The 57,671-nt window shown below is 41.6% G+C and carries 49 protein-coding genes and 1 other annotated feature (2 of these 50 only partly in view); of the genes, 30 read left to right on the top strand and 19 right to left on the bottom strand.

Annotation, left to right across the window (positions count from 1 at the left end):
• From tsaA to ACVCDT_RS09945, 6 genes are all read left to right on the top strand, one after another.
• A protein-coding gene (gene tsaA, locus ACVCDT_RS09970; RefSeq protein WP_447132622.1) for a tRNA (N6-threonylcarbamoyladenosine(37)-N6)-methyltransferase TrmO crosses the window boundary here: on the top strand, nt 1–276 show its end. Its footprint begins 426 nt before the window's first position; only the last 276 of its 702 coding nucleotides appear in the window; the start codon falls outside the window, past its left edge; its stop codon occupies nt 274–276.
• A 143-nt stretch (nt 277–419) separates the two neighbouring features.
• Nucleotides 420–2,135, top strand: coding sequence for a proline--tRNA ligase (locus ACVCDT_RS09965; RefSeq protein WP_447132621.1), 1,716 nt, complete (start codon nt 420–422; stop codon nt 2,133–2,135).
• Between the two features lie 177 nt (nt 2,136–2,312).
• Nucleotides 2,313–3,152 (top strand): MBL fold metallo-hydrolase, encoded by an 840-nt coding sequence (locus ACVCDT_RS09960; RefSeq protein ID WP_447132620.1) that lies wholly within the window; start codon nt 2,313–2,315, stop codon nt 3,150–3,152.
• A gap of 11 nt (nt 3,153–3,163) precedes the next feature.
• A complete protein-coding gene (locus ACVCDT_RS09955; protein WP_447132619.1) occupies nt 3,164–4,294 on the top strand; it encodes a patatin-like phospholipase family protein in 1,131 nt (376 codons plus the stop codon).
• A 41-nt stretch (nt 4,295–4,335) separates the two neighbouring features.
• Complete coding sequence (locus ACVCDT_RS09950) at nt 4,336–4,497, top strand: hypothetical protein (protein WP_447132618.1); 162 nt, start codon at nt 4,336–4,338, stop codon at nt 4,495–4,497.
• Between the two features lie 50 nt (nt 4,498–4,547).
• Nucleotides 4,548–5,009, top strand: a complete 462-nt coding sequence (locus ACVCDT_RS09945; RefSeq protein WP_447132617.1) for an SRPBCC family protein — start codon at nt 4,548–4,550, stop codon at nt 5,007–5,009.
• Nucleotides 5,010–5,043: 34 nt separating this feature from the next.
• On the opposite strand, the gene ACVCDT_RS09940 is transcribed toward ACVCDT_RS09945, so the two are convergent.
• Both ACVCDT_RS09940 and ACVCDT_RS09935 read right to left on the bottom strand, forming a co-directional pair.
• The gene (locus ACVCDT_RS09940; protein ID WP_447132616.1) at nt 5,044–5,832 is read right to left on the bottom strand and encodes an FKBP-type peptidyl-prolyl cis-trans isomerase; all 789 of its coding nucleotides are present in this window, start codon (nt 5,830–5,832) and stop codon (nt 5,044–5,046) included.
• A 324-nt stretch (nt 5,833–6,156) separates the two neighbouring features.
• Nucleotides 6,157–6,450: a hypothetical protein gene (locus ACVCDT_RS09935; RefSeq protein ID WP_447132615.1), complete on the bottom strand. Its 294-nt coding sequence runs from the start codon at nt 6,448–6,450 to the stop codon at nt 6,157–6,159.
• Between the two features lie 234 nt (nt 6,451–6,684).
• Nucleotides 6,685–6,799: a sequence feature (His leader region), on the top strand.
• Nucleotides 6,800–6,870: 71 nt separating this feature from the next.
• Between ACVCDT_RS09935 and hisG the strand changes: the two genes are divergently transcribed.
• The 10 genes from hisG to ACVCDT_RS09885 all read left to right on the top strand — a co-directional run bounded on the left by hisG (nt 6,871) and on the right by ACVCDT_RS09885 (nt 16,003).
• A complete protein-coding gene (gene hisG, locus ACVCDT_RS09930) occupies nt 6,871–7,770 on the top strand; it encodes an ATP phosphoribosyltransferase (protein ID WP_447132614.1) in 900 nt (299 codons plus the stop codon).
• A gap of 32 nt (nt 7,771–7,802) precedes the next feature.
• The gene (gene hisD, locus ACVCDT_RS09925; RefSeq protein WP_447132613.1) at nt 7,803–9,110 is read left to right on the top strand and encodes a histidinol dehydrogenase; all 1,308 of its coding nucleotides are present in this window, start codon (nt 7,803–7,805) and stop codon (nt 9,108–9,110) included.
• On the top strand, nt 9,107–10,204 hold the full coding sequence (hisC, locus tag ACVCDT_RS09920; RefSeq protein ID WP_447132612.1) for a histidinol-phosphate transaminase: 1,098 nt from the start codon (nt 9,107–9,109) through the stop codon (nt 10,202–10,204). The genes hisD and hisC overlap by 4 nt, the downstream gene beginning before the upstream one ends.
• Nucleotides 10,201–11,271 (top strand): bifunctional histidinol-phosphatase/imidazoleglycerol-phosphate dehydratase HisB, encoded by a 1,071-nt coding sequence (gene hisB / locus ACVCDT_RS09915; protein WP_447132611.1) that lies wholly within the window; start codon nt 10,201–10,203, stop codon nt 11,269–11,271. Before hisC ends, hisB begins: the two co-directional genes overlap by 4 nt.
• A 2-nt stretch (nt 11,272–11,273) precedes the next feature.
• On the top strand, nt 11,274–11,879 hold the full coding sequence (hisH, locus tag ACVCDT_RS09910) for an imidazole glycerol phosphate synthase subunit HisH (RefSeq protein WP_447132610.1): 606 nt from the start codon (nt 11,274–11,276) through the stop codon (nt 11,877–11,879).
• Between the two features lie 33 nt (nt 11,880–11,912).
• Nucleotides 11,913–12,653 (top strand): 1-(5-phosphoribosyl)-5-[(5-phosphoribosylamino)methylideneamino]imidazole-4-carboxamide isomerase, encoded by a 741-nt coding sequence (gene hisA / locus ACVCDT_RS09905; RefSeq protein ID WP_447132609.1) that lies wholly within the window; start codon nt 11,913–11,915, stop codon nt 12,651–12,653.
• A gap of 55 nt (nt 12,654–12,708) precedes the next feature.
• Nucleotides 12,709–13,707 (top strand): branched-chain amino acid aminotransferase, encoded by a 999-nt coding sequence (locus tag ACVCDT_RS09900; protein WP_447132608.1) that lies wholly within the window; start codon nt 12,709–12,711, stop codon nt 13,705–13,707.
• A gap of 153 nt (nt 13,708–13,860) precedes the next feature.
• Nucleotides 13,861–14,634, top strand: coding sequence for an imidazole glycerol phosphate synthase subunit HisF (gene hisF / locus ACVCDT_RS09895; RefSeq protein WP_447132607.1), 774 nt, complete (start codon nt 13,861–13,863; stop codon nt 14,632–14,634).
• A gap of 34 nt (nt 14,635–14,668) precedes the next feature.
• On the top strand, nt 14,669–15,286 hold the full coding sequence (gene hisIE / locus ACVCDT_RS09890) for a bifunctional phosphoribosyl-AMP cyclohydrolase/phosphoribosyl-ATP diphosphatase HisIE (protein WP_447132606.1): 618 nt from the start codon (nt 14,669–14,671) through the stop codon (nt 15,284–15,286).
• 321 nt (nt 15,287–15,607) lie between these two features.
• Entirely contained in the window at nt 15,608–16,003 is a 396-nt protein-coding gene (locus ACVCDT_RS09885; RefSeq protein WP_447132605.1) for a DUF3718 domain-containing protein, read from the top strand.
• A 150-nt stretch (nt 16,004–16,153) separates the two neighbouring features.
• On the opposite strand, the gene ACVCDT_RS09880 is transcribed toward ACVCDT_RS09885, so the two are convergent.
• Genes ACVCDT_RS09880 through ACVCDT_RS09865 form a run of 4 tightly spaced genes read right to left on the bottom strand, consistent with a single transcriptional unit; the run spans nt 16,154 to nt 20,110 of the window.
• Complete coding sequence (locus tag ACVCDT_RS09880) at nt 16,154–17,128, bottom strand: NADPH:quinone oxidoreductase family protein (protein ID WP_447132604.1); 975 nt, start codon at nt 17,126–17,128, stop codon at nt 16,154–16,156.
• On the bottom strand, nt 17,125–18,180 hold the full coding sequence (locus ACVCDT_RS09875; RefSeq protein WP_447132603.1) for a phosphotransferase family protein: 1,056 nt from the start codon (nt 18,178–18,180) through the stop codon (nt 17,125–17,127). Before ACVCDT_RS09875 ends, ACVCDT_RS09880 begins: the two co-directional genes overlap by 4 nt.
• Before the next feature lie 23 nt (nt 18,181–18,203).
• Nucleotides 18,204–19,421: an acyl-CoA dehydrogenase family protein gene (locus tag ACVCDT_RS09870; protein WP_447132602.1), complete on the bottom strand. Its 1,218-nt coding sequence runs from the start codon at nt 19,419–19,421 to the stop codon at nt 18,204–18,206.
• Nucleotides 19,422–19,432: 11 nt separating this feature from the next.
• Complete coding sequence (locus ACVCDT_RS09865) at nt 19,433–20,110, bottom strand: histidine phosphatase family protein (RefSeq protein ID WP_447132601.1); 678 nt, start codon at nt 20,108–20,110, stop codon at nt 19,433–19,435.
• 344 nt (nt 20,111–20,454) lie between these two features.
• Here ACVCDT_RS09865 and ACVCDT_RS09860 point away from each other — a divergent pair, with 344 nt between their 5' ends.
• The 3 genes from ACVCDT_RS09860 (at nt 20,455) to ACVCDT_RS09850 (ending at nt 25,074) form a co-directional block, all read left to right on the top strand.
• Nucleotides 20,455–23,040 carry a TonB-dependent receptor gene (locus ACVCDT_RS09860; RefSeq protein WP_447132600.1) on the top strand — a complete coding sequence of 862 codons (2,586 nt, stop codon included), beginning with the start codon at nt 20,455–20,457 and terminating at the stop codon, nt 23,038–23,040.
• Between the two features lie 141 nt (nt 23,041–23,181).
• A complete protein-coding gene (gene rimO, locus ACVCDT_RS09855) occupies nt 23,182–24,609 on the top strand; it encodes a 30S ribosomal protein S12 methylthiotransferase RimO (protein WP_447132599.1) in 1,428 nt (475 codons plus the stop codon).
• A gap of 12 nt (nt 24,610–24,621) precedes the next feature.
• Nucleotides 24,622–25,074 (top strand): DUF2721 domain-containing protein, encoded by a 453-nt coding sequence (locus tag ACVCDT_RS09850; RefSeq protein WP_447132598.1) that lies wholly within the window; start codon nt 24,622–24,624, stop codon nt 25,072–25,074.
• Nucleotides 25,075–25,116: 42 nt separating this feature from the next.
• Here ACVCDT_RS09850 and ACVCDT_RS09845 read toward each other — a convergent pair whose 3' ends face one another.
• From ACVCDT_RS09845 to ACVCDT_RS09835, 3 genes are read right to left on the bottom strand one after another with little or no spacing between them, the layout of a single operon-like run.
• Nucleotides 25,117–26,052, bottom strand: coding sequence for an AEC family transporter (locus ACVCDT_RS09845; RefSeq protein WP_447132597.1), 936 nt, complete (start codon nt 26,050–26,052; stop codon nt 25,117–25,119).
• Nucleotides 26,053–26,087: 35 nt separating this feature from the next.
• Nucleotides 26,088–29,951, bottom strand: a complete 3,864-nt coding sequence (tamB, locus tag ACVCDT_RS09840) for an autotransporter assembly complex protein TamB (protein WP_447132596.1) — start codon at nt 29,949–29,951, stop codon at nt 26,088–26,090.
• Nucleotides 29,948–31,642 (bottom strand): autotransporter assembly complex protein TamA, encoded by a 1,695-nt coding sequence (locus ACVCDT_RS09835; RefSeq protein ID WP_447132595.1) that lies wholly within the window; start codon nt 31,640–31,642, stop codon nt 29,948–29,950. The genes tamB and ACVCDT_RS09835 overlap by 4 nt, the downstream gene beginning before the upstream one ends.
• Nucleotides 31,643–31,881: 239 nt before the next feature.
• Between ACVCDT_RS09835 and ACVCDT_RS09830 the strand changes: the two genes are divergently transcribed.
• Both ACVCDT_RS09830 and ACVCDT_RS09825 read left to right on the top strand, forming a co-directional pair.
• Complete coding sequence (locus tag ACVCDT_RS09830) at nt 31,882–32,634, top strand: SDR family NAD(P)-dependent oxidoreductase (RefSeq protein WP_447132594.1); 753 nt, start codon at nt 31,882–31,884, stop codon at nt 32,632–32,634.
• Between the two features lie 11 nt (nt 32,635–32,645).
• On the top strand, nt 32,646–33,518 hold the full coding sequence (locus ACVCDT_RS09825; protein WP_447132593.1) for an amidohydrolase family protein: 873 nt from the start codon (nt 32,646–32,648) through the stop codon (nt 33,516–33,518).
• Between the two features lie 36 nt (nt 33,519–33,554).
• Here the strand turns inward: ACVCDT_RS09825 and ACVCDT_RS09820 are convergent, their stop codons facing one another.
• A complete protein-coding gene (locus ACVCDT_RS09820) occupies nt 33,555–34,586 on the bottom strand; it encodes a proline iminopeptidase-family hydrolase (RefSeq protein ID WP_447132592.1) in 1,032 nt (343 codons plus the stop codon).
• 236 nt (nt 34,587–34,822) lie between these two features.
• Here ACVCDT_RS09820 and ACVCDT_RS09815 point away from each other — a divergent pair, with 236 nt between their 5' ends.
• Entirely contained in the window at nt 34,823–35,626 is an 804-nt protein-coding gene (locus ACVCDT_RS09815; protein WP_447132591.1) for a hypothetical protein, read from the top strand.
• A 31-nt stretch (nt 35,627–35,657) separates the two neighbouring features.
• Here the strand turns inward: ACVCDT_RS09815 and ACVCDT_RS09810 are convergent, their stop codons facing one another.
• Nucleotides 35,658–36,275, bottom strand: coding sequence for an outer membrane beta-barrel protein (locus ACVCDT_RS09810; RefSeq protein WP_447132590.1), 618 nt, complete (start codon nt 36,273–36,275; stop codon nt 35,658–35,660).
• A 206-nt stretch (nt 36,276–36,481) separates the two neighbouring features.
• Here ACVCDT_RS09810 and ACVCDT_RS09805 point away from each other — a divergent pair, with 206 nt between their 5' ends.
• From ACVCDT_RS09805 to ACVCDT_RS09790, 4 genes are all read left to right on the top strand, one after another.
• Entirely contained in the window at nt 36,482–36,895 is a 414-nt protein-coding gene (locus ACVCDT_RS09805) for a hypothetical protein (protein WP_447132589.1), read from the top strand.
• A 46-nt stretch (nt 36,896–36,941) separates the two neighbouring features.
• Nucleotides 36,942–38,060: an S-(hydroxymethyl)glutathione dehydrogenase/class III alcohol dehydrogenase gene (locus ACVCDT_RS09800; RefSeq protein ID WP_447132588.1), complete on the top strand. Its 1,119-nt coding sequence runs from the start codon at nt 36,942–36,944 to the stop codon at nt 38,058–38,060.
• Nucleotides 38,060–38,929, top strand: coding sequence for an S-formylglutathione hydrolase (gene fghA, locus ACVCDT_RS09795; RefSeq protein ID WP_447132587.1), 870 nt, complete (start codon nt 38,060–38,062; stop codon nt 38,927–38,929). The genes ACVCDT_RS09800 and fghA overlap by 1 nt, the downstream gene beginning before the upstream one ends.
• 271 nt (nt 38,930–39,200) lie before the next feature.
• Entirely contained in the window at nt 39,201–41,720 is a 2,520-nt protein-coding gene (locus tag ACVCDT_RS09790; RefSeq protein ID WP_447132586.1) for a choice-of-anchor D domain-containing protein, read from the top strand.
• A gap of 82 nt (nt 41,721–41,802) precedes the next feature.
• On the opposite strand, the gene ACVCDT_RS09785 is transcribed toward ACVCDT_RS09790, so the two are convergent.
• From ACVCDT_RS09785 to ACVCDT_RS09775, 3 genes are read right to left on the bottom strand one after another with little or no spacing between them, the layout of a single operon-like run.
• Nucleotides 41,803–42,990 (bottom strand): hypothetical protein, encoded by a 1,188-nt coding sequence (locus tag ACVCDT_RS09785; protein ID WP_447132585.1) that lies wholly within the window; start codon nt 42,988–42,990, stop codon nt 41,803–41,805.
• Between the two features lie 30 nt (nt 42,991–43,020).
• A complete protein-coding gene (locus ACVCDT_RS09780; protein ID WP_447132669.1) occupies nt 43,021–43,797 on the bottom strand; it encodes an outer membrane lipoprotein-sorting protein in 777 nt (258 codons plus the stop codon).
• Nucleotides 43,798–43,837: 40 nt separating this feature from the next.
• Entirely contained in the window at nt 43,838–46,147 is a 2,310-nt protein-coding gene (locus tag ACVCDT_RS09775) for an efflux RND transporter permease subunit (RefSeq protein WP_447132584.1), read from the bottom strand.
• A 368-nt stretch (nt 46,148–46,515) separates the two neighbouring features.
• Here ACVCDT_RS09775 and ACVCDT_RS09770 point away from each other — a divergent pair, with 368 nt between their 5' ends.
• Both ACVCDT_RS09770 and ACVCDT_RS09765 read left to right on the top strand, forming a co-directional pair.
• Entirely contained in the window at nt 46,516–48,771 is a 2,256-nt protein-coding gene (locus ACVCDT_RS09770) for an acyl-CoA dehydrogenase (RefSeq protein ID WP_447132583.1), read from the top strand.
• Between the two features lie 392 nt (nt 48,772–49,163).
• A complete protein-coding gene (locus ACVCDT_RS09765) occupies nt 49,164–49,349 on the top strand; it encodes a hypothetical protein (protein ID WP_447132582.1) in 186 nt (61 codons plus the stop codon).
• A 172-nt stretch (nt 49,350–49,521) separates the two neighbouring features.
• On the opposite strand, the gene ACVCDT_RS09760 is transcribed toward ACVCDT_RS09765, so the two are convergent.
• The 4 genes from ACVCDT_RS09760 to ACVCDT_RS09745 all read right to left on the bottom strand — a co-directional run bounded on the left by ACVCDT_RS09760 (nt 49,522) and on the right by ACVCDT_RS09745 (nt 52,948).
• Nucleotides 49,522–50,430, bottom strand: coding sequence for an aspartyl protease family protein (locus tag ACVCDT_RS09760; RefSeq protein WP_447132581.1), 909 nt, complete (start codon nt 50,428–50,430; stop codon nt 49,522–49,524).
• Nucleotides 50,431–50,481: 51 nt separating this feature from the next.
• Nucleotides 50,482–50,838 carry a hypothetical protein gene (locus ACVCDT_RS09755; protein ID WP_447132580.1) on the bottom strand — a complete coding sequence of 119 codons (357 nt, stop codon included), beginning with the start codon at nt 50,836–50,838 and terminating at the stop codon, nt 50,482–50,484.
• A 116-nt stretch (nt 50,839–50,954) separates the two neighbouring features.
• Nucleotides 50,955–52,130 carry a mandelate racemase/muconate lactonizing enzyme family protein gene (locus tag ACVCDT_RS09750; RefSeq protein ID WP_447132579.1) on the bottom strand — a complete coding sequence of 392 codons (1,176 nt, stop codon included), beginning with the start codon at nt 52,128–52,130 and terminating at the stop codon, nt 50,955–50,957.
• Between the two features lie 50 nt (nt 52,131–52,180).
• Nucleotides 52,181–52,948 (bottom strand): class II aldolase/adducin family protein, encoded by a 768-nt coding sequence (locus ACVCDT_RS09745; RefSeq protein ID WP_447132578.1) that lies wholly within the window; start codon nt 52,946–52,948, stop codon nt 52,181–52,183.
• A 612-nt stretch (nt 52,949–53,560) separates the two neighbouring features.
• On the opposite strand from ACVCDT_RS09745, the gene ACVCDT_RS09740 reads away from it, so the two are divergent.
• Nucleotides 53,561–55,864 (top strand): endonuclease, encoded by a 2,304-nt coding sequence (locus ACVCDT_RS09740; RefSeq protein WP_447132577.1) that lies wholly within the window; start codon nt 53,561–53,563, stop codon nt 55,862–55,864.
• 52 nt (nt 55,865–55,916) lie between these two features.
• Here ACVCDT_RS09740 and ACVCDT_RS09735 read toward each other — a convergent pair whose 3' ends face one another.
• Nucleotides 55,917–56,744 carry a phytanoyl-CoA dioxygenase family protein gene (locus ACVCDT_RS09735; protein WP_447132576.1) on the bottom strand — a complete coding sequence of 276 codons (828 nt, stop codon included), beginning with the start codon at nt 56,742–56,744 and terminating at the stop codon, nt 55,917–55,919.
• A 310-nt stretch (nt 56,745–57,054) separates the two neighbouring features.
• On the opposite strand from ACVCDT_RS09735, the gene ACVCDT_RS09730 reads away from it, so the two are divergent.
• A protein-coding gene (locus ACVCDT_RS09730) for a DUF4097 family beta strand repeat-containing protein (RefSeq protein WP_447132575.1) crosses the window boundary here: on the top strand, nt 57,055–57,671 show its 5' portion. It continues 55 nt past the right edge of the window; 617 of the gene's 672 nt are visible here — the first part of the coding sequence; it begins with the start codon at nt 57,055–57,057; its stop codon lies off the right edge, out of view.

The following is a 57,671-nucleotide window of genomic DNA, read 5'->3' as shown; positions in this document are numbered from 1 at the left end:
AGCCTAAGCCATGCGCAGGGAGGGTTTGCCCAAGATAAGCCGCCAAACATGGAGGTAGTGTTTAGTGCCCAAGCTCAACAAGACTTAAGCGCTTTAACCACTGCCCCTGCTGATTTTTATCAGTTAATTGCCGAGGTATTAAGTCAAGACCCTAGGCCGGCTTATCATAGCCAGTCTCAACCAGATAAAATTTATGGCATGACTTTGTATAACTTTAACATTCAATGGCAAGTAAAAGAGCAACAAAACCTAGTACTAAAAATCACCCAAACTTAATAGCTTTGCTTTATTGCTTGTAAGTTAATTAGCTTTAACCTGCAAGAAAAACCAGCCAAGGCTAATTTTGCTAGATTGGTCATAAAGCTACTGTTAGAATGGCCGCCGATTTTTAACCTCAACCCGTAGAGACACTACTAGCCATGCGCACTAGCCAATACCTATTATCCACTCAAAAAGAAACACCAGCCGACGCAGAAGTCATTAGCCATCAATTGATGCTCAGAGCTGGCATGGTAAGAAAGCTAGCGTCTGGTCTATATACTTGGTTGCCCACTGGTTTACGAGTGTTAAATAAAGTCGCCAATATTGTGCGCGAAGAAATGAATAAAGCCGGCTCTATTGAAGTTTTAATGCCTGTGGTTCAGCCTGCAGATCTATGGCAAGAGTCTGGACGCTGGGAAGAATACGGCCCAGAATTATTACGCATTAAAGATCGCCATAATCGTGACTTTGTACTTGGCCCTACTCATGAAGAAGTGATTACAGCGCTAGTCAAAAACGAAGTCAGCAGCTACAAACAGTTACCCCTGAACCTGTATCAAGTACAAACTAAATTTAGAGATGAAGTGCGTCCTAGGTTTGGCATCATGCGTGGTCGCGAATTTACCATGAAAGACGCCTATTCATTTCATATTGATCAAAGCTGTTTAGAAAACACTTACCAAAACATGTTTCAAGCTTATTGTAATATTTTTGAACGTATTGGCTTAGATTATCGCCCTGTTATTGCCGATACAGGCTCAATTGGCGGCAGTGCTTCCCATGAATTTCACGTTTTAGCTGATTCAGGTGAAGACGACATTGCCTTTAGTAATGGCTCAGACTACGCCGCTAACATTGAAATGGCCACAACCCAGATTGATACAAGCTTTAGCCCTGAAGGCCAGCAAAGTATAGAAAAAATTGCCACGCCTGAGCAAAAAACCATTGAGCAAGTCAGTCAATTTTTGCAGCTTGATGTGAAACAAACAGTGAAAACCTTAATTGTATTAGCCGAAGCCGATGAAGCTGGTAATCAAGGCTTAGTGGCCTTAGTTTTGCGTGGCGATCACCAACTAAACCCAGTAAAAGCCGAAAAATTAGCTGGGGTGGCCGCACCTTTAACTATGGCTAGTGAAGAGCAAATTGAACAACAACTTGGCTGCACTATAGGCTCTATTGGTCCAGTTAACAGTAAAGTACCGGTAATTGTTGACCACAGCGCAGCTCAACTAGCTGACTTTGTATGTGGTGCCAACGAAACTGGTCAACACTTTATTGGGGTTAATTGGGCAAAAGATGTGGGTGAATATCAAGCAGCAGACATACGCAATGTGGTAACTGGCGATGCTTCTCCTGATGGCCAAGGAACCTTAGAAATTAAACGTGGAATAGAAGTAGGGCATATTTTCCAATTAGGCGATAAGTACTCTCAAGCCCTTGGTTGTGGGGTATTAGACGAAAATGGCAAACATAAAATTCTAAGTATGGGCTGTTACGGCATTGGGGTTTCTCGCATAGTCGCTGCTGCTATTGAGCAAAACCATGATAAATACGGCATTATTTGGCCAGAAGCCATTGCGCCTTTCAAAGTAGCACTTATTCCAATGAATATGCATAAGTCACATCGTATTCAGGAAGTGGCTGAGTCTTTGTATACCCAGCTCACGCAAGCCGGCATTGAAGTGTTGTTTGACGACCGTAAGGAACGCCCTGGTGTGATGTTTAACGACATGGAGTTGATTGGTGTACCGCATACTATTGTTATTGGTGAGCGTAATCTAGACGAACAAAAAGTGGAATACAAAAACCGCGCCAGTGGTGAAAAGCAACTTGTTGATATTAGTACTTTACTAGACTTTGTTACCCAGCTTTAAACTAGGCTTATAGCCAAGTTACCTTTTAAAGCGCCTTAAGGCGCTTTTTATTTATTTAAAACTTTATGTAAATAGAATCAAAGCTAATACTTTGATGACTAAGTTAATACTTAAGCCTAGCGATATTTAGTGTTATCTTTAGCTTATAAAACTGAATTAATATAATTAGAGATCTACATGCAAGTGACCTTTTACGGTGTACGCGGCTCCTGCCCATCACCTGGCCCAGAGTTTGTAAAGTACGGCGGAAACACAGCATGTGTTCACCTATGTTTAGATGACGGTACTGATATTATTTTAGATGCAGGCACTGGCATAAAACACTTAGGTCAAAAGCTGATCAAGCAAACCAACGACATACACTTGTTACTCTCGCATAATCACTGGGATCATATTCAAGGTTTTCCATTTTTTGCCCCTATTTATCAGCCTAAACGAAATATTTTTATCACTCCAGGTCAGATCACATTTGATGCCGACAACGCCATTTTAGAGCAAATGAGCGGAAGTTATTTTCCAGTAGATTACAAAGACTTACCTTCAAATATTGAAATTAAGCCCTTAGCGCCAAATGTGGTTGAATGGAAAATTGGCAGCGCCAAAATTACTCGCTTAGCTATGAACCACCCAGGTAGTGGCAGTTCTTATTGCATTCAGGCTGACGGTAAAAAAGTAGCCTATATAACAGACAACGAACTCTACCCTCCGTACAAAAAGAATACTGACTTTTTAGATTGGGTTGAGTTTAGTCGCAATGCTGATCTTATTATTCATGATGCACAATATATGCTGTCTGATATGCCAGCTAAATCGGGCTGGGGGCACTCGGTTGCCGAAGAAGCAGTGAAGTTAGCTATGGGTAGCAATGCTAAGCGCATGGCATTATATAGTCATGATCACATTCGCACTGATGATGAAATTGCAGCCATAGAAAGCCATTGCCAAGAAGTCATTGAAATTGGTGGCGCAGACCTTGAGTTATTTGCCGCAGCCGAAGGACTGAGCTTTACCTTATAGGAGCAGACGAATTGACCGAGCGTAATCAATATTCGTTATTATTGTCGGGAGGCGGTGCAAGAGCCGCATATCAACTCGGTGTGCTCAAAGCCATTGGCTCATTTTTACCTCGTAATAAAGGCCTACCTTTTCCTATAGTTTGTGGTAACTCGGCTGGCGCTATCAATGCAGCAGGGCTAGCCTGTTATGCTTCTTGCTTTCATTTAGGCTTACGTAAACTTGAATGGGTCTGGAAAAACTTTGATACTCGCCAAGTCTACGACAGCGGAGTTAGAGATGTATTTAGGCATTTGTCTGGTAACTTTTTCTCTAGCTTTTTATCTGAACAAAACCAAAAAAAGCCCGCCAGTTTGTTAAATAACCAACCCCTAAGAAAACTGATCCGCAGCAGATTAGACTTTAATCGCATCGACAGAAACATTGCCACAGGACACTTACGCGCTATTAGTGTTAATGCCTCAAGCTATAGTAGTCACGACTCCATCAGTTTTTTTCAAGGTCAAGCCGATATAAAGCCTTGGCAAAGAGAGCAAAGACGCGGCATAGCTTGTTCATTAGATTCTGAACATTTAATGGCCTCATCGGCCATTCCCATGTTGTTTCCTCCTGTGCGTATGTTAGGTGAGTATTTAGGTGATGGCTCAGTGCATCAGCTTTCTCCTTTGAGCCCAGCGATACATTTAGGTGCTGAAAAAATATTGATCATTGGTGTAGAACAGCCAGAGAAAGTATCACGCTTTACCGACATGAATCGCTACCCAAGTAGCATCGCCATTGCAGGCCATTTGCTCGATACCATTTTTGCCGATACCTTAAAAGCTGATCTTGAACGTCTAACTAGGATCAATCAAACCATAGCGCATATGACCCATCAGCAAAGGCAACAAACCAACTTAAAAACCATAGATTGCCTAGCCATTAACCCTTCTATAGACTTTAACGACATGGCCGCAAGGCATTTTCATCGTATGCCTTCGGGGATAAAAATGTTATTACGTATGATGGGGATACACGACAAAGCCGATGCCAGCTTGCTCAGCTATTTATTATTCGAAAAAGAATTCTGCCGCGAACTAATTGAGCTAGGCATGCAAGATGGACTCGCAAGGCAAGACGAACTTCGCAGCTTTTTAGCGATTTAGTTTTTTAATCTATGCTCACCCAATAACATCAGGACTAAAACATGGTTGATATTAAAAAGGAAAAAATCAAACCCATTTGCCCACACTGTGAAAAGCAACTAGATAAACTAATAGAAGTTAACCGAGGCTGGTTTGCCGTTAACCGAGTATTTTGTTGCCCTGAGTGCCACAAAATAGTTGGGATCTCAGCTGGCGCTCAGTAACTCTGGTTAGTTATCAACCCTCCTAGACTAGCGCTAAAAGGAATGTATCCATGCACATATCGACACACATAATCATCAACCAATCAGCGCCAGTAATTTGGGCCGCAATAACAGATATCGCCAATGCCAAACAGATGATTTCAAATATCCTTAAGCTAGAGGTTTTACATCAGCCACCAACCGGCTTAGTGGGATTAAAGTGGCAAGAAACCCGAAAAATGTTTGGTAATGAAGAATCCGAAACCATGTGGATAACTGAAGCGAAAGACCACCACTATTATTGCACTAGAGCAGAAAGCCATGGCTGTGTTTACCAGTCGCGCTTAGAAGTCACCCAGCTAGCCGAAACTTGTCAATTAACTATGAGCTTTAACAGTGAAGCGCAAACCCTTACTAGCAAAATTCTATTTTTTATCATGAGCCCTTTTATTAAACGTGCCATGCTAAAAGAGTTAAATAAAGACTTGCTAGACATCAAAGCTTTTGTCGAACAAACACCAGTCAACAAATAGCGTAAAACCGTTTTGCTCCTAACCTAGCCTGCTTTTAATTAGTGGGTTTAATCTCAAAGAGTTCTAATTCAAATATTAGGGTTTTATTTAATATTTGGTTTTCCCTATTTCCATATGCTTGAGAAGGAGGAAACCAACCACTCACTCGATCGCCTTCAACTAATAATGGCATTAAAGCCTGTATGCCTTTGACCATATTTTTTAGTGCAAAGGTCTTTTTTTCACCGCCCAACTCTGAACTATCAATATATTCGCCATCGATATTCCACACAGAATAATGCATCACAATACTGTCATTTAAACTGGGGTGGCGAGTGCCCGACCCTTTTTTTATATAAGAATACCCGCCGCCATTGGGCACTAAATGCTGAGAATCTTTTAGGTTAAATAATGCCGGTTTTGCTGCAGGAAACTTAACATGCTTAGAATGGGTAATAGTGATTAACTTGGTTTTGCCAGAGTGAAGGTTGTCTTTAGCTAACAAAGAACCATTGACTTTGTATACTCGCGTTTCTTGCAAGGCAAGCGCATGCAGCATAGACAAATAATAACTTGCTAGGGCCTCTTCATCGAAGAGCTCAAAATTAATAAAAACTGGACTTGCCTCAAAAAAAACACTGCGACTTGCGGTTTTGCCATCCTCAAGTGTCACCTTAAAATCATATTGACTAATATGCTTATCTGGAATTAAAGAAACACTTTGTGGCTTTTGCAAAACTTTAAAGGAAATCCCCTCTGAGAAATCCTTCCAGTTTTCTTCTGGCATGCCATAGATATTAAATGAAAAAAATAGGCTAATGAAAACAAGAGGCAGTATTCGCATTGTGTAACCCGCTAATAGCTAAAGTCAGTCAAGTATATACCAGCTTAATCTTTCCGCTATTTAACCTGCCATTAAGTAACTATTTAATAAAGGTTCGTCTATCAAAAACAAAATTCACTCAAGGTAAACACCAAGTAAAACTCACTACTTTTTTTGTTGCTTTTTGGCCCAAATAACTGCGGCAATAAAGCCAATAAAAATAATCAGTCCGGCAGAAATTAAAATATCAAATAGTGCAGCCATAGTGTTTCCTGTGGTTTAGTGACGCATTAGCCTAAGTAAAAGTAATATAACTTGCACCAAAGGCTAATGGTAAAGATTAGATTAAACGTAAATATCTAGATGTTTTGGGCCTTTGCCTTTTTTATTCTCATCTTGCTCGGTATTATTTGCCTGTTGAGTGTCGGCTTTAGTTTCAGCTGGGGCCTGCTGTTGTTTTTTTTGTTGCTCTTGTTGTTTTTTGCGCGCTTCGCGCTCTTCGCCTTTTAACTCTTTTTCTTCGTCAGACAAAGCCCGCAAGGTTTCTTGCTTGTCTACTTGTTCAACCTTTTGGCTATCGTGGGCAATAGGTACTTTACCCTCACGGGGTAACACCGAAAATAATAAATCGTTGATCATTATTTCTCCTTAAGATTATGCAAAAACCTTTATATATACATAGACATCACTGTGCAAAAAACATTCAAATTTGTTATTCAATACTAACTTAGTCGATTTAATTGTAAGAAAGCTAGGACTTTCATGAGGTTTTCCCTTGCATTAATCAGGCCGATTGAATAATGTAGGCCTCACTAACGCCAAGCGGTTTAACAAAAGCGAAGAAACCATGAAATTTAACCTGAAAGCTGTGAGCCATCATCATCACCATATAGCATAACCTTTCAGGTATTTGCTGGGAGGTCTATTGGAACCTTCTAGCGGCGCAGACACACTCTAAACCCCCGGAAGGATCTTTCGGGGGTTTTTCTTTGGGGCTTTTAAAAACCCAGATAATTAGCCACAACAGAAGTCAAATAAACACTAAATTGGATTAAAAACATGAGTGATAACAACAGATTACGTATTGCAGTACAAAAGTCAGGACGATTAAGTGACGACAGCATTGCACTTTTAAAAGCCATAGGCATTAAGTTGCAAATTCGCGATAGGTTATTGATTGCTCATTCAACTAATCAACCCGTTGATCTATTACTTGTTCGCGATGACGACATTCCCGGCCTAGTCATGGACGGTGTGGTAGACCTAGGGTTTATCGGCCAAAACGAACTTGAAGAAAAAATGCTAGAGCGTCAGGCTGCAGGAAAAGTTGCTGATTACATTGAGTTAAGAAGGCTAGATTATGGCGGTTGCCGGTTATCTATTGCCGTTCCCAACGAAATGGACTACCAAGGTGTAGAATCATTGCAAGGTAAAAAAGTCGCCACTACCTACCCTTTTTTATTAGAGCGCTTTTTCAAACAAAAAAATATTCAGGCCAGCGCAGTGATGTTAACCGGCTCGGTTGAAGTGGCACCTAGAGCAGGGGTAGCCGATGCAATATGTGATTTGGTGTCAACCGGCGCCACCTTAGAGGCCAACGGTTTACAAGAAGCCGATGAAATATTTGTTTCTAAAGCTGTGCTTATTCAGCGTGCTGGCGAATTACCTGATACTAAACAAGCTTTTATTAATAAAATGCTGCCGCGTATTGACGGAGTGAATCAGGCCAAAGAAAGCAAATACATAATGTTGCACGCCCCTACTGCTTGTTTAGAGCAAGTTAAACGTTTATTGCCAGGCTCTGAAAATCCCACTGTTTTACCTTTAGCCGGTAATAATGATGTGGTGGCAGTGCATGTTGTAAGTCCAGAAACTCTGTTTTGGGAAACCATGGAAAAGCTTAAAGCCTTAGGTTGTCGTTCTATATTAGTAATGCCCATTGAAAAAATGATGTCTTAATTGGGTTAACGCAGCGAATAGGTTAATAAATCATGCAAAATTGGGCACAACTCACGCCAACACAACAAACGACATTGCTTAGTCGACCAGCATTAGCAGATAACCAAGCTTTAACTGCAACAGTGGCTGAAATTATCGCAAAAGTGCAAGCTCAGGGTGATCAGGCGTTATTCGCTTACACCGAAAAATTTGATGGAGCGAAATTGTCTAGCTTAGCTTTTGTCGAAGCGGATCAAGACACTTTTGCAAGCCAACTGAAACCCGAAGTTAAATGGGCAATAGATCAAGCTTACGCTAACATCAAAGCCTTTCATCAAGCGCAATATCCACAAGATACCCTAGTTGAAACATCTCCAGGGGTGGTATGCGAACTTAAACATGCCCCTTTAGCTAGTGTGGGGTTATATATTCCTGGTGGCACTGCGCCCTTACCTTCAACCGTTTTAATGTTAGGCGCCACTGCCCAAGTGGCAGGCTGTGCACGAAAAGTTTTATGCACGCCACCAGATAAAAACGGTCAAATTGCCGTAGAAATTCGTTACGCCGCCAGTTTATGTGGCATCGACGAAATTTATTTAGTTGGCGGTGCCCAAGCCATAGCAGCTATGGCATTAGGCACCCAAAGCATTAACAAAGTAGATAAAATATTTGGTCCGGGTAATAGTTATGTTACCGAGGCTAAACAACAGGTTAGTCGTATTGCGGCTGGTCCGGCTATCGATATGCCTGCAGGCCCATCAGAAGTGTTAGTGATTGCCGATGCATTAGCCAATCCGGTATTTGTAGCCGCTGATTTATTATCTCAAGCTGAGCATGGCAGTGATTCGCAAGCTGTTTTGGTTTCTAATAGTCGCCAATTAATTGCTGATGTGCAGCAACAAGTAGAAAAACAGCTAAAGCAATTAACCCGTGGAGTAATTGCCCAACAGGCTATGCAGCACAGCCGATATATTTTAACCGATAGTTTAGAGCAGGCTTTTGAAGTGAGTAATGCCTATGCTCCTGAACACCTAATATTACAATGTGACAATGCTCGCGACTGCTTAGCCAAGTTAACTAATGCCGGCTCCATCTTTGTCGGTCAATGGTCGCCTGAATCAGCAGGTGATTATGCCAGTGGTACCAACCACGTATTACCCACTTACGGTTATGCTCGCAACTATTCAAGCTTAGGCTTAGCCGATTTTATGCGCAGATACACAGTGCAGGAATTAACTTACCAAGGTTTACAAAATATTGGCAATGCCATTATGGATTTAGCTGATGCAGAAGGCCTAGATGCCCATAAACAAGCGGTTAAATTACGCCTAGATAGTGTTGAGCAAGGGGGCAAAGCATGAGCCAGTTAATCAATAAACTCTTAGCCCCAAACCTCAAAGCCCTTAAACCTTACGAATCAGCCAGACGTATCTTTGCTGGCGGCAATAGCACCACCGAAGTTTGGCTAAATGCTAACGAATCGCCTTTTGCTAATGACTATCAAATTTCCAGTCAACAACTCAACCGCTACCCAGAATGTCAGCCGCCAAGTGTGTTATTGCCATATGCCAAGTATGCTGGCGTGCAAAATGATCAAGTATTAGTTAGCCGCGGGGCTGATGAAGGCATTGAGCTACTCATTCGTACCTTTTGTACCCCTGCCCAAGATAAAATATTAATTTGTCCCCCTACCTATGGTATGTACGCCATTAGCGCGCAAACCTGTAATGTAGGGGTAGAACAAGCACCACTAAACGCCGATTTTAGTTTAGATTTGCCAGCAATTAAGGCCTTTAAAGGCCAAGTGAATCTGGTGTTTATTTGTTCACCCAATAACCCAACAGGCACCTCTGTTGACAAAGCTCAGCTACAACAACTACTCACACACTTTGCCGACTCGGCATTAGTAGTGGTAGACGAGGCTTATATTGAATTTGATCAAAATAATAGCTGGGCCAATGAATTAACTAACTACCCTAATTTGGTTATTTTACGCACTTTATCAAAAGCCTTTGCATTGGCGGGCTTACGTTGTGGTTTTACTTTAGCCAACTCAGAGATTATCCAATCTGTGCTAAAAGTCATTGCCCCTTACCCTGTACCAGAGCCAGTAGCGCAAATTGCCGCCCAAGCGCTAAGTGCTAATGGATTAAATAACATGGTCCAACAAGTTAACTATTTAGCCGAACAAAAGTCTTGGGTTAAACAACAGTTACAACAATTTAAAGATCTTGAATTAATCGGCGATGACAAAGCCAATTTTATTTTGTTTCGTCATCCGCAAAAGAACGCATTAATGCAATATTTAGTGGAAAATTCCGTGCTAATTCGCGATCAATCTAAACAGCACAGTCTTGAAAATTGCCTGCGGATTTCCCTTGGCAATCAATCTCAAAATCAAAAACTACTCGACTTAATGACGAGTTTTTTTAGTCAGCAGGAACCATCAGCATGAGTCAACAACCTATTCTTTTTATCGACAGAGACGGCACCTTAGTAGAAGAGCCGGCTATTGATAAACAATTAGACAGTTTAGAAAAACTGGTATTTGAACCTCAGGTTGTGCCTGTTTTATTAAAATTACAGCAGTTGGGGTTTCGCTTGGTCATGGTGTCTAACCAAGACGGACTAGGCACCTCGAGTTTCCCCCAAGCCGACTTTGATCTTGCTCACAACAAGATGATGGATATTTTTAACAGTCAGGGGGTGGTGTTTGACGATGTGTTAATTTGCCCGCACTTCGACAGTGATAATTGCAGTTGCCGTAAGCCCAAGTTAGGTCTGGTGAAAGACTATTTACAGCAAGGTAAAATCGACTTTACCCGTTCTTATGTAATAGGCGACCGCGATACTGATATTCAACTGGCTGAAAACATGGGGCTAGTTGGCATTAAATATCAACGCGATAGTCTTAATTGGCCAGCCATAGCAAAACAGTTATCTGTGTCTAAACGGGTGGCAAAGGTCGTTCGCAAAACCTCAGAAACCCAGATTGAAGTTGAAGTTGATTTAGACTCACAAGCCAAGTCTCGTATTGAAACTGGCCTAGGCTTTTTTGATCACATGTTAGATCAAATTGCGACTCACGGTGGTTTTGAACTAAACCTTAAGGTAGCCGGCGATTTACACATAGACGATCACCACAGTGTGGAAGACACGGCTTTAGCTTTAGGCGAAGCCATGAAAAAAGCCCTAGGGAATAAAAGAGGCATAGGTAGATTTGGCTTTGCATTACCTATGGACGAATGTCGAGCAGAGTGTATTTTAGACATTTCTAATCGCCCTCACCTACAATTTAACGCCGAATTTAGCCGCGATAAAGTGGGCGAAATGACCACAGAAATGGTGCCACATTTTTTCTACTCTTTGGCTCAAGCGATGGGATTATCTTTGCATTTATCCACCACAGAAGGCAATGCCCACCACCAAGTCGAAAGTTTATTTAAAGTATTTGGTCGCGCTTTACGTCAAGCCATTCATAAACAAGGTGAAGCCTTACCTAGCAGTAAAGGAGCCTTGTAGTTATGGCGCAACAAAAAATTGTGATTGTAAATACCGGCTGCGCCAATATTTCTTCGGTTAAATTTGCCTTAGAGCGCTTGGGCTCTGTGGTGCGGGTCAGTGATGAACATGCTGAAATTCAACAGGCAGATAAAGTGTTTTTGCCCGGAGTAGGCAGCGCTCAAGCGGCCATGGCCAGCATAGAACAAAAACAACTGAGTAGCGTTATTCAAGGACTGACTCAACCGGTTTTGGGGATTTGTTTAGGTATGCAACTTATGGTTAAACAATCCGCCGAAAGTCAGCAAGGAGACGTGGCATGTTTAGGCTTAATGCCTGGCCAAGTAAAACGCATGCAAGTGGGAGAGTTAAGGTTACCGCATATGGGTTGGAATACTGTCACCCCCATTAAAGATGCGCCGCTTTTTAAAGGCATAGATCCAGCTAGCTATTTCTATTTTGTACATAGTTTTGCCGTTGGCATATCCAATATCACTATGGCCAGTTGCCAATACGGTATGGATTTTTCAGCCGCCATTCAGCAAGACAACTTTTTTGGCGTACAATTTCACCCTGAACGCTCAAGTGAAGCTGGCGCGCAGCTGCTGAAAAACTTTATTGATTTATAACACTACCGATTTAACTAAAGTGAATTTAAACAGATGATAATACCAGCCATAGATTTAATTGAGGGTTCAGTGGTACGTCTTTATCAAGGCGATTACCAACAAAAAACCGAATATTCACTCGATCCTATTGAAGTAGTGCATAACTATGCCGATCAAGGAGCGAGTTGGTTACACATAGTGGATTTAACTGGAGCCAAAGATACTAACAAACGCCAGTTAAAGCTGATTAGCCAAATGGTGGCCACTAAGCGTATGCAATTTCAAGCTGGAGGTGGCATTCGCTCAGAGCAAGATGTAGCCCAACTAATAGAGATTGGGGTCAAACGCGTGGTGATAGGCTCTTTGGCGGTCAAGCAGCCAGAATTGGTTAAAAGTTGGATAAGCCAATATGGCGCAGATGCCATAGTATTGGCGCTAGATATCAATATTGATCAGGCTGGCAATAAGTTTATCGCCACTCATGGTTGGCAAGAAAATTCTGGGGTATCCATTGAAGCCTTATTAGAGGATTTTTTAGCCGTGGGCGCTAAGCATGTTTTATGTACAGACATTAGCCGAGACGGTACCCTGCAAGGCGCGAATCACCAACTTTACACTGAGTTAACCGAGAGATTTCCCTCTGTAGGTTGGCAAGCATCAGGTGGCATTGGTAATCTTAACGATATTGCCGTACTCAAACCCAGTAAGGTCGCTGGCGTGATCTTAGGTCGTGCTCTTTTAGAAGGTAAATTTACCGTTAAACAAGCGATTGAGTGTTGGAATTCGGCGCATTAATTACAACCAGATAACATTTATTATTCTTTATAAATTAACCAATTAGGAAATTATCATGGCGGCTTTTGGTACAGTGTTTATGCCTAAAATGGCATTCACTAGCTTTGAAAATAATCAGTGGAAGCAAGCGACGACTGTTGCCTCAGACAGTATACAGTTGCATCCCGGCGCGCATGTATTGCATTATTCCAGCACCTGTTTTGAGGGGCTGAAGGCGTTTAAACATGCAGACGGCAGCGTGCATGTTTTTCGTATGGATCAAAACTTAAAACGTTTTGCTCAAAGCAGCGAATTGTTATCACTACCTAGTATTGATCAACAACAAGTGGCTGAGATGATCTTAGGCATAGTGAGTCAATACCAAGCAGACATTCCTCAGCCACCAGGCTCAATGTACATTCGCCCAACCCACATAGGCACTGAAGCCGCCATAGGTAAAGCCGCAGCACCTAGCATGGAATCTATGCTTTATGTGTTGGTGTCTCCAGTTGGTGATTATTTTACCGGTGGAGCTAAACCTCTTAGATTATTGTTAGACGAAAGCGGCATGCGTTGTGCGCCACATATGGGCATGATCAAAAGTGGTGGTAACTACGCTAGCGCATTAGGTCCAATTTTAGCCGCTAAAAAAGCCGTACAAGCCGATCAAATTTTATTTTGTCCTAATGGCGATGTGCAAGAAACCGGGGCGGCCAACTTTTTGTTAATTGATGGCAACGAAATTATCACTAAAGCTTTAGATACCAGTTTTTTACATGGTGTGACTCGCAGTTCAATTTTAACGCTAGCTGCAGATATGGGTATGAAAGTCACTGAAACCCAATTATCAGTTGTGGAATTATTAACTCGCGCAGCTAAGCCTAATGTTGAAGCCGCACTTTCGGGAACAGCAGCGGTACTAACCCCTGTAGGCACCTTAATTCACAATGGCCAAGAACATAAAGTCGGCACCGGTGAAGGTGGCGCCACTACTCAAAAGTTACGCCAAGCGTTAAACGACATTCAATGGGGCAAAGCGGCCGATAAACACAATTGGTTGACCCAAGTAAAATAACCATAGAGCCGTGCTTATTGCCGGCTTAGTGCGCAAGATCAGCTAAGTTTAGAGGTCTTGCCAACTCGTTTCTTAATTTAATTTTAAATTCAGCTTTAGCTCGATTCGGTTTCTAAAACGTTCGAACTAGATAGCACTAGTATAGGTTTTTATATGTTAGCTAAACGCATTATCCCTTGTTTAGATGTGAAAGATGGCAAAGTGGTCAAAGGGGTAAAATTTCGCAATCACGAAATCATTGGTGACATAGTGCCTTTGGCTGAACAATACGCCCAACAAGGTGCTGATGAATTAGTGTTTTATGACATTACTGCTTCAAGCGATCAAAGAGTGGTAGATAAAAGTTGGGTGACTCGCATTGCACAAGTGATAGACATTCCTTTTTGCGTGGCAGGTGGCATAAAAACCATAGAAGATGCGGGCAAAATTTTAGAAATGGGTGCCGATAAAATTTCGGTTAACTCCCCTGCTTTAGCCGATCCTGAATTGATCACCCGCTTGCACCACACTTTTGGCCAACAATGTGTGGTGGTGGGCATAGACAGTTTTTACAACCAAGCAACAGGCCAATATCAAGTGCATCAATATACAGGGGATGAATCCCGCACTCAGGTGACAAACTGGCAAACCGCAGATTGGATCCAAGAAGTGCAACAACGCGGCGCGGGTGAAATTGTATTAAATTGTATGAATCAAGATGGAGTGCGCCAAGGTTATGATCTAGCGCAACTGTCAGCCATACGTCAAGCATGCAAAGTTCCGTTAATTGCATCAGGCGGCGCGGGTGAAAAAGCCCACTTTAAAGATGTATTTGAACAAGCCGATGTAGACGGAGCCCTGGCCGCTTCTGTATTTCACAAGGGCATAATTGGCATTCCTGAATTAAAAGCTTATTTGCGCAGTCAAAATATAGTGATGAGAAACTAAAGCGAGTTCAAGCTAAATAACAGTAGAGAATAAAATGATCATTAGCACAGACAATATCCATACATTAGCTTGGCAGAAGATGGACAACCTGATCCCCTGCATAGTGCAAAATGCCCAAAACGGCAAAGTATTAATGCAAGGCTTTATGGATAAACAAGCCATAACTAAAACCCTTGAAAGCGGTTTAGTGACCTTTTTTAGTCGCTCTAAACAACGCCTTTGGACCAAGGGTGAAGAGTCAGGCAATCACTTAGCTCTTGTTGAGCTAAGCAGCGACTGTGACCAAGATTGTTTACTAGCACTGGCTAACCCTGTAGGCCCCACTTGCCACAAAGGCACAGAAACCTGTTGGGCCGACAGTCAATCAGCCGAAATTAGTTTTATTGCTGAATTAGAATCTGTCATAGCAGCACGTAAAGGGGCAGATCCTGAAAGCAGTTACACGGCTCACTTATACAGCAAAGGCATTAAACGTATCGCGCAAAAAGTGGGAGAAGAAGGGGTAGAAACCGCTTTAGCTGCCACAGTCAAAGATTTAGACGAGTTAAAAAACGAATCAGCAGATTTGCTTTATCACCTGTTAGTATTATTACAAGCCAGCGATTTAAGCCTGACTGATGTAATAGCAGTATTAAAAGCTCGCCACAGTTAGGCCACTTAATTAAGGCTTGAGTTAACCACTTAGAGGCATTACTCAAGCCTTAATTTTTGTTAGACATCGGCTTTTATCTACTTTTTTTAGCAAAATAATCAGCTTATATTGAATCAAAAAACACCCCAGTAATTTTTTCCACAGCTCAACATTACTCTATGCTCTAGCCAGTTTTCCATTGGCTACAAACAGTCACTAAAGTATCAAACCTCATACCCAAGTATTGTCTTGCAGATTTTTTAATCAAGCAAAATGCTTTTTAATCACCTCATCGAAACACATTATCTACATCAAAATAATTTAGCAAAGAGGAAATTAACCATGTTGAAAATAGTTAAAACTTCAATCGCTATCGCCACTTTAAGTGTATTCAGCGCCGGCCAAGCCCAAGCTGACGTAGGCGAAGCATTACAAAACATTTGTACCATTGTAAAAGCCGATGACAAAGGCGAGTTACGTAAGAAGATGAAACGTGTTCAATCAGATTACAGATTGAAACTTAAAGATTACTACACAGGTGTGTCATGTGGTGGCAATAGCTTAATTCGCACCGCACTATTAAGTGACGCAGTTGAAACAGGCACACTTATGGTAAAGAAAATGCCTAAAGGTGATTTAAAAGCCCCAGAAAAAGACGGTAAGACCATTCTTGATTGGGCTGCCGAAAATGGTTTAGCCGGCTCAGCTATTGTAGCTGAATTAAACGACAGAATTTAATTTGGCTACAAGCCAAACCTGAACAAAGTGGCCTAAAACCACAGTAACGTTCAACATGGAAGGGGGGTAGCTTATCCTGCCCTCCTTATTAAAACGGCCTCTTTTGAGGCCGTTTTTTTATCTAGGGTTAACTAACAGAAAAATTCTTAGTTAAGGTTTTAAGGTCATTTTGCCTTTTACTTCTCGGTTCATCACTGTGTTTAGGGCGTCTTTAGCATTTTCTAAGGGCACCACCTTATCTACCCTAACCTTGACTTTACCTTCAACATACCAGCTTAGTAACTCTTGCATATTCTTAGCAAACTCTTGGGGTTGATGTTGAGTAAAAGAGCCCCAAAATACCCCAACCACTGAATAACCTTTTACTAAGGCTAAGTTAACCGGAAACTCAGGAATACTGCCTCCAGCAAAGCCAACTACTAATAATCGACCATTCCAGGCCATGCTTCTCGAACAAGCATGAAAAGTATCACCACCAACGCATTCGTAAACCACATCCACACCTTTACCTTCTGTGGCGTCTTTAATAGCAGTTTTTAAATCGGTTTGGGTGTAGTTGATCAGAATATCTGCGCCATTTTGTTTGGCTAAGTCCAACTTTTCTTGGGTTGAACACACAGCTATTACTTTAGCCCCCATTTGCTTGCCAATTTGCACAGCAGCTAAGCCAGTTCCTCCCGCAGCTCCTGTTACCAACAAGGTTTCACCTGCTTGAATTTGCGCTCGTTGTTTAAGGGCATGATGTGCAGTAGCGTGAGCAGTGACTAAGGCCGCCGCTTCTTCATCTGGGATGACATCAGGAATAGGAATGATATGGCTAGCTGGGCATAGCACTTTTTGCGCATAGCCGCCTAACATGCACATAGCAATCACTCTTGCCCCTACTTTTACATGCTCTACCCCTTCCCCTACCTCAGTGATGACGCCCGCAACTTCGCTGCCAGGAATAAAGGGAAAGTCGGGTTTCATTTGATATAAGCCCTGCACTAATAATCCATCTGGAAAATTCACCCCACAGGCTTTTACCTCCACCAACACATGACCTTTTTTAATCTCGGGATCGGGCACATCTTTAAAAATAAGAGATTCTACCGGGGCAAACTTTTCACATACTATGGCTTTCATATTGATTCTCCTTGCTCTGAATGAGTAAGTTTTAAGGCGTATTGAGCTAAAGGTTTTACCATTGCGCCTACTTGCTGGGCTTCTTTATTAGAGGCATTGCCTTCTTCAGCACGTTTAGCCACCCCTTGAGCGATAGCCGCTAAACGGAAAAAACAAAAGGCTAGATAGAAATTCCAATTATCAATTTTTTCTATTCCCACTAATTGGCAATAGGCTGCCACATAGTCTGCTTCTTCAGGGATCCCAAGGGCAGCTCGATCGACTCCGCCTAAACCTGTGGACTTACCCACATTCTCGGGCAAGCGCAGTTGCATACATTGGTAAGCAAGGTCGGCATAAGGATGACCTAAAGTCGATAGCTCCCAATCAAGCACAGCCATAATTTCGGGTGTCTGCGGGTCAAACATCAAATTATCCATGCGATAATCGCCATGCACTAAACAAACTTTTCCATCGTCTTCAGGTAAGTTTTGCTCTAACCAAGTTATGAGAGCATCCATCTCTGGAATCTCTTGAATTTTGGATAATTGGTATTGTTTACTCCAGCGACTTAGCTGGCGTTGATAATAATTGCCTGGCTTACCATAATCACTTAACCCCACTGCATCTATGTCAACACTGTGCAAGTCTGCGAGCACCTGTACCATATTTTGATACATCTGGGCACGGGTTTGATTTGAATCAATATCAGGTAAAGAGCTGTTCCAAAATACTCGCCCTTCTTTATATTCCATCACATAAAACATACTGCCTATAACAGAGCTGTCTTCACATAAATGATACACCTTAGCCACAGGCACTTTCGAGCCTTGTAAAGCGGCTAACACTCTAAACTCTCTATCAACAGCATGGGCAGATTTAAGCAACTTACCTGGGGGTTGACGCCTAAGCACATAAGTTTGCTTAGCTGTAGTTAATTTAAAGGTTGGGTTTGACTGACCACCAGCAAACTTAGTGCTACTAACAGGCCCTTCAAATCCTTCTATATGTTGAGATAAATAATCTGCGAGTCTTTGCTCGTCTAACTGTTCAACTGCGCCTCTTTCGGGCATAACTCTGTCCTCTTGCTACTGGCTTATTTAGCATGCTTATCTTTGATTAAGTTACGCCCCAATTGCATCATATGCACTTCATCTGGGCCGTCTGCTAAACGTATGGTTCGGGCGTAAGCATAGGTGGCAGATAATATTAAATCTTGACTGGTGCCAGCCGCGCCATGCATTTGAATGGCTTTGTCAATGACATTACATGCCATTTTAGGGGCCACTATTTTAATAGCAGCAATAATATTGCGGCTGACCTTATTGCCATACCTGTCCATATTATCTGCCGCTTTTAAAGTAAGTAAGCGCGCTTGTTCAATATCACAATGCATTTGCGCAATATTTTCTCGTATTGACTGCTGCTTGCTTAGTGGCTGACCAAACGCAATGCGTTGTTCAACCCTTTCGCAGGCCATGTCTAGCGCTCGCTGAGCGCATCCAATTAAACGCATACAATGGTGAATTCGCCCTGGTCCCAATCGACCTTGTGCTATGGCAAAGCCTTCCCCTTCGCCCACCAACAAGTTCGCCGCTGGCACTCGCACATTATCAAAATTTACTTCTGCATGGCCTATAGGTTCATCATAATGTCCCATGGCGGCCATGGGTCTTATTACTGTTACGCCTTTAGTATCTATTGGCACTAATATTTGCGATTGTTGCTGATGACGAGGAGCCGAAGGATCGGTTTTCCCCATTACCACCATAATTTTACAATTAGTATTCATGGCGCCGCTGGTATACCACTTGCGTCCATTAATCACATAGTCATTGCCGTCACGCACAATAGAGGTTTCAATATTAGTTGCATCAGATGAGGCAACAGCAGGCTCTGTCATGGCAAAGGCCGAACGAATTTTGCCCGCCAACAAAGGCTTTAACCATTTCTCTTTGTGTTCGTCACTACCGTATCTGGCCAAGACTTCCATATTTCCGGTATCAGGCGCGCTGCAATTAAAGACTTCTGAGCTCCATAACACTCGCCCCATAATTTCACACAAAGGGGCATACTCTAAATTGCTTAACCCTGCACCATAAGGTAAATATTCTGCAGGTAAAAACAAATTCCACAAGCCAGCGGCTTGGGCCTTTTGCTTAAGCCCTTCCATCATGGCTGGGGTAGTCCAGCGCTCATGATTATTGTGTACGGCATTAATATACTCTTGCTCTACAGGGTAAATATGTTCCTGCATAAAAGCCTGCAAGCGCTCTATTAACTGTTGAGATTTATCGGAATAATCAAAATTCATACTTTTGTCCTTTAGCTAAAGGTAATACTGTCCAATCTTTCTGGGCAGTCTAAATGCGGCACATTGTTAAAACTGGCCAATCTGACACTGTGCTGGTTAAAATAAAACTGACTAACACTGGTATTTTTAATTTGCATATTGAGCTCTATCACCTGCTGGGCATCTAACCCCAGCACTAAACTCATTAACATAGACATGGCCCCACCAGAACTGACGATTAATACCGCTTGTTTACTGGGCTGTTTACACACCTCTGCTAACGCGTCTTGCACCCGAGTTTGAAAATCCGCCCAACTTTCTTGCAACATATCGCTGGCGATTTCATTGTGCGCCCAAGCGCGCATGGCAAGTTTTAACAATCGATAAAAATCGGCAGCGGGTGCCTGTTTAGGCAATTGATGTTGAGGGTGTTCTTGCAAAAAAGCAGCGCCGATATTTTCGAAGTCAAATTCGTTAAAGCCAGTATTTACATGCATTTTTGGTTGGTAACCTAAGCCAGCCACTATGCCTTCTGCGGTTTGTGTATGGCGCTGTAAGTCGCCCAGATAGAGGTCAGAGAATTGTACATTTCTCGAAGCAAAATACTCACCTAACCACTTAGCTTGCTGGTGTCCTAAAGGGCTTAAATTGTCGTAATTTTCTGCTCCAAAAGACGCTTGCCCATGGCGAACTAAATAAAATTCAGACATCTATTTTTCCATGCAAATGTTAATAAGTTGATAATATGATGAATTGGTTTATTAGTTGAATTTATTATTCTAATCAAATTGTATTTAGCAAATTTATGCCTTTAAAATCGAATAAACCCAAGGTTTTAAGTTCATTTAAGTATAAGCTGCTGCCAAATAACAAAAAAACTTCATTAACATTTCACAAACCAATCATTTACTTTTGCTAGACTCTCTTGATAAAGTTACAGGTCTGACAAGTGATGCTTTTAAGTTAATTCACTGTTTAAGCATTTAGCTCAAAACGTTTTTAGTCCATAGAGCCAAAAATAGACTAGCCTAGCTAGCAAAAATGAGAACACATAATGAGACAAACTCTGCCACAACGTTTTAAACCCTCTGCCCTTTCTTCTTTAGTCGGTCTGTCACTCGCTTTATCTAGCACAGTGGGATTTGCTCAAGAAACACAAGCTGAAGATCAAAGCGGCTTAGAAACCATTACCGTAACTGCACAAAAACGTGCGCAAAATCTTCAAGAAGTCCCTGTATCTGTTACCGCCTTTACTGGTGACGAAATGGCTGAAGCCGTCATTAAAGATATGTACGACTTGCAAACCAACGTACCTGGCTTAGGCGCATTTCAAAGCCAAAGTGCCACTAACTCAAGCTTTTCAATTCGTGGTGTAGGCACCTCATCACAAAACTTTGGTTTAGAGTCTTCGGTTGGTTTATACGTTGACGGCGTATACCGTGCACGTCAAAACTCTATGATCAACAACCTAGTGGATGTTGCTGCAGTTGAAGTACTGCGTGGTCCACAAGGTACACTTTTTGGTAAAAACACGCCTTCTGGTGCGATTTTGGTTAGCACAGTTAAACCAAGCCACGATGGCGGTGACGGATTTGTTGAAGCAACCCTAGGTAACTATGGATTAGTTAACGTTTCTGGTGCCATGTCGTTTTCTGCTATTGAAGATGTATTAGCATTTCGTGCAACTGGTTTTACTAGTCACAGAGATGGCACAGTTAGTGACATCAACCTTGGCGAAGACAGCATCAACGACAGAAACCGTTGGGGCGGCAGATTACAAGCCTTGTTTACCCCTAACGATGACGTATCCTTAAGAATTATTGCCGACTACTCTGACATTGATGAAATTTGTTGTGGCGCCCCTGTTCAGTTAAGCAATTTCCAAGCAACGGAAATTCCAGGCAAGTTTGGTTCAGATGCAGCCTTACCAGCCCTAGGTGGCACGGTATTTCCTGGCGGCGATGCCTTCTTTGATCGTGAAGTAGCTGTGTCATTCTTACCAGTTTCAACCATGACAGATAAAGGTTTGTCTGCAGAATTGAACTGGGAACTAGACGACAACTTCACTTTTGTGTCTATTTCTGCTTATCGTAACTTTGTGTCTTACGACAACATTGATGCAGACTTCACTGATGCCGATTTGTTTGGCACGGTGAATGATTCTCGTCAAAAGTCTTTCTCACAAGAAGTACGCTTAGACTATACCAGTGAAAAACTTAACTACATCTTAGGTGCTTATTATTTCACCCAAGAATTGGACTTAGACTACAGCCTGTACACTGATAATACCTTTAATCAGTTTTTCTTAGCCTCAACTGGTGGCTTACTTGATCCGCTTATTGATGGACTAAATCAGGTTAGCGCCTTAACAGGTGGCTTTATTGCTCCAGCTGCCACACCGGCCCCTGCGGGCACAGGCTTTGACCATGTTGCAGATCAAGAACACGAAAGCACAGCATTGTTTGGTCAGTTTGATTATAAACTTAGTGATGAAGTGACTTTAACTGCAGGTATTCGTTACACAGACGAAACCAAAGATCTGGTTACTATCTTTAGCGAAAACCTAGCCAGTGGCGCAGATTTCCCTAGCTTTTTTAACTCTCAAACTGAGTTAGCTATAGGTGGTGCAATGGCTGGTGCAGCCTTACAAAGAATTGGCGCTGCACTTATGACAGGCCAAGCCCCAACTTCTGCTGATCTTGAACTCATCCGTCCTTTCCAAACTGAAGGATGGGGTTTCCAAGCTTTAGCAGCCACAACGGCTTCTCGTCCTAATATTGTTGAGTCTTTAGAAGACGATCAAATCACAGGAACAGTTAAGTTAAGCTGGGAGCCAGAGCGCGGCACCTTGTACTACGCGTCTTATGGACAAGGTTATAAGTCTGGTGGAACTAACACCGACCGTATTGCAGCTGGCTTTAATCCTCTGTTTGATGCCGAAACTTCTGAATCAGTTGAAGTTGGGATCAAGAAAGACTTTGATGATCAAGACCTGCGTATTAATGCCGCAGCGCATTACACCACAGTTGAAGATTTCCAAGCGAATACCTTTACCGGAAATGGCTTTAATCTACAAAACGCCGGTGATTACGAAATTAAAGGCTTTGAAGTTGAAGCAACTTGGTTACCTATGGATGAGCTTGAAGTTAACTTAGCCTATGCCTTTGTTGACGCTGAGTATAAAACCTTCGAAAGAGGAAACTGTTGGTTAGCTTATACATGGCACACAGGACAAGATGATCCAGGTCGTCAAAACCCAACGGATCAATTCTGTGACCGCTCTGGTGACAGACCTGGTGGCGAGCCTAAACATTATGCTGTATTAAGCCTGAAAAAAGACTTTGAAATGGCTGACGGTATTTATGCCTATGTTCAAGGTGATTACAGCTACACTAGCGAAATAGTGTTAGATGGCAGTAACGACCCTTATGCAATACAAGATGCATATAATGTATTGAACCTACGTTTATTCATGAATTTCGAAGACATGGATGCTGATGTAATTATTTGGGGTAGAAATATCCTAGACGAAGAGTACATCAACCGTACAAACTTCAATGCACCGTTACAATCGGGTAAATTAAATGCCTATATGTCTGAACCTGCTACTTTTGGGGTAACAGTGAAAAAACGTTTTTAAGGGTTTAACTTAAAAATACTCATTAAAAAGCCGGCAAAAGCCGGCTTTTTGTTGTTTTGTTTAATTAAAACGCTGATCCCTCTGCCTTAGATTTATTAGATAACGTATAATTGCCTCAATTACAGCGTTTAAGATACCAGCATGACAGTAGAAACCTACACTCCCAATAAAACCACCACTCTAGAAACACCAGTAAAAGTGTTAGAAGATTCACCTATACGCAAAACCAATGGCACTCGCATTGGCTTTGTTAGCCTAGGTTGCCCCAAAAACTTGGTTGACTCTGAGCGAATTTTGACTCAACTTCGCACTGAAGGTTACGACGTAGTGCCCACCTATAACGATTCAGATTTAGTTATAGTTAATACCTGTGGTTTTATTGACTCAGCAGTACAAGAGTCGCTGGATACCATAGGCGAAGCGCTAAATGAAAACGGTAAAGTGATAGTAACCGGTTGTTTAGGCATTAAAGAAGACGAAATTCGCGAAGTCCACCCTAATGTATTAGCCATCACTGGCCCCCATGCCTATGAAGAAGTGGTTAACCAAGTACACCAGCATTTGCCGCAACCAGAGCACAACCCTTATTTAAATTTAGTGCCAGACATAGGTGTAAAGTTAACACCCCGTCATTATGCTTACTTAAAAATATCTGAAGGCTGTAACCATAGATGCACCTTTTGCATTATTCCTTCTATGCGCGGCGATTTAGTTAGCCGCCCTATTGGCAGCATTTTAGACGAAGCCAAGCGCCTTAAAAACGCTGGAGTCAAAGAATTATTGGTGATCTCCCAAGACACCAGTGCTTATGGTGTAGACGTTAAAAATAAAACCGACTTTTGGGATGGCATGCCGGTAAAAACCGATATGAAAACCCTATGTGAAAAACTTGGCGAAATGGGTATGTGGGTACGCTTACATTATGTGTATCCCTATCCTTCGGTAGATAAAATCATGCCGCTTATGGCCGAAGGTAAAGTATTACCTTATTTAGATATTCCGTTTCAACACGCCAGCCCACGTATTCTGAAACTAATGAAACGCCCTGCTGCGGCCGAACGCACTATGGCGCGTATCAATGCTTGGCGTGAAGTATGTCCTAACATAGTGATCCGCTCGACCTTTATAGTGGGCTTCCCGGGTGAAACCGAAGAAGACTTTCAAATGTTGTTAGACTTTTTAGATGAAGCTCAACTGGATCGCGTAGGCTGTTTTAAATACTCAGACGTTGAAGGCGCCAAAGCCAATGACTTGCCAGATCCCGTTTCTGAGGAGATCAAACAAGAACGTTACGATCGTTTTATGCAAAAACAATCACAGATCAGCACAGCTAAATTAAAGTCAAAAATTGGCCTTGAATATCAAGTGATCATAGACGAAGTTACGCCAGAAGGTGCAGTAGGACGTTGTTACGCCGACGCCCCAGAAATCGATGGCAATGTACACCTTACCGACGAATTTGAGGTACAACCCGGTGACATTATTTGGGCACAAATTATTCATAGCAACGAATACGATTTGTGGGCAGTTAAAGTCGAAGATGACCAAGAAGAAGTCGAGCAAGCATAAAAGGAAGGCAACATGACCACCTCGGTTATCGATTTAGCCCATGTTATTCAAATAGTAGTCGCGCCAATTTTTATGTTGACCGGCATAGCCGGCTTTTTAAATGTAATGTCTGGGCGCTTAGGGCGAATTGTTGACCGAGCGAGGGTGATGGAAAGACGGGTATTTACCATTAAAAACCCAGAGTTTTTAGAGCAATCTGAAAACGAACTTAAAAACCTATGGCGACGAATTAAATTAATAAACCACTCTATAGGACTTTGCACTGCCTCGGCATTATTTGTTTGTGGGGTAGTGGTATTTTTGTTTTTAGGTGATTTATGGGTATATGATTTTGATTACATGATAGTCGGCATGTTTATCATTGCTTTAGTACTGCTGATCTTTGCTTTATTAGCATTCTTAAAAGAAGTACAACTAGCCACCCGCACCCTACAAATGGGTAAAGAGAAACTTTTTAACGATTAGTTCAGCTCTATTTAAGCGCTTCAATAGAATAAGTCTTTGGGATTAAACCCAGCCCAAGGCCCGCAAAATAAACAGACCCAGAGTTGAACTCAAGATAGAAAACAAAGTGCTGCCAGCGATAATGGCAGCAGTGAGATGATAGTCGCCACCAATTTTACGAACCATAGGATATGCCGCAGCAGCGGTTGGGGCAGCTGTCATCATAAATAACACCCCAAGTTGTTCTTGCCTAAAGCCCCAGTAATAGCCCAATACAGTGGCAACCAGAGGAATGATAAAGATCTTGCTAGCAATAGTTAAATACAGCACGCCTGAAGCTTTAAACTCATGCCAACGAATGGTGGCGCCAACGCATAACAAGGCCAAAGGCAAGGTCATTTTGGCTAAGTAATCTGTGGTATCTAATAGCAGTTTAGGTACCTCTATGGGCAACAAAGCAACAACAATGGCCAGGCCAATAGCAATAGCCAATGGGTTAGTAAACACTGCTTTGCTCACTTCTTTTTGGCTAGGCGTTTTCTCTTGGTGATAGTACAAAGTTAAAATCGACAAGATATTTAATGGCACCACCAACACTGCCAAATACATTGAGGCTAAAGTTAAGGCTGAAGGGCCAAAGGCACTGACAGATAACGCCAATCCAACAATAGCCATATTGCCCCTACACGCCCCCTGCACAAAGGCCCCACGCTGCAATTTATTTGGTATGCGATAAGCAAGAAAATGAAACAACACAAAAGCGCCACTCATTAGGCTAATGGCAAATAATAGAAAATCTGTAGGAAAATCTTGGGTCAAGTTGGTGGTGGCAATATTCACAAAAAGCAAACATGGCAAAGTTAGATTAAACACTAAATCCGAGCCCGTTTTAGCAAATTCGTCAGTGATCCAGCCAATGCGTTTAAGCCCAATACCTAAAGCAATAATTAAACTTATTGGTAAGGTTACATCTAAAGCATAAAGCAATGACTCAAGCATGCTTAACCTCAAAGTGGCTAGATAGGCTTTTGTATTTATTCATGTTTTTGTGCTTTTTCTGTGCTGTCATCTAGGCTAAATTGATAATAAATATCTATTGCGTTACTCACCCCACTAACAGCCTCTAAATACAGCTTAGGCAAGAGTTGATAGCGAATGGCAACTTCAGATACAGAATCAAATACCCCTACGCCATAGCGCAACTGCACACCAGGGGCAATGGTGCCAGTTAAAGACAACTGAGTGTTCTGCCCTTGACCAGTGGTATCAAGATTAACATCTTCAAAGCCTAATTTATTGCCCACTTTAGAGATAAGATTTTCACTTTTACCTAAGCCTAAAGACAAAAGTGCATTGGTTAACATAGTGTCTTGACTATCGCCACTGCCAACCCCTAACCCTCTACCCGTTAAGATATAAGACAAGGCTTGTTGTTGCTCCATTACTGGCTCTGAAAACACGCTAATATTTGGGTTTTGCGCCACTCCCTCAACCTTTACTCCGGCCACTACGCCATCTTGAGTCAGGGCGGGATCACGGACTGCCTCTATATTAATAAAAGGTCGGTCTAATGTATTGGTAAATAAAATATCACCTTCTCGTATTAACAAGCTTTGCCCATAGGCACGGTATTTACCATTTACTAACTGCACTTCACCGCTGCCAAAGACTTCATCTTTATTGTTTTGTAAGCGTAATTGCCCTTGCAAATCTGTGGTTAAACCAAAGGCATCAAGTTTGACCTGATTAGCTTTAGCCGGATCAATATTTAACATTAAATTAAGCGCAATACGCTGTTGATTGGCTTGTTTTTGCGCTTGTTTTTCTACTAACACCACATCTTTAGACGGCGAAATTGAACCACTGGGTAACTCGCGTACTTTAATCCGCGCATAAGGAATGCTGACCTCTCCGGCCACCTCTAAGTTATTGGGCTCAAATTTAATGTCTATATTGGGGCTGACTTTTGCTTTTAGCATATTTTGATAATCAAATTCTAACGCGTCGCCTGCAATATTTAACTGACCACTGACCTCTGGCAACCATCGTACTTGCCCAGATAACTGGCCTTTACCTGCGCCTAGCTTGTAACTACCTACTAACTCTGCACTCTGGCCATTTAGGCTAATGCGTTGCTCAATTTCACTTAACGCAACAGGTAAGCCTTGGTCTTTCAACGCCCCTTTAGCTAAAGCAAGTTCCCCATTAAGCAAAGGACTGCCTATAGTGCCTGCTATCTTGGTTTGTCCTTGTATATTACCCTCTAACCTATCGAGTTGTGGCGCCAAGGCTTTAAATGCTGCTAAATCAAAACCTTCAATGACAAGTTCGCCTTCAATGGGCCTATTTAGGGGATCACTATACACCCCAGCTTGACCAGTCACATTGGCGACCAGTGAACCAATTTGTTGACCCGATAAATTAAAATTGGCCATAATATTTTGCTGGCTAAAGTCTGCATTAATGCGCACTTGATCTATGTCTAACTGCAGATTGTTTTGTTGAGTAAACAGCCATTTTGCCGCGCTTAGATTGGCTTTTAAGTGAGCATTGGGTAAGGCATCAAGGTGCCAGTCGCCTGCAAAGTCTAAATTTAACCGGCTAGCAGTTTTTACATTAGGCAAACTGGGCATTAACCGCCTTGCCACAGACAAGAGATCAAATTCTTTAACACTCAGATCCCATAGCAGGGTATTTTGTTTAAATTCGGCCTGTTTAACACATAAGCCATGCTCACTATGTTGCCAACAATGGGGAGCAACTAGATACTCTTGGGTTTGCCAATTGGTTTTTATCTCAAAGGGGGCCAAAAGTTGTAAATTGGCGTAGGTCGATTGAATATCACCTTCAAGCCAGCGCCCTTGCCAGGCATTATCGAATAATTGCCCTTGAATTTTAATCTGAAGGTTTGTATCTGTTCCTACTGTATTTACATTAAGCTCATGTAACTTGGCATTTCCTTGCAAGGATAATGCAGCCCGCTCAGCCTGATTACTTACCCCTTGAATGCCGCTTAATTCAAGCTCAATAGACACCGGCTTTTCTTCATCCCAAACTAATGTGCCTTGGCCAGTTGCGTTTTCTACTAATATGCCAGAAGCCAACAATTCATTAGCCTTTAATGAATACTGCATTTTAGGTTGGCTTAGGCTGCCAGTCAGCGAGCCGTCCATATGCAGCGCCCCGCTTAAACTTGGCACACTATTGCTAAGCTCGGGGGCAGTTAACACAAAGCGCAAATCTAACACTTGTTGTTGATCAAGCTTTCCTTCTAACATGAGTTGGTTTTGTGCATTGATAAATTGCAGAGTTTGAATGCTCAAGCCTTGGTTTTGCTCATAATCAAGCTTACCTGAAGCGGCTAAAGGATAGCCTTGCCACTGGCCATCTAACTCAAATTTTTCTAGCTTTGCTCGCCACACTCCATTGCGGTTATTGGCCGAACTAACTAACTCACCATTAATATTGGCACTTAAGGCTGGCCAAAATACACTAGGATCTATCTCACTAATATTTGATTGGCCTTGCCATTCAATATGCTCAGCCAAAGTTAACTTGCCTTTGCTACTTATCTGGCCATTTAAGCTGGCAATATTGAGTTGTTGTATTGCTAACTCTTTGACATCTTTGAGTATTGCTAACTTAGCTTGTAAATCTAATTGGGTCTGAGGAATGCTGGGGCCAACAACTTGGCTGTTGGCGCTTAGCTGCATATCGCTTAAGTTGCCTTTAACCAACAAACGCCCGCTTTTAGAATGGTACTGAGGTTGGCTTAACGGCCAAGCTAAGCTCTGCCAACTTGCATGTAAATCTATGGGTAAGTTGCTATCGCTAGGCTTGGCGGTTAAGGCCACACTTAGCCCATCTGTGGGCGGGGTAGACAAGTCAGGCTTAGCTTGAGTACTACTACTATTAAGGTCAATTACAAATTGAGTGCTTAGTTTATGGATATTGCCCGACGAGCGCATACTTAGCTGAACTTTAGGTCGAGCGTCTAATTTGGCGTGGGCATCTAAACTAAGTTGATGCTCAAACTCACCGTTTAGCTGCACACTGCCCTTGGCATCTAATTTACCTTTTGCATGCTGTAGCTTAAATTCGTCCAACTGCAGTTTTTTGGCGCTACCTTTAGCTTTTACTGCCAAATGCGAGATAAGCAGCTCTGGCTGATTGGCTAACATTAAGCGTAAATCATTCAGCTTTACATCTAGCAAATCAAAATAAATGGGCAGAATAACCGGCTGAGCTTTAATGCCAGCATATTGCCAGTTTTGCCAATCAAAAGGCTCTGCATCGGTATTTTGTTGTTTAGCGGCAACAGTGCTTATATGTAATCCATCAAGCCTTAACTTTTCTACTCTCAAGCGCTGATAAAAATCGAGTTTAGCGCTCAAGCTTTGCCATTCTACTGCTGCGCTATCCTCAACCTTAACTCGCACATTTTGTATATTTACAGAAGCTAAGCTAACCGGAAAAGGTAAACTTAAAGGAGTTTTACTTTCAGGGCTTTGGCTTTGCTCAGAAGCGGCTAGATTTAGATGAAGTTGTGCTACCGATAGTTGTTCAATACAAACAGCTAATCGCCACACACAACTTAACTGCATGGAAAGCGTTAAATCTTGCAGTTGTAGGTCAATGCCCTGTTGCTTAAAGTTAACCGAAGATAGCCTAAGCTCTGATCCTAAGCCGCCACTTTGATACTCAATTGTTAGCTCGTCTAGGGCTTTATTGACAGTGCTAATACTCAGCTGTGAGCCCCAAGGCGTAAACAGCCCAGCTACCACTATCGCTAGCAGCAACAGGAAAGCCAGAACAAATTTGGCTAGCCCACTAATTAGCTTGCTAAACCTAAAAGAAGTAGGCTTAGCCACTTGCTCGGTTTGATTTGGCTCACTCATAGCGCTGGCCCCATAGAAATATGGAAATAGCGACTCTCACCAAAATCACTTTTACCCTTAGCTAAATACAGCCTGACTGGACCAATAGGAGAACTCCATATTGCCCCTATACCCGCACTCAAAGCAGGGTCTTTAAATAAGTCACTACTGGCATTACCAGCGTCAATAAAGGTCGCGGCGCGCCAATTTTCGGCAACAGGATAAGAATACTCTATGCTTGCCACAGCTAAATATTGTCCACCTGTGAGCTCTTTTTCACCCTTACTATCTAAAACAAAAGGTGACAAGGTTTTATAGTCGAAGCCTCTTACGCTTTGGTCGCCACCAGTAAAAAAGCGCGAACTTGAGGGTACTTGGGTAAACTCATTGGTGATAATGCCGCCTAATTCCGCTCGCCAAATAAATCTATGCTGATCAATACTACGCACCCATTTAGTGGAGGCAGTGACACGAAACATGTTGATGTCAGAAAATAAATCTTGTGAGGCAAATTCAGTGGTAAAAACTTGTTTGTCACCCCAATTTATATCTAATCCGCCCCGACTTCTTAATCGACTTAAAGTAAAACCTGGGGTAAAGAGCTGAGTAGTTTGTTCTGCTTCTAAGCCTTGAATAAAGGTTTCTTGCTCTAGTCGAATAAAGGCAGAACGTTGCCAATCTGAACCTTCAACAGTCCAATGTCGAGTAGCAGAAATTGACCATTTATCACTTCTAGTATCATTGTCGTTTTGCGCCTGATAACCCAACTGATAACTTAAATAGTTTTGCACCGCATCTTCTAAGGGCACCTTATAATCCATGGATAAATATTGTTCAGGCTCAGAAAAATACACCTGGGCGCCTAAAGAATGGCCTCTATTGTTCACCCATGGACGCTGCCATTTGCCGGTAAACCTAGGCCCCACATCAGACGACACTCCCACCCCTAAATCAAAGTTGTCTTTAGGTTTGTGGGTTAAAATAACTTCTATAGGCACAGTGTTTTGTTGCGCTTGTGCCACTAAAGGTCGAACTATCACATGTCGAAAATATTGAGTCTTTTTTAATTTTTGATTGAGTAAGCCAAGCTGGCTAGCAAGATAGGGCTGACCTTCTTTAAAGGGCATTAAATTTTTGATTAATTGCTCTGCCCTATCGTCTTGGCCTAAACGCAATTCACCAAAGCTGTATCTCTTACCTGTATTGGCTTGAATAGAAATATCTGCGGCATTTAAAGACTCAAACACTTGGATTTGGCTGTGGCTGAATTCAAAATCAAAATAGCCCCGTGCTAAGGCCAAACTTTGTAATTCAGTTTTGGCATTTTCGTAATGCCAATGCTGCAAAGGCTGGCCAGTTTTAAGTTTAAAACCTTGCACTAAGGCTTGGATTTTTTCATCTTGCTGGCCTTCTCCATGTAAAACAATGGCCAGCTTACGGACTAAGGTCAAGGGCCCTAAATTAATATGCACGCGCCAGTTTTTCTGCTTAGCATTTGGCGCAGAAATACTGGTTTCAGCGTGGTAATAACCAAACACCTGAGTGGCCGCGGCTATTTTTAATTGCAGATTTTCTTGGAATTGCGAAAACTGATAACCCGCAGTGGGTAAATCTAAACTGTTAATATGAGCTTTAACATTATCTAAAACTTTATCGTTTTTGATCCCTGAAATATCTACCTCTAGCGCATACACAGCTGGTAAAAAAATCATATAAATCAAGAAAATTGACAGGAATTTACTAAATGGAAATGACAAAGGTAAAAGGTCCTACTAGTGATTTAAATGAATGGCTCAAGATGGGTAACTAACATCCCTAACCCAACTTCCGAATAACAGGGTTATTCTACAATAGCCAAATCAAAGTGTATTGCACAAAATGCTTATTTACACTTGGTCAACTTGGCTAGTTGCATTACCCTTGTGTGACCATAGAGTTAGATTGTAAGTTCATGAGCCTAAAAGAAAAACCAATAGTAATAGTAACAGGTGGCAGTTTTGGCATTGGCGCCGCCATTTGCCAGAGCTTTCAGCAACAGGGTTACCAGGTTATTAATCTAGATATTCAAAAAAATCCGCTACAAACTTCTGATATTCAGTGGCAAATGTGTGATTTATCAAACAGTTTGCAGGTTGAACAAGTGATTCAACAGCTTATTCAACAATTGGGTCGAGTAGATTGTTTAATATCAAACGCGGGCAAACACTTATCTGGCAGCATTGAAGACACCAGCGAACAAACATTTGATGCGCTTTTTGCATTAAACGTAAAAGGCGCCATAGCTGCAACTAAAGCAGTTTTGCCCTGCATGAAAGCACAAAACAAAGGGGTCATATTGTATATGGCATCAGATCAAGCGCTTATTGCCAAGCCCCAGTCTTTTGCTTACAACATGAGTAAAGCAGCCCTAGCATCTTTGGCCAAAACCACCGCACTAGATTATGCCAAATACCAAATACGCGCCAATGCCATTTGTCCTGGTACTATAGACACCCCACTTTACCATCAAGCCATCAACAAATATGTTGAAAAGTCGGGAGCCGATATTGAGCAAGTACATAGTGAAGAAGCCAGTTTACAACCCTTAGGGCGCTTAGGTAAAGCTGAAGAAGTGGCCGCTTTGGCCTTGTTTTTAGCCAGTGACCAAGCCAGTTTTATTACCGGCAGTTTGCAAGTAATTGATGGCGGCTATACTGCGCAGTAATAGTTAAATTTATGTCAAATGCTCCCATTAAAATCATTGACCCGCACTTGCACTTGTTTAATTTACAACAAGGCAACTATGCGTGGTTAAAACCACAGAATCCGCCCTTTTGGCCAGATAAACAGCTTATTAATAAAGACTTCAGAGAATCTGATCTTAGATTATATACAGATTATAAATTGGCGGGTTTTGTGCACATAGAAGCAGGCTTTGACAATCAAAAGCCGTGGCGAGAAATTGAATACCTTGAACAACACTGTCTTTTACCTTTTAAGTCAGTAGCCTTTGCAGATATCACTAGTACTAACTTTGAAAAACAGATAATGCGATTAACCATCTATTCCTCAGTAGTGGGCATTCGCCATATATTAGACGAGCAAGCGCTAGCCATATTAACAGCTGCTAGTAGCCAAGGGAATTTAGGTTTATTAGCTGAAAAACACTTAAGTTTTGACGCTCAGTTGTCTGTTACAGATCAGCCTGCAGTAGACAAAATCACACAATTAGCCCATGAATTACCTGCACTTAAAATTATTATCAACCATGGAGGATGGCCGCCAATCAGTGCTCATTCGAGGCAACAAGAAAATTGGCAAAAAAATATTCAGAAACTGGCTAAATGCCCCAATATTGCGCTTAAAATATCGGGGTTAGAAATGCAAGAACGAAACTGGCAATTAGGTCAGCTTATTAAAGTAATAAACGACAGTCTGGCTGCCTTTGGTGACAAAAGAGTCATGTTAGCCAGTAATTTTCCACTTTGTTTGTTTAGTCAATCTTATGCAAAATTATGGAGTAACTATCAGCAGTTACCCAATTTAAGCAGCGCGTTCATAAAGCAAATTAGCTATAACAATGCAAAATACTGGTACAAATTTGATTAACTAAGGCTAGAACACAGTCGCCTAGCCCATTTTTATTCACTGAGTTTTATGTAAAAAAGCAATTAAGCCCTGCATATAAGTTTTTTGGTCATCATACATAGCAAAATGACTGCCATTGGCACAGTGTAGGTATTCTCCTTTAGGCAATTCTTTAGCCATCCATTGTTTATGTTTAGGATCCATAGTGTCGTGCTCTGCACCTATGACTAGCGTTGGGATCTTTATGTTTTTTAGGTCGGCTGTACGATCCCAATTTTCTAACAAGCCAGACGCGCCTAATTCACTTGGGCCTTGCATTGGAATATACACATCATAATTTATCTTAGTGCGCAGAATTGGCTCGGGCCATTGTGCAAAAGGCATACGCAATACATGTTTAACGTAATGATGGTTCATTAATAAGCCTTGATACTCTGGATTGGCGTAATCTTTAGCTGCTTCAAAGGCCTTAATTTTTGATAATGCCTGTTGATCTAAATTAGGCATAATCACATTTTTAGCATAGTCATTGTAGGCGGGTATTGAGGCCATCATATTCGAAATGATCAGCCCCTTTAATTGCTGTTGGTATTTAAGGGCGTACTCGATACCTAAAAGGCCACCCCAAGAATGCCCCAAAAGATAAAAGTTGTCGGCGTTTAAACCTAGCGCTAGCCTAACTTGCTCTACTTCTTCTACAAACCTTGAAACATCTAATAACCTAGGATCTTCGGGTTGATCAGAATAAGTTGAGCCAAGCTGATCGTAGTAATAATATTCTATGCCTGCTTGTGGCAAATAACTGTCAAAAACTTCAAAAGCTTCGTGAGTGGCACCTGGCCCACCATGCAACAACAACACTTTAATTTTAGCGTTATTTCCCACTCTTTTAGTCCAGACTTTAAATTCACCAAAGTCGGTTGAGATGGGGATCATTTTCACCCCTCCGGCAAATAGGTCATCTCGTCCTGTTTGGTCAAAGTAAGTTGAAGTGATGTTTGAGGAACTTTTTGAGTTTTCTTGCTGTGTATTTTGATTACAACCAAGGACAAAAATACTGCAGATAACCATAGCTATTAGCTTTTTCATAACAATCCTTTTAATGCCCCTTTTGCCTTGCCTATTAAGCTAAGCTAGGGAAAAATTTATTTAGCATTAACAATAGGTTAATTAAAATTAAAAGCAAAGATCGCATTAGAGTTACAACTTGTCTCTAGAAATCTCACTTTCATCCTGTTTGCAAAAGATTTGATTCAGTCACCTTGAATATTGGTATAAGTTTTAAACTAACAAAAATGTCCATTTCTATTTAAAAGATAATTACTATGCGTTTATTACTGATTTTATTGGCTTTTTTAGGATTTTTTCTAAGCTGTAGCTCGGGCTCAAATGATGATCAAAACACAACTAAACAAAGTACTAAACAATCCCCACCTAATTTAACTAACGACAACTTGGCTATCCCCAATAATACCCAGCTAGACGAATACAAAATTCTAATCTTTGGCAATAGCCATGTGCTAGAGCTTAATAGTCTGCTGCAAAGTTTGTTTGAGCATAGTTTAGAAGGTAAATCTGTGGTCAAGATGACGGTAAGTGTGGGGGATTTTTTGGCTGAGCGTTTAGAAGATGGCCGCTCTCTTGAGTTATTAAAAAGTGAAGATTGGACTCATGTAATTTTACAAGGGCAAAAATACTCGCAAAGTGGTCAGGTAGATTACCCTACTATTGCTGCGCAAATTTGGCTTCAACAAATTAAAGCCCAACAAGCCATGCCTATTTTATTTCCTGAGCACCCACAAAAAGGTAGATACCAAGAAGCCCAAAGAGTACATAATTTACATTTGCGTATCGCACAACAGCAATTAAGCTGCGTTGCGCCTGTGGGTTTAGTTTGGGATAGAGTCATAGCGTTATGGCCCACACTAAGCCTGCATCAGCCTGATGGAAATCACGCCTCTTATGCAGGAAAATTTTTAACAGCTCTTGTGTTTTATCAAGTGATAAGCGGCAAGTCTGCCGACCTGCTGCCATATATTGAAGATATTGAGGTGTCTGCATACTTGCAAGATTTTATGGGGCAAATAACCTCAGAAGTCTTGGCCGAACATCCTGCTTGTGAGTTTTAACTTAGTTGGCTTAAATTCGCTCAGTGATTGCTTAAAAATTGTATCTAAAACCAATAAAACCAGCGGTAAGTGATAAATTATCTTGGCCCTTAATATACTCCATTTCTGCTCTAACCATAGAACGCGCACCAATAAAAAAGTCGTAACCTAAGCCAATGACGCCGGCCACACCACCTTCATCGTAGTCGCATATGGTGGACACACCAACTGATTCAACATTAACTAAACTAGCTTGCCCTTGGATACAAGTTTGTTCACCAGCATAAAGTTGCTGTCCACGCATATCGGTTTTTAAGATCCCAATACGATAAAACAATTCACCAGTTGGTCCAGAGGCTTTACCTAAAGCCGCTAAAAATAATGCATCCCCCTGCTGGAGGTTTTCACTGTCAACTACATCAGCGGCAGTGGGTAATCGACCCACATATAAATTGTCGTGTACTAGTTGTTGATAACCCGCTTCTAAATACCACTGAGGATCAATTTGAAAACCAAAAGCTAATTTATACGCCAAGCCTTGATTTGAATGCTCAGGAAACTCAACTCCTGAATAACCAAGAGATACAATGCTATACATATTTTCTGCAGCTACGCTTTTAAACTGAACTAAAAAACCTAAAATTATTATCCCAATCTGCTTTTTAATCACGCTTACTTCCTGCTAAATTTAACTACCTTGGTACAATACTACATTCTAACTTAGCTGCAAGTTTGTCAGGGGGTATATCTTTATACCAAGGTATTTTGCGGCGCAGATAAATTTAGAGAACAGACGGCTAAATGACAGCTGCAAATTGCCATCCACCTCTAGGCTGTTTAGTATAAGCCTACTAGCTAACCTAATTGGAAGTCAGATTGATTAAACACCATCAAGTTAAGGCAATATTGCTGGTTATGAGCTTAAGCGCATGCGCCGGCAACCAAGCTCCAGAAATTTTGACCGATGAAAAATTTAGCACTCGGATTACCGAGCAAGGCCAAACCGAATTTGTATATGGCCTTTCTTGGAAAAACACCTCACAAGCATCATTATTAAGAGATGGCCGACAAGAGATTGAACGTCCCAAAAGAGATCGTGAATATTTTCCTGTTAAACAAGACAGAATGGCCTTACAAGCTAACAACCAAACTAAATTAGATTTAGAAGATCAAGCTGCTAACGCATTAAAACAAAAACTTACTCAACAAAAGTTATGCGCAAAAGGTTATGAAATCACCGACGTACTGTGGAAAGAACAAAACATAAGGTTATTGGGTCATTGTCTTTAACCCACTAATCAATATTCAGAATAAAGATAAAAGCAAAGGACTTAACATGAATAGTATTAAAACAAGAGCAGCAGTGGCATGGGCTGCAGGCGAACCGTTAAAAATCGAAGAAGTAGATTTGGCTCCGCCCAAAAAAGGTGAAGTATTAGTTAAAATTGTTGCCACAGGTGTTTGCCATACCGATGCTTATACCCTGTCGGGTGATGATCCTGAAGGCTTATTTCCAGCAATTTTAGGCCACGAAGGTGCGGGTATTGTTGAAGCAGTAGGTGAAGGAGTCACACTAGTAGAAGTGGGCGATCATGTTATTCCCCTATACACCCCAGAGTGTGGCAAATGTAAATTCTGCTTATCGGGTAAAACCAATTTGTGCCAAGCCATTCGTGAAACTCAAGGCAAAGGCTTAATGCCTGATGGTACTAGTCGTTTCTCTATAAATGGTCAGCCTATTTATCATTACATGGGCACCTCAACCTTTGCCGAACATACAGTGGTACCCGAAATCGCCTTAGCAAAAATTCCTAAAGACGCTCCCTTAGAAAAAGTCTGTTTGTTGGGCTGTGGCGTAACCACAGGTATGGGCGCGGTTACCAACGCAGCCAAAGTACAAAAAGGCGATACTGTGGCGGTTTTTGGGTTAGGAGGCATAGGGCTGTCTGTATTAATTGGCGCCAAAATGGCCGGTGCAGGTCGTATCATTGCCATTGATATTAATGAGGACAAGTTCGAAACAGCCAAACAACTTGGTGCCACTGATGTAGTAAACCCCAAAGATTTTGATAAGCCCATTCAAGAGGTCATAGTAGACATGACCGAAGGCGGAGTTGATTATTCCTTTGAATGTATAGGTAATGTAGATGTGATGCGCTCTGCCCTAGAGTGTTGCCATAAAGGTTGGGGAGAATCTGTGATCATAGGTGTTGCAGGAGCTGGCCAAGAAATATCGACCCGACCGTTTCAACTGGTTACCGGTCGCGTTTGGCGTGGCACCGCTTTTGGTGGCGTAAAAGGTCGCAGCCAATTGCCAGACTATGTACAAAGATATATGGATGGTGAGTTTGAGTTAGATACTTTTATCACCCATACCATGAAGCTCGAAGACATTAACACTGCCTTTGATTTAATGCATGAGGGCAAATCTATTCGTACAGTGGTGCACTACTAATGGCAGAAAACCCGCAAAAAGTAACTGAATTAGCCGAGTTAAGTGCCAATAAGTGTTTTGGCGGCTGGCAAAAGCGCTATAGCCATAAGTCGGCTTTGCTAAAATGTGAAATGCAATTTAGCGTGTTTATTCCGCCGCATAGCGATCCCAATGAGAAACTGCCCGTCTTGTATTGGCTAAGCGGGCTAACCTGCACAGACGAAAACTTTTCATCTAAAGCCGGCGCCCAGCGTGTAGCTGCTGAGCTTGGGATCATGTTGGTGATCCCCGATACTAGCCCTAGAGGCGAACATATCCCAGATGCTGCAGATGGGGCCTATGACTTAGGCTTAGGAGCAGGTTTTTACCTCAATGCCACTCAAACTCCATGGCAAGAACACTACCAAATGTATGATTACATAGTAGAAGAATTGCCGGCCTTAATTAAAAAAGAGTTTAGGGTAAAAGATAAAGCGGCCATTGCTGGGCATTCTATGGGGGGCCATGGAGCGCTGATCATTGCTTTGTCTAATATGAAACAGTATTGCTCAGTTTCGGCTTTTGCTCCCATAGTGAATCCAATGGACTGCCAGTGGGGTCAAAAGGCTTTTAGCCATTATTTAGGCGACAACACCTCAGAATGGGAAGCTTACGACAGCTGTGCTTTGATGCGCCAACAAGGTCAGTTTTTACATATACCTATGTTAGTGGATCAAGGTTTAGACGATAATTTCTACCATCCGCAAAAGCTAACTAAGCCCCTTGAAGAAGTGGCATTAGACATAGGTTATGAGGCAAACTTTAGGTATCACCCTGGTTATGATCATAGCTATTTCTTTATCGCCAGCTTTATTGAAGAGCACTTAAAGTTTCACGCCAAATACCTGTAATTTATTGGGTGGGGATACTCCCCACTCTTTCATTCCTTCTGCAACAGCTAAATCAACTGGCCCAATTTAAGAGCATAGACTGGCTCTATAGATTCCGACCTAGCTTGCTAGTATCCAAACATCCATTAACCAAATTTTAACAACCCACAAGCCATGGTTTTTTCTGTATTGACTAGACATTAGGTCGATGTACATGGATTAAACCTTCTATTTATCGTTGATAGGGATACCAATGTGACCTTCAAAGGACAGCACTGATTTAGGAAAACATATGAAGAATGTAACTCGATTTTCATTAGCCCTAGCCATTTCAGCTTTGACAATGGGAGTTCAGGCAAATGTTACCGAAGACTTTGAAGATGGTGACTTTGTTGGATGGACCACCTCTGGCACAGTAACTATCAACTCAAACAACGCCATAGGCCAGTACTCTATGCGACTAAAAGGTGGAGCCACAGCAGAGCGCAGCTTTTCCGCTGATGGCGATGTAAATGTGGCACTAGCGGCCACAAGCTTAGAAAATAATAATTACTGTGATGTTTACGTATCGTCAGATGGGGTGAATTGGGGCAATGCCGTCATTCATTTAAGTAACGGGCAAGATAATGGCAGTTTTTCTACTGCCACCACCACAACTTCTGGTGGTACAACCCATATTCGTTATGTACAAACTGGCTCAGCGGCAGATTATTGTTACGCTGATGGCATCAGTATTACTGGAGCGAGCGCCCCCGCTCCTAGCATTCAGCTTTCAGGTAACGGCGACTTTGGCAATGTGTTAGTTGGGCAAACCGCCAGCTCTACCCTTACCATTTCCAATAATGGCAATGCAGATTTAAGCATTGGCAGTATTAGTGGTGCCAATGCTCCATTTGGGTTAACCAATGACACTTGTAGTCAATCTACTGTGATAGCGGGAAATAATTGTAGTGTGGATCTAACCTTTAGCCCAACCGCTGAAGCTAGTTATAGTGCCACCCTTAACATAGCCAACAACGATAACAATCAAACCTTAGCATTAAGTGGAACAGGTACTACCCAAACGCCGCCTCCCCCACCTTCTGGCAACTTACATGTATTTAGCGGTAATGGAAACGTTTCCCGCAGTGCTTTAACTTTCGCTAACTTAAACGGTTCGAGTTTAAGTCTGCTAGATTTTTCCCACTACAGTCATGGGGTCGCAGAAATTAATGCTGATTACTCAAATGCCCGCGAGCCTAGTAATACCTTTGAAGGTAGATTAGTGCTTAATAGTGGTAACCCTACTGCGATGAATTTTAATGAAACCACTTCAGGGCGCGCCCAAGCGGGCAATTATAATAGCCCTGGCACCTTGCCCGCCTTTGATTTTGAGTTTGTGCAAGTTGGCTCACATATTATTCCTAAAACTCGAGGCCTAATTGTTTCTGGCAATATTGGCGCCCCAGATTATCAAGATTGGAATTATATTTTAGAGCCTGGCCGAGTTTGGGACGAAAATAATGATCAAGGGTACAGCCGTGTGGCTATCCCCTTTGCTTTGCAAGAAAACCAAGCTAACTGTACTCATAATGGGATCTTAACTTTTGCTTTTAAGGACGATGGCTCAATTACCAATGTTGCAGTACAAGTTGGCGGAGAGACCTGTTTGTATTTTCAATATGACCTCTGGGGTTTAGTGTCAGCCCAATATATTAATGCAACCGTTGCTGGTGCCAGCACCTTAATAGCCGAGTATGAAGCCGAAGTGTTAAATCGTTATCCGGTTAAGCCTATCTCAGAGATGGCCAATGATTTTCCTGGTGTTATCCCTAGCAACATTGCTTCAGAGCAATCATCAGCCCCCACCACTCATGGGGTTTTATATGGCGGCGTGCATTATGCGGCACCTTGTAGTACCCGCCATGGAGATTACCCTTATTGTGAAGTAATGGGGCTACCTTCGTATTCTACCGCCAAAACCGCTACCGCTAACTTTGCCCATGCTTTGTTAACTCAGCAAGACAGTAATGCGCGCAACATTGCTGTATCTAGCTTTGTGGCAGAATGCCAAGATGGGATCAATGGCACTGATTCTATTTGGAGTGATGTTAGCGTTGAAAATGCCTTAGATATGGCAACAGGCAACTATCGTTTAGCCTCTTATGAAGGCGACGAAGGCAGTACAGCAACTGTGAATGAGTTTTTCTTAACATTCACACATGCTGAAAAAATGGCCCATGCCTGTGAACGCTACATTCGAAAATCTGCGCCTAATACGCACTTTTCTTACCATTCATCAGACACTTATATTGCCGGAGTGGCATTAGACAACTACTACTCTGGAGATCTCTTTACTAAATTAGTTAACGAAGTTTATAAGCCTCTTAAATTAAGCCCTAGCACTTATACAACAGTGCGTACCGAGCAATCGCCAGCTCATCCATACTGGAGTCATGGCATGACCTGGCACGCTGACGATATGGTTAAATTAGGTCAATTAATTAATGATCGAGGAGTAATAAACGGTCAGCAAGTATTAGATGCCAATATAATGGATGACATGCTTGTTAAAGGAGGCGACTTAGGCTTAGAAACCTACGGCTCTGAGTCTAGGTATCTAAACGGAGTGTGGACTTATGATATGGGTCAGCGCAGCAGCCCCTTATGCCCAACGGACTCTTGGGTTAGTTATATGTCGGGGTATGGGGGCATCGGCATAGTGATGTTTCCAAATGGAGCGGTCTACTATTACGTGAGCGACAGTGATAGTTATGCCTTTGGTGGCGCAGAAGCAGAGTTGCATAAAATCAGTAATATCTGCGGAAATTAAAATAAACAATAATAAAAAAAGCTCGTCGAATTACTTCGGCGAGCTTTTTTATTTAACCAACCTAAAAACTATAAGCTATGAACTAAAAATAATATTCCAGACTCATTTGCACGTAATCATCACGGCGCAAAAAGTAACTTGGCTCTACAGGCTCATCACTTGAAAACATCCAAGCATCTACTCGCCATTTCCAATGATCATTGATCCTACTAGAGGCTTCAATAAATCCCGACCTAACATTTGAATGGTCTAAGTCTTGAACTATCCCAAACAAAATCTCTGAGCCATCAAAATTGTTAAAGACAAATCGACTTCCAATCATTAAATCGTTTTGCGCCAGCACTGTATTTGACGGCTCTCTGTCATCGTACTGATACTCCATTAATAAGTTAATGTCGTATACGCTGTCGAATATGCCTACAAAGGGATATTCAAATCCCCCCACAAAAGCTACAGACTTTTGATTCATTATAGTGCGATGTACCCCTTCAAATTTAAGGGTCCATCCACCCATTAAAGCTAAAACATCTACACCTACTTGTTGTAATAACGGATAAAATGGGCGCAAACTTGGCTGCATCATGTCATCTTGAGCCAAAATAATATCAGGCTCGCGCGATGTGCCGTCAAAATACGACAAGCCCAGCTCCCAATCACCTAAACTACGTTGCCATCTTAGCGCCCAATCAAGGTTGTTTTGCTCATCTGCAGATTCAAATAACGGATTGTCTGTATCTATTGGCATAGGCGGCCTTAAACGCCCATCGGTGCCAGCAAAAGTGCGCTCTCGAAAATAAGGCAAAACAAACAAAGTCGTATTGCCCCAATCTTTAAACAAGGACACTGTCACCATCGGCTGACCAAGTTTATCTTCTCCATCAATCGCTTCAACAGCATCGGTTTGATTGATGATATCCACTAAATGCAAAGATTCGGTTTGGCCCCAAAATACTTTACCAATACCGGCCTGCCACTCCCAGTCTTCGCCTAAATAGGTATATTTAAACTCTCGAATATCCCCATGTGTGCGCTCACTATCTTGTTGGTCTATGCGTACAAAGCCTTTAAAAGACAGACTGCCATTACCTTCATTGGTTTCTGTGTATATCTCTGGGCTAAAATACAAAGATAGGTTGCCACGCTCTTGTTGAGGATATAAGCCATCTTGATAAAAATAGCGCTGCTCTAAACCTGCACTTCCGCGATACTGGAATTCGGCCAAAGATGGCATAGATAAACCTACTAGCAGTAGGGGTAATAACTTTTTCAATGGTTTTCCTTATTCTGCAATAAAAGTGGCTTAGCGAATATTTTTCATACGCCCTTTATCAAAGTCTGCGTCATCTAATCCTACTTTAAACTTTAGATCATGAGTGATTAACTCGGTACTTTTTCCATTTTGTTCATTAAACATTTCAACCCGCATAGGGCGCCAATATTTATCTAAATACAGTTCAAATTCATCGTTAATCATGACTTTAAGTAAACTGCCTTTACGATCGTAAAATTCGATTTGTAAAACTCTATAGTGGGCTTTATCAACCCAAACTATTAATTTTGAATATCCCGAATTTTTATCCGTAGGCTTTTGTTCTACAACATAACTTGCTTGACCTTCAAAGTTTTCATCGCGTAGATACTTAAATTTATATTTTTCAATTTCAAAAGAACTCATGTCTTCAAAAGCAAACTCACTGCCCATAAAAGGCCCAGATTTATTTCTTGAGCGAATACGTTTAACTTTGCTGAGCTTAGGTAAATACATCCATTGGTCGTCGGGCTCTATGGCATGTGAAAAGTTTAAAAACACTGTGCCTTTTACATCCATGGGTTGATCAAAAATGGTTAAGCCTTTATCTCCATCACCTTGTACTTCTAAAGACTTTAAACGCATTTTTCGTTCTACTTGGTCGCCTCTTGCATTACGTAAAATCATGCTCATTTCGGCGGTACTATCACCCCAACCTTTATCTCTTAGTTTGCGCTCTTTAGCTATATTTAAGCCTTTTTCTTCGGCGCTTTGTGCCCAACTAAATTGTGAGAAAGCCAATCCTACCAATAAGGTAGTGAGTGTCATGTATTGGGTTAAGCTCTTTACTGTCATACTTACCTCTTAGTTACCCTTTGCTGGGTGTGGGTTGAATAGGTTTTTTATCAAATGCCATTAGAAATGGTGGTAGAAACAAAAAGTCTACGGCCAAAGCCATGACTATTATGATGCTAGTCAACATACCCATTTCAGAATTTAGGGCAAAGGGTGACAGCATCAAGATTGAAAATCCAGTGGCTAACACTAAGGTTGTGATCCACAAAGCACGCCCTACACTTGCAAAAGCATAGCGCACGCTTTCTTGGGCGTCATTGCCACTTACGCGCGCGTGACGGTATTTACTTAAAAAGTGCACTGTGTCATCAACTATTATACCTAAGGTCATACTCAGTACTATGGATAAACCTAAGTTAACCTGACCTGAATATATGCCCCATATACCAAAGCCAATGCCAGCAGGCAGTAAGTTAGGCAACAAGCTGATCAGGCCCATTTTAAACGACTTAAGGGCAAAAACTAATAAGGCCGAAATTAGCAATAAGGCCACTACAGTGCCCTTTAGCATACTGGCCATATTGATTTCTCCAATATGGGCGAACATCAAACCAGGGCTAGCTGAAGTTAAGGTTAACTCTGGAGCCATTTGCTTAAACCAGTCATGGGCGCGACTTTCAAGTGCGGTGAGTTCTTTGCTACCAAGGTTTTTAACCATAACAGTGACTCGAGTCGCTGATTTATCCATATCTAATTGGTTATTAAGATCAAGTCCGTAAGGCAATGACATTTCATATAACAACAAGTATTGCGCGGCCAACTCTCTGTCTGTAGGCAAAGTGTAGTAGCTAGGATCATCACCATGCATATTTTTATTTAAACGTTTAAAGGTGTTGGTAATAGTAGACACATGATCCACTTCTGGCTGCGACTGCAACCACAGGCTAAATGCCTCAACCTTGGCTAAAGTATCGGGGGAGTTGATGCCAGATTCTTGGCCGGTAAAAATGGCAAAATCCACATTAGTCATGCCACTAATAGTTTGCTGTTGAAAATCGGTAGCTTGGCGAAACTCAGTAGATTCATCAAAATATCCAGTGGCCACATCGTTCAACTCGTTTTTAAAACAAAAACCCACTGCCACTACTGTTACCACTAAGGTAAAAGGTAAAATCTGTTTATGTTTGGCTATTACCCATTCGCCAAATTTCTCTGTATAGCCTAATTCACTAGAACTAGTGTGCTTAGGTAACTGTTTTATGGGCAACAACACAATCATGGCGGGTAATAAAGTCAGTGAAAATAGACAAGCAAACATAACCCCTATTGCCGTTAAGTTACCTAAATCAGCCAGAATGGGCACTTCAGCAAAATTTAAGGTCAGAAAACCTATAGCTGTAGTGACACTAGTTATAAGGATAGGCATTTTATTTAACGCCAAACTGTATTGTAATGCCGCTTTTTTATCTTTGCCTAAACGCATACCGTATAACATGCTAGAAATTACATGAATACAGTCGGCCACCGCTAAGGTCATCACCATAGTGGGCACATTTACTGTGGCAGTACTCATAAACATACCAGCCCAACCAGCTATTCCTAATGTGACTGCAATGCTAGTGGCTATCACTACTAAGGTGGCAAAGGTTCCCACTAAAGTTTTTAATAATATCCACATAATAATAATGACGGTTAAAAACATCAGCGGCACTATGCTAGCGAAGTCCTGTTTAGCAAAAGCAGAAAAGGAATAATTCATCAACACTAAGCCTGTATGGTGAAACTCATGCCCAGGGTACTTTTGTTGATATTTTTGAGTTAAATCTTTAATCGATTGGGTAATTTGGTTAACTTCGGCCGTTTGGTCACCATCTGGCAAGTTAACCGATATATTGATCACACTGACATCACCAGATTTAGAAATAAACCGATTGACCAAATTGGGTTCGTTTAAGGCAATTTGCTTTATGGCTGCAATGCGTTGTGGGGTTAGGTCTTGTAAGTCGTAGACTAAGTCTTCAACTATCATGTCATCATCTTCAGACCAGGTATGCTGAAAATTAGTTAAAGAATCGATACGGTTTGAAAAAGGCGTTTGCTGCGCCTCTTGGCTCATTTCGTAAATTAACGCCAAGGTATCTGGATTAAACACATCCCCAGACTTTGGGGCTATGACAATATTGGCGCCATCGTTTTTACTAAAGGTATGCTGCATTTCTTCAAATGCCATACGCTGGGGGTTGGTTTCTTCAAAAAAAACTTTGTAATCGCCACGAAAATACAGGTTTTTTGCCCCAAAAGTACAAGCAATAATAATCACAAAGCCTAAAAACAATACCGTTTTAGGACGATGAACAGAAATATCTAACCAAGAATTCTTCACTTTTTATTCCTATTAACATAGACACGAATTGGTTGAAATTACGCGAAGTTTTTCGCTTGTACTTTTAACTTTTTTGCTTTGGCTATAGCTTAATTTGCCAAGCATCAGGCAGCTTAAGCCTTTAATAATTAGCCCATGAATGCTGATTTAGCACTTAATTCCTAAGATTCATTGTACCAAATAGCCTGTGTCGGCTTGCACATTTTACCGCCATAAGTACACAACTATACCATTGAAAATTATCATTTTTTTAAATTAACTCAGACATATTTATCCATCCTTATTAAGAAAAATACCAAAGAATTTTGATCTTTTGCTTAAAACCAGTATTATAAATACCAACTGGTCAGATGAGCGGATGAGCAAAAATGAGTATTAGAACAAGCCTTAAAAAAGTATTACCCCCAATTTCGATTACCGAACAAGAAGCACTTGAAGCTGGTGACGTGTGGTTAGAAGCCTCAATTTATCAGGGTAAGCCCGATATGCAGGCTTTACGTCAAATTCCTAATGCTAAGTTAAATGCTGAAGAACAAGCCTTTTTAGACGGCCCTGTGCAGCAAGTGTTAGAAATGGTTGATGACTTTGCTTTGCAAAACGACAAACATATTCCTCAACACATTTTAGACTTTTTGTCGGTAAACAAATTTTTTGCCCTTATTATCCCGAAAAAATTTGGCGGCTTAGAATTTACGCCTTATGCCAACTCCACAATAGTGGCCACCTTAGCCGCTAAAAGCGCTGCCTTAGCTGTTACTGTTATGGTGCCTAACTCTTTAGGTCCAGGCGAATTGTTAATGCATTACGGCACTACCGAGCAACAAGATCATTATTTACCCCGCTTAGCTGTTGGCAAAGACATTCCTTGTTTTGCCCTTACTAGCCCAGAAGCCGGTTCAGATGCGGGTGCTATTCCAGATGCTGCCATAGTGACTAAAGGCATGTGGGAAGGAAAAGAGGTGATTGGCCTTAAAGTATCTTGGGACAAGCGTTATATAACTCTAGCTCCTATTGCCACAGTGTTAGGTTTAGCCTTTAAAGTATTTGATACAGATGGCTTATTAGGCGATCAAGTAGAACTAGGTATTACTTGTGCGCTAATCCCTAAATCTCATCCTGGAGTGGAGTTAGGTAATCGCCACGATCCTATGGGCGTAACTTTTTACAACGGTACCACGCGTGGGCAAGATGTATTTATCCCCATGGACTTTATTATTGGTGGGCAAAAGAACATAGGCCGTGGCTGGCAAATGCTAGTCGCCTGCTTAGGTGCTGGCCGTGGCATTTCGTTACCTGCTATGGGCGTAGCTTCCGCGCAAACCGCATTAAAATCAACGGCAGAATATTCTTTTGTACGTGAACAATTTGGCGTACCTATTGGCCGCTTTGAAGGTATTCAAGAAGAAATGGCCGATATAGCCGGTAAAACCTTTATTCTTGAGGCCATGCGTGTGCTTACTACTGAGGGCTTAAACTTAGGCTTAAAACCTGGTGTAGTGACAGCCATTGCCAAATACCACATGACAGAATTAGGTCGTGATGTAGTCAACTCAGCTATGGACATTCAAGCGGGGAAAGCCATTCAACGTGGTCCACAAAATACCTTAGCCGGCGGCTATACCGCTCAGCCAATAGGTATTACGGTTGAAGGTGCTAACATCTTAACCCGTAGCTTGATGATTTTTGGTCAAGGTACTATGCGTTGTCACCCATATTTAAAAGAAATGGTTGACCTGATCCACAGCGACAACAAAGGCGCTGATGCAGCCTTTAATAAAGTGTTAGGTAAAACAGTTGGCTTTAGTGTGAAAAACGCGTTTCGTAGCTTAGCTAAAAGTTATTTACCTTTTGTACGTGGTTCACAATCTGCTTTACCTGAAGTGCACAAGTACGAAAAACGCATGAATGCGCTTGCAGCTAAATTAGCACCTATGGCCGATTTATCTTTATTGGTATTAGGTGGCGACCTGAAAAAAGCCGAAATGCTATCTGCTCGCTTAGGTGACGTAATGAGTTACTTGTACGCGGCCATGGCTGTAGTACGTTTTTACGAGCAGCGTGTTGAAAACCGTGCCGAAGCCAAGCCCTATTTTGACTATGCAATTCAGTGGTGTTTAATGCAAGGTGAAAGCGCGCTAAACGCATTTATAACGAACTTCCCAAATACTCCGGTACGTGGCTTAATGCGTTTATTAACCAATACCTACACTAGTGCAGTAGAAGGGATTTCAGACGACCTTAAACGAGAGTTGTCAGAAGCCTCGATGCAAGATACTAGCATCAAAGCCCAATTAACCCATTTAGTGAAAGTAGTACCAGGTGATGGTAACGACATCAACGAGCAAGCCTTTAAAGCTAAGCATGCAGTGATGCCACAACTTAAAAAAGTACAAAAAGCCCTACGTAAAGTACCAGTAGTGCCTTACATATCTTTTGAACATGCCGTAGCCAAATTGCAAGAAGCAGGCGAGCTAACCGCAGAAGAAGTGGCTTTAGTTATCGACTACAACAACAAACGTAAAATCGCCATACGAGTGGATGAATTTACCTTTGATTTAGAGCTTTTAGACAAAGATTTAAATCTAGTAGACGAAAAAGAAAGCACTCAAGCTAACGCAGCTTAAGCACACTTTAAAATACTAAGCCTAGTTTGTAGCAATACAAACTAGGCTTTTTTTATGGCAAAAATTAGGAATGATAGATTTTTTAAAAGGAAATTACTTAAAGGTTTTTAAAGCTTAAAAAGGCTCATTTTCAGCATGCGCAGGCAGTTCGATATAAATAAACCAGCAACTATCATAATGACTTACTTAATGGCCTGTATGACTAAGACAACAGACACTGCCCAATTAACGTTTACTCCCCAGTCGTTCTCGCGAAGGCGGGAACCCACCACAACACCTGTAAAATCACGTTTATATTAAAATTTAGCACTACAGTAGCTTGTAAAAGATTCCCGCCTTTAAAGTTTCAGCAAAAAATGGCTTATTTTAAGGGCAAATGGCATGGACGCCATTTGAGCGAAATCTGGAGGGACTCATTATTTCGCGACAACGTGGTTGCCACCCATAAAATAAGCCATTTTTTGCGGTTAAGAACTTTAAGCGGCGGCGGCATCTTTTTGGTTACTTTTTTCTTTGCTGTTGAAGAAAAAGTAACTGGCTCGAAGGGATTCGAGACAAAACTGGCAGGACGCCAGTGAGCGTAAGCGAATGCATTTAGTACAAAAAGCCAACGGCTGCTATCTGCTCCCCCCTACCCCAGCAAGCAAGTCATATATGCTTAACAAAAAACACCTGCATTAGCAGGTGTAAAAGTTAACTAAAATGCCACTAAGTTCCTCATTTCTATTGATTGAGGTTTGCGACCTATTACTATGGCGCTGCAATGTGAGCATTGCCTGCATGGTAGTCAAGGGTTAACACAAAGTGTTTTAGGATATCATAACCAATTACACCTCTTTGCTTGACTGATTTGATCCTAGTGCCAGTGAAGGTGTTTTGATCTTCAATATTGCTCGATTGCCCCACAGCTGGAATATTCACTAGTACATTTTCCAAGGTATAGGGGCCAAAGACAAACTCATCAACTCGAACGTTTTCTATTGTACTTATCTTATTCACTCCAGCACTCAAACTAGAACTGGTGATTTTATCAAGCAGACCATGTTTTTTCGCTAAGCCTCTTTCAATTAACACCCCGCCATTGTTACCGGTATCTAACAAGGCCCAAAAAGGCGTGCTGTCTTTACCTAAGCTAACTTTGACTAATGGCTCGCCAGTACCCCTTTGCTTTTTAACCTGAATATTTTCTATCTCGCGTAAATTGAGTGTATCCCGGGTAATAATGCGCATTCTTTGCTTAGGATAATCCAGCTGCACAATAAATTTTGAGAAAAAGCTAGCCCCCATCAGTATGCCTGTACTGTGATGACCAAGACTCACTGAAACCGCTTCATTCAACTCTGTATCAAAACCAAATAAAGCCATAGGAATACTATTAAATACCGACTTTATTTCTTGCCCATACAAACCTTTGACTTTTATTTTATGGCCACCAGTGAGTTTCATTTTATGTTTTTGAATAAAAGCAGAATTGATGCCGTTAATTTGTGCGCCAGTGTCTAAAATGGCAAAGGTATCATGCCCTGCCACAATAACCGGTATTTTGATGTGGCCGTTTTCAAGCACAATATCTGTCCATTCACTTACGGCAGAATGTGTGCTAAATGAAATCAATAAGACAACGAGGGGGGTTAGTACTTTTATAAGATGATGCTGCATAAAATTCCTTTTTAATTTAACCTTAAAAAATAAACGTTTAGAGGGGTTTCTTTAATTATTTAAGTGACAAATCCTTTTATTAATATAATTTCCAGACAAAAAACAGACTGAACTTAGAATAAAAAATGCTGCAAAAGTTAGGATAGAAGACAGTCCATGCTGATCAGGGCTAGCACCTAACAAACTTATTCCTAAATAAAAGCCAAATGCAAAAGAACAAAGAACATAATACCTATTTACGTTACAAAACTGGCTTAAATAACCAAAAAATATAAAAACTGAGATAAATGATACTAAGTACAGTGCGGCAGCTTTTGCGGTCAACACCAACATAAATCCAAAGCTAATTAAGACAGCAAACAAGCTCAACACAAAACCTAAAGCTGCAAAAAATACCTGATATCCCATAAGGATTTATATCCATTTTAAAATGAATGAAAAGCTAAAATAATTATCATTTTAGCTTTATACATACTTTATACTGGGTATATTTATACACAAAAGCCTAGAAGATTAAAGCTCAATTACTTCACTTCCATATTAGGTGAACGATACACCAGCTCATCGTTTAACTCCATGCCAATGCCTGGCGTTTCTGAGACTTCAAAAAAGCCGTTTACTGGCTGTGGATCTTGAATACATAACTCGCGGTTCCAGTCTTTTATGGCGTAGGTGTGGTGTTCGTGAATTAAAAAGTTAGGAATGGCGGTTTCTAAATGCAAACTTGCAGCTGTGGCAACTGGGCCACCACATACATGGGCTTGAACCCGAATATCGTAAACATCCGCATAGTCACAAACCTTTTTGGCTTCGGTAAAACCACCGCATAATCCTACATCGGGTTGCAATACATCTATGCTTTGGTCTTCAAAATACGGACGTACATCCCAGCGGTGATACAAACGTTCGCCACCAGCAATAGGTACACGTACATTTTCAGCAACTTTTTTATGCACCGCAGAATTCAGGTAGTTAACTGGCTCTTCGTACATCATGCAGCCTACTTCTTCGATTACTTCACCCATTTGAATAGCTGAAGCTGCACCCATTAAGGAGTGCGACTCAAAAATAATGTCTACATCAGGCCCTACAGCCGTACGAATGGCTCGCAAGCGGTCACCAAACAAACGCATTTGTGGCTGAGTGAATAGCTTAGTGCGGTCGTAAGAGGTATTGCCCTGTGCATCATATACAATAGGGTCTACTTTTACTGCATCATAGCCCTCAGCTACGGCTTTAAGAGCTGCTTCAGCGTATTGCTCTGGCTGAATTAATTTAGTGATCTCTTGATCCCAGTCAAATTGCAATTGGCTGGCATAAGTACGCAGCTTAGCATTGGTTTTGCCACCCAATAATTGATACACAGGCACACCTAAGACCTTACCTTTAATGTCCCATAGGGCAGTGTCTATGGCACTCATAGCCGCATATAACACAGGGCCACCACCTAATCCCCAAAAGCTTTCGCGCAACATACGCGACCACAACAATTCGGTATTCATAGGGTTAAAACCAATCAACATGGCTTCGGCGATTTCTTTTACCATGTGTGCAGCCGCACTATGGCCCAAATCGTAAGCTAAACCGGCTTCGCCCACCCCTGATATACCTTCGTCAGTGTGAATGCGCACAAAAACCGGATTCCACATAGTGCGTTTGGGGCAATGAATGTCGAATATTTCAACACGATTAATTTTCATTTGTCTTTCCTGTTCTTAAAATTGTGTAACGCGAGAAGGTTAAAACAGCCTTATTCGCAAAAGTTTGGATCAAGTTGATAAGCTCGCCTTAACATGGCTGGCCAAGCCTTTTGCCCTCCGGTTTCACCGCTATGTACTATATTGGCTTGAGCATAAATACCGTCCACTATTGTTTGTGGGATCTCAATGATAGGCTGACCACTTTGCATCAATTCCATTTGGATTTCACAAGCCCTTTGTAAGTCATAAAAACGCATAAAGGCATCACCTACTGTTGGACCTAAGGTTAAGCCCCCATGGTTATGCAACAACATATGATTGTTTTGCCCTAAGTCGGCTTGGATGCGTTTTCTTTCATCATCATTTACCGCTAAGCCTTCGTAACCGTGATAGCTCAATGACGACAACGAAAACATCGCATACTGACTCCAAGGCTTTAGCCCACCTTTGATAGTCGCTACACTAATAGTGGCCTTAGTATGTAAGTGGATCACACACTGCGCATCGTGGCGCACTTCATGGATAGCACTATGAATAGTAAAACCAGCTGGGTTGATTTGGTAAGGAGAACCGTCTAGCACCTCGCCGTTTAAGTCAACTTTGACCAAGTTAGAAGCCGTCACTTCTTCAAAAGTTAAGCCAAAGGCATTCACTAAATAATGGTCGGTATTGGGAATTCTGGCAGATAAATGAGTATATATTAGGTCACCCCAGCCATGCGCTGCCACTAACCTATAACATGCGGCTAAATCGACTCTAGTTTGCCATTCCTGCTCAGAAACTTGCCCTTTAAGGCTTATTTTTTCAAGTTGAAACATAAACAACCCAATTTCATTACGATTTTATAAATTCTACCTGAGTTCAGGCGCTTTACCGAATCAAAATATAACCAGTCTAGTTATTTAATATAGCGATTTATAACGAGTTAATCGCTAAAAACGAAAAAAGCAGTAATTTGTACTATTTAAAGTTAACAAAACTCGGCTTTTGTGGGCCTAAAAAATTAAATTTATTGAGTTTAATTAGTAGTCTAAGGGTTTTATTTATAACAAAATTTTTATTTAATTTGAATTAAGCTAACTTTTACATCTATTAAAATGACTTTCTGCTAATTTGCCGCTATTTATTCATAATAAACTGGTCAGCTTAGAAGATTTTTTGCTCACTTAATAATAAAAATCTGGCATAATTTGCGCTCACAAAAAATACCGAGACTTAGGTTTCGATATTGAACTTGTGAGGTTTGAAAAATAATAATAACGAGATCACTCTCACCCACTGAGATGATGATCGCACAAACCCATTCTGTAGATTATCTAATCTGTAGTTGCGCCATCGGATCAGGCACACATTTTTGTGCGCTTCATCGTTTCCTAATAATTATAAAAATTCTGTGTGAAAACACCGAATGATAAAAGCAGGAAATTGATATGAAATCCAACTCAAAGGGCGCTCGCTTTGCTGGCGTTATCTCAACTTTAGCTGCATTAAGTGTATGGAGTACCAGTGCTTTAGCCGCTGTACCAGCTAACTATTATGACTCAGTTGATACAAGTACAGCCCAAGCCTTGCATAACTCACTACATGAAATTATTGATGACCATCAACGATTCCCCTATACCTCAACAAGTACAGATACTTGGGATGTTCTAGAGTTAGCCGACCAAGATCCAAATAACCCCAACAATGTTATCGACATTTATAAAAATGCCAGCTACCCCAAACAAGGTGGCGGCAATACTTTTTATAATAGAGAGCATAGCTGGCCAAAATCTTATGGTTTTCCGAATGATGGGTCGAGCAATTACCCCTACACAGATATGCACCATTTATTTATTTCAGACAGTGGGTATAACAGTAGTCGAAGCAATAAACCTTATGCCGACTGTGGTGTAGGTTGTAGCGAAAAAATCACTGAGTCTAATAATGGTCGCGGTGGTAGTGCCAGTGAATCTAACTGGACCGAAGGTTCGTTTACCCAAGGCAGCTGGCAAACCTGGTCGGGCCGCAAAGGCGACGTAGCCCGCGCACTAATGTATATGGCGGTGCGTTATGAAGGTGGCATGCACGGCGTAACCAGTGTTACTGAGCCTGACCTAGTATTAACCGACGATCGTACTCTTATTGAAAACTCAAACACTGGCAGCAACGGCTTAGTGGCATACATGGGTTTGCGCTCTGTATTAATTCAGTGGCATAAAGACGATCCTGTTGATGCCTTTGAAATTCAGCACAATGATACGGTTTATGCTTATCAAGGCAATCGCAATCCCTTTGTAGATCACCCTGAGTATGTTGCCTGTGTGTTTGAACAAATTTGTTCTGGTGGCGGAGATACAACCCCTCCTACTTCACCTAGTAACTTAAGCGCAACAGGTGAAACAGCCCAAATAAGTTTGAATTGGAGTGCAAATACTGAATCAGACCTACAAGGCTATAACCTTTATCGTAGCGAAACTAGTGGTGGTAATTATACCAAAGTAAACAGCAGTGTAATTAACACCAATAGTTTTGTTGACTCTGGGTTGACCGCCAACACTAGCTATTATTATGTGGTTGCAGCCATTGATACCTCAAATAACGAATCTGGTTTCAGTGCCCAAGCATCTGCCACTACCTTAGACTCTGGCACGCCAGCTACGGCGGTGTGGATTAATGAATTTCATTACGACAACGACAGTACAGATGTAGGTGAATTTGTTGAAGTAGCAGGTAATGCAAATACCGATTTAACAGGTTGGAGCTTAGTTGCTTATAACGGCAATGGTGGCACAGTTTATAAAACTGTGAACTTAGCTGGGGTGATTACCAATCAACAAAATGGTTTGGGAACTTTAGCTTTTGACTTTAGTGGCTTACAAAATGGCGCTCCAGATGGTATTGCTTTAATTGATGCCAGCAACAATGTCGTCGACTTTATCAGCTACGAAGGAGTGATGACAGCTACTGATGGCGCAGCAGCCGGCTTAACGTCCACTAACGTTGGAGTAAGCGAAACCAGCAATACCCCAGTGGGTTATTCATTGCAACTTTCAGGTAGTGGCCAACAAGCTAGTGACTTTACCTGGCAAGCAGCTGGGGTAAACACCAAAGGACAATTTAATACAAATCAAAGCATAAGTGGTGGAGGTACACCTGCAAACCAAGCGCCAAATGCATCTTTTGTCTTCAATTGCACTGACTTGACCTGTACCTTTACTGACACCAGTACCGACAGCGATGGCAGTATTGCCAGTGCAAGCTGGGCACTAGGTGATGGCAGTACAGCCAGTGGAAGTTCAGTACAACATAGTTACTCCACAGATGGCACATATTCTGTTGTATTAACTGTTACAGATAACCAAGGTGCAACTAGCCAATTTAGCGACTCAATTAGCGTAAGTGCGCCGGTTAATCAACCTAGTTACTTTGAAAACACTACAGCGATATTTATTCCAGACAGAAGCACTATTACTAGCGATATAAACGTAAATCGCACAGGTGCAGCTAACAGCGTAAGTGTTGCGGTGAATATATCCCATAGTTTTAGAGGAGACATAAGCGTTACCCTCATTGCCCCAGACGGCAGCAGTTACTTGTTAAAGTCGCAATCGAAAAAAGACGGCGGACAAAATATAGTAGAGACTTATCAAGCTAATGTATCGGGCAACGCTCAAGGGGTGTGGAGCTTAAGTGTTCGCGACCATTACCGCAGAGATACAGGACAGCTCAACAACTGGAGTATTCAGTTCTAATAGCTAGGCCATGCACTAAACGCATGGCTTTTTTTACCCAGCTAGACGCAAACTAGAGTGCGCTAGGGCTGGCTTGCAACCAGTTTTGTTTAGCATATTCAGTGTTTGCGCAAGTAATATGTAAGGTAAAAGCATGACGAGACTTAGCCGACAAATTAGGCGCGCTAAAGTGTGGCAATAAACCATTAAACACCACCAAAGTGCCTGCTTTAACTTCTAATGGCTTGGCGGTATTGTCGCTTGGCCAAGGCAAATCGTGTAATTGAATCAATTCTGTGGTGTCGTCTGGATGCCGAACAAATTGCTCTTTTAACGGCATATTGGCACAGCCCTCGCCCACTTGCAGGCAACCATTTTGCAAAGTCGCATCTTCCACCGCTAACCAAAACGTCACCACAGATATTGGCGAGGTTAAAAAGTAACTGGCGTCTTGGTGCCAGCGAATCACCCCACCAATTTTAGGTTGCTTAAAAATATACATAGACTGATGAATTTGCGGTTTTTCTAACCCCAAGTCTTGGGCAATAGAGCGAATTTTGTCGCTGTGGCTAAAGGCTTTAAACACTGGCGACAAGTTATGCAATGCATGGCCAATTTTATTAATACTTAGTGATTTAGGCTGTTTTAGCTGGCCGTCTGTATCAAAAGCTCCATCCTCAAAAAAACACCTAACTTTATCACCTGAGGTTAAAAAATATTGATCTCGAGTTTGGCTTTGGTCTTCGGTAGAAAACACAGTACGGCTAGAATTTGGATCAAAATCCTCTACTATTTGATTGGCGGCTTCTTTAAGCTCTAACATTTGCTGCAGCGAAAAACAGCCATCTAACACTAAATAGCCCTGTTGTTGGTAACTGTTAAGTTGGTCTTGGCTAAGCATTAATTTATTCACCTTAATCGATTAAAGTACGAAAGCCGTTTAAGATGCCGTAAGCTAAAACAAAGTACAAGCCAACAAGTCTGCTTTATTCAGCCAACCGATAAACCAAGACTCGCTTGATAAACAAATTGACTAATTAATTGTGTATTTTACCAACCTTTAGTATTTATTCTGCGACTAACCTTTACCCTTGCAGAAAGATAATAAGCATTTCATACACTTAACATCTTGGTACAAGGCCTGCTTAAGCTTGTAAAACCTTTGAACCAATTCGTAATTTAACCATTAATCAAAAATTTAGAAGGACACTATGACTTACAATAAAACTATCCAAAATTTACTTTTAGGCTCAATCGCACTTGGCCTGTCGGGTTGTATCATTCACGTTGGGGGAAACAAAGACAGCAATGGCGATTACAGCAGTGTGTTTGGTGGCGTTGAAATTGAGGCCAACCGAGAAGTAGGTGATTTGTCCTCAGTCAATGGCAATATTGAAATTTCAGACAATAGCAGCGCTAAAGATCTCGATGCGGTAAACGGTAATATCCACCTAGGTAAAAATGTATCTGTAGTTAAAGTCTCTACTGTTAACGGCAATATAGAAGCCAATAAAAATTTGCGAGTTAAGGCAGACGTAAGCACAGTTAACGGTACTGTTGAGTTAGCTAAAGGGGCGGAAATTGGCGGCGATGTAACTACAGTAAATGGCGACATATTGCTAACACAAAGCCTAGTAAAAGAGAATGTACGTACTAAAAATGGCAGTATTTATTTAACTCACAATACCCAAGTTAATGGCGATCTAGAATTTGAGTCGCCTGAGGGCAATGGATGGTGGAGCGAAAAAGAACGCAAACATAATCCCCCCAAACTCATCATAGATGCCAGTTCAAATGTGGCAGGCCGTATCATTCTACGCCAAAAAGT

It is taken from the genome of Paraglaciecola aestuariivivens (assembly GCF_052983255.1).
Note: the sequence above shows the minus strand (reverse complement) of the source record. Positions and strands in the feature narration are given on the sequence as shown.

Excerpts from the sequence above, each read along its gene's own strand:
- ACVCDT_RS09960 (WP_447132620.1), top strand. The coding sequence starts at position 2,313 with ATGCAAGTGACCTTTTACGGTGTACGCGGCTCCTGCCCATCACCTGGC.
- hisH (WP_447132610.1), top strand. The coding sequence starts at position 11,274 with ATGGCGCAACAAAAAATTGTGATTGTAAATACCGGCTGCGCCAATATT.
- ACVCDT_RS09880 (WP_447132604.1), bottom strand. The coding sequence starts at position 17,128 with ATGAAAGCCATAGTATGTGAAAAGTTTGCCCCGGTAGAATCTCTTATT.
- ACVCDT_RS09965 (WP_447132621.1), top strand. The coding sequence starts at position 420 with ATGCGCACTAGCCAATACCTATTATCCACTCAAAAAGAAACACCAGCC.
- hisA (WP_447132609.1), top strand. The coding sequence starts at position 11,913 with ATGATAATACCAGCCATAGATTTAATTGAGGGTTCAGTGGTACGTCTT.
- rimO (WP_447132599.1), top strand. The coding sequence starts at position 23,182 with ATGACAGTAGAAACCTACACTCCCAATAAAACCACCACTCTAGAAACA.
- hisG (WP_447132614.1), top strand. The coding sequence starts at position 6,871 with ATGAGTGATAACAACAGATTACGTATTGCAGTACAAAAGTCAGGACGA.
- ACVCDT_RS09780 (WP_447132669.1), bottom strand. The coding sequence starts at position 43,797 with ATGACACTCACTACCTTATTGGTAGGATTGGCTTTCTCACAATTTAGT.
- ACVCDT_RS09870 (WP_447132602.1), bottom strand. The coding sequence starts at position 19,421 with ATGAATTTTGATTATTCCGATAAATCTCAACAGTTAATAGAGCGCTTG.
- hisF (WP_447132607.1), top strand. The coding sequence starts at position 13,861 with ATGTTAGCTAAACGCATTATCCCTTGTTTAGATGTGAAAGATGGCAAA.
- hisD (WP_447132613.1), top strand. The coding sequence starts at position 7,803 with ATGCAAAATTGGGCACAACTCACGCCAACACAACAAACGACATTGCTT.
- hisB (WP_447132611.1), top strand. The coding sequence starts at position 10,201 with ATGAGTCAACAACCTATTCTTTTTATCGACAGAGACGGCACCTTAGTA.
- ACVCDT_RS09860 (WP_447132600.1), top strand. The coding sequence starts at position 20,455 with ATGAGACAAACTCTGCCACAACGTTTTAAACCCTCTGCCCTTTCTTCT.
- ACVCDT_RS09885 (WP_447132605.1), top strand. The coding sequence starts at position 15,608 with ATGTTGAAAATAGTTAAAACTTCAATCGCTATCGCCACTTTAAGTGTA.
- ACVCDT_RS09900 (WP_447132608.1), top strand. The coding sequence starts at position 12,709 with ATGGCGGCTTTTGGTACAGTGTTTATGCCTAAAATGGCATTCACTAGC.
- ACVCDT_RS09950 (WP_447132618.1), top strand. The coding sequence starts at position 4,336 with ATGGTTGATATTAAAAAGGAAAAAATCAAACCCATTTGCCCACACTGT.
- ACVCDT_RS09850 (WP_447132598.1), top strand. The coding sequence starts at position 24,622 with ATGACCACCTCGGTTATCGATTTAGCCCATGTTATTCAAATAGTAGTC.
- ACVCDT_RS09820 (WP_447132592.1), bottom strand. The coding sequence starts at position 34,586 with ATGAAAAAGCTAATAGCTATGGTTATCTGCAGTATTTTTGTCCTTGGT.
- ACVCDT_RS09835 (WP_447132595.1), bottom strand. The coding sequence starts at position 31,642 with ATGATTTTTTTACCAGCTGTGTATGCGCTAGAGGTAGATATTTCAGGG.
- ACVCDT_RS09755 (WP_447132580.1), bottom strand. The coding sequence starts at position 50,838 with ATGGGATATCAGGTATTTTTTGCAGCTTTAGGTTTTGTGTTGAGCTTG.
- ACVCDT_RS09825 (WP_447132593.1), top strand. The coding sequence starts at position 32,646 with ATGTCAAATGCTCCCATTAAAATCATTGACCCGCACTTGCACTTGTTT.
- ACVCDT_RS09845 (WP_447132597.1), bottom strand. The coding sequence starts at position 26,052 with ATGCTTGAGTCATTGCTTTATGCTTTAGATGTAACCTTACCAATAAGT.
- ACVCDT_RS09940 (WP_447132616.1), bottom strand. The coding sequence starts at position 5,832 with ATGCGAATACTGCCTCTTGTTTTCATTAGCCTATTTTTTTCATTTAAT.
- fghA (WP_447132587.1), top strand. The coding sequence starts at position 38,060 with ATGGCAGAAAACCCGCAAAAAGTAACTGAATTAGCCGAGTTAAGTGCC.
- ACVCDT_RS09800 (WP_447132588.1), top strand. The coding sequence starts at position 36,942 with ATGAATAGTATTAAAACAAGAGCAGCAGTGGCATGGGCTGCAGGCGAA.
- ACVCDT_RS09865 (WP_447132601.1), bottom strand. The coding sequence starts at position 20,110 with ATGTCTGAATTTTATTTAGTTCGCCATGGGCAAGCGTCTTTTGGAGCA.
- ACVCDT_RS09735 (WP_447132576.1), bottom strand. The coding sequence starts at position 56,744 with ATGCTTAGCCAAGACCAACTTAACAGTTACCAACAACAGGGCTATTTA.
- ACVCDT_RS09790 (WP_447132586.1), top strand. The coding sequence starts at position 39,201 with ATGAAGAATGTAACTCGATTTTCATTAGCCCTAGCCATTTCAGCTTTG.
- ACVCDT_RS09935 (WP_447132615.1), bottom strand. The coding sequence starts at position 6,450 with ATGATCAACGATTTATTATTTTCGGTGTTACCCCGTGAGGGTAAAGTA.
- ACVCDT_RS09770 (WP_447132583.1), top strand. The coding sequence starts at position 46,516 with ATGAGTATTAGAACAAGCCTTAAAAAAGTATTACCCCCAATTTCGATT.
- ACVCDT_RS09815 (WP_447132591.1), top strand. The coding sequence starts at position 34,823 with ATGCGTTTATTACTGATTTTATTGGCTTTTTTAGGATTTTTTCTAAGC.
- ACVCDT_RS09830 (WP_447132594.1), top strand. The coding sequence starts at position 31,882 with ATGAGCCTAAAAGAAAAACCAATAGTAATAGTAACAGGTGGCAGTTTT.
- ACVCDT_RS09740 (WP_447132577.1), top strand. The coding sequence starts at position 53,561 with ATGAAATCCAACTCAAAGGGCGCTCGCTTTGCTGGCGTTATCTCAACT.
- ACVCDT_RS09745 (WP_447132578.1), bottom strand. The coding sequence starts at position 52,948 with ATGTTTCAACTTGAAAAAATAAGCCTTAAAGGGCAAGTTTCTGAGCAG.
- hisC (WP_447132612.1), top strand. The coding sequence starts at position 9,107 with ATGAGCCAGTTAATCAATAAACTCTTAGCCCCAAACCTCAAAGCCCTT.
- hisIE (WP_447132606.1), top strand. The coding sequence starts at position 14,669 with ATGATCATTAGCACAGACAATATCCATACATTAGCTTGGCAGAAGATG.
- ACVCDT_RS09760 (WP_447132581.1), bottom strand. The coding sequence starts at position 50,430 with ATGCAGCATCATCTTATAAAAGTACTAACCCCCCTCGTTGTCTTATTG.
- ACVCDT_RS09945 (WP_447132617.1), top strand. The coding sequence starts at position 4,548 with ATGCACATATCGACACACATAATCATCAACCAATCAGCGCCAGTAATT.
- ACVCDT_RS09875 (WP_447132603.1), bottom strand. The coding sequence starts at position 18,180 with ATGCCCGAAAGAGGCGCAGTTGAACAGTTAGACGAGCAAAGACTCGCA.
- ACVCDT_RS09750 (WP_447132579.1), bottom strand. The coding sequence starts at position 52,130 with ATGAAAATTAATCGTGTTGAAATATTCGACATTCATTGCCCCAAACGC.
- tamB (WP_447132596.1), bottom strand. The coding sequence starts at position 29,951 with ATGAGTGAGCCAAATCAAACCGAGCAAGTGGCTAAGCCTACTTCTTTT.